This window comes from Microcoleus sp. N9_B4, assembly GCF_036701635.1.
Taxonomy (GTDB): domain Bacteria; phylum Cyanobacteriota; class Cyanobacteriia; order Cyanobacteriales; family Microcoleaceae; genus Microcoleus.
The window spans coordinates 43,007-92,839 of the sequence record NZ_JAUBRC010000029.1; the positions used below are offsets into that span (position 1 = coordinate 43,007).

Below are 49,833 nucleotides of genomic sequence, written 5' to 3' on the forward strand. Positions count from 1 at the left end.
ATTTTCTAATTCCCCCCGAGTCTGATGTAGTTGAGTTTGGGAATTTTCTAATTCCCCTTGAGTCTGATGCAGTTGAGACTGCGATCTCTTAAATTCCACCTGAGTCTGATGCAATTCCACCTGAGTTTGATGCAATTCCCCCTGAGTTTGATGCAGTTGAGATTTCGAGTATGCGAATTCTTCCTGAGTTTGATGGAGTTCAGTTTGGGAGCTTTCTAATTCCCCTTGAGTCTGATGCAGTTGAGTTTGGGAGTGTTCCAATTCCCCTTGAGTTTGATGCAGTTGAGACTGGAAGTTTTCCAATTGGACTCGCAGTGCTTTATTTTCTCTTTCCTGGTTGTGAGTATTCACCCACTCCTGAAAAGCCTCAGCCTTGTAAACTGGTTTTATTAGTTCCCGCCAAGAGAAATTCGGTGTTTCATCCGGCCACCATGCCCTAGCATCGAGTTCTTGATACATCTCTACTGCTTCTGGGCAGTAATGATTAACCAAGCTAGGTCGATAGCTGTCTAATGGTTGAGCGTGAAATAAGGATGAGTCATAAACCGTTGATTCAGGAGCAGTTAAGTTAGTCTGGAATTTCTGGTTTATTGCTTTAATATATGATTCTTTAAAATTGACTATGCTGTTAATATTTGCGAGAAGGCAACGATTAGAAAAGTGATCGTAAAAATCAAGGATTATTTGATTGTATTGATGCCATACTTTCAAGGCTAATTCAGGCTGATCTTGAAAAGCAGGATCGCCCCTACGATAAAGAGAATCTACTACTTCCCAAGGAGAACGATAAATCAGCAAAAATTTCGCTTCTGGCAACAAGTCAGACCAGAAATCCAAGAATAAAGTTGTGCGCGGTTCTTTCCATCCCCATACTCTACTCACAGAGTTTTTGGCTACTATTGCTTGAGCTTGTTCTACAAAACGATCTTCAACATTTATTTTGTCCTGTAAAGTCCAACCATCCTCGATAATTGCTTGCGAACGCAGCACCGCCCTGTGAAATTCATAAAAATCAATATTTTCAAAATGACCTTTGATGTTTACACTATCTGCTCCTAGTAACTTGCGACCTATGTGCAAACCAGCACTTTGAAGCAAGGATGCTGTCAAGGAACTACCCGAACGGTGCATACTGGCAATTATAAGAATAGATGACTTTTCATTTTTAGGATCGTTCATTGATTGGTTTAAACTCCTTTAAATTATACTAGCGACTGCCACAAAGCTTTTTGAGGAGTTTACCACAATTATGGGGGGATTTTGCTCGATCGCACCCAGTTAACTCAAGCGGTTGCTTTCCCAAGGATATTAGACTTCAGCGATCTGAGGATGTTCCCGCAAAACCAGGTATTATAGATGGGCGATCCTCGCCAAGCCCTAAACAATTCAGTAAGGTATCAGAGAAACTTGGCTGTAGTTCGATCGCTTAGCACCACTCAGGGAAGTTTTGACTGCGGCCAGGTAGCTCGAACCAGCCCTTGACTCCTACCTCAACACTATTGAGTCCGATCAGAGTGCTGATTCTGTGCTAAAAGCTGGTAATATAGACAAGCCAGTGCTGCAAAGCGTCGCGCCACGGAGTTTAAACTGATAACTTGATAGTTGTAGAGAAAAAGTAATCGCAGATATAAGGATGATACGGCTATGAGCGAATTTCACCAAGACCAGCAACAGCAAGAGGAAGGTAATCTAGAAGAAGCGATTGCTGCTTACCATCGGGCACTTGAACTCAATAACAACGATTCCTGGACACACCACCAGATGGGGGAAGCCTTAGCCAAACTGGGTCGATTCGATGAAGCCGTCACCGCCTACCGCCATGCAATAGAACTTAAACCGGATTTCTGTTGGAGTTACCACCACTTAGGAGATGCCTTAGCTGAACAACAACATTGGGAAGAATCGGCTACAGCTTTCCGCAAGGCGATTGAACTAAATCCCGAACATTTTGGGACTTATGTGGGATTAGGAAAAAGTTTAGAAAAATTGGGTCAACTGGATGAGGCGATCGTCGCTTACCGCCATGCAAGTGAGTTGAGTTCTGACGATGATTGGATTCATTATGCCTTGGCAAATGCACTGAAACAGCGAAATCAGTCAGATTTAGCAGAAGCGATTACCTCCTACCGCCATAGTATAGAACTCAATCCATACAACGTACAAGCTTATCAAAATCTTTTGCAGGTTCAACCCAATAACTGGGAAGTCTGGTTGCAGTTAGGAAATATTTTAGAAAAACTGGGGAATATAGAGGAAGCATTGGCAGCGTACCGCCGCACGATAGAGCTAAATCCAGATAATTATGAATTACATCAGAATTTGGGGGATTTATTCAGTCAATTAGAGAATTGGAATGAGGCAATCACTCATTACTTTCGTTCCATACAAATAAATCCTGAATCGTTTTCAGCACATCAAAAATTAGCAGCACAATTATCTCAAATTAAATCTGACCAAGATTGGCAAAATATTGTAACCGCCTACCAAAAACAGATTCAAGAAACACCTAATGTCTTGTCATTACATCACTTTTTGGGGGATGTTTTTACGCAACAAAAATTGTGGGAACAAGCGGTATTATGCTATCAAAATGCTATCCAAATAGCTCCTGACCACTTTTGGTCCCACAACAACTTAGGAAATGTTCTAAAAGCACTAAATAGAGAAGAAGAAGCTACACTAGCTTACCTAGGTGCAATCAAGTCCAATCCCGAATCCTTTGGCACACATCAACTGTTGGCAGCACAATTAATTAAACTAAAACAACCTCAATATTGGCAGGATGCTGTAGTCACCTACCAAAGTAAGATTGAACAAACACCAAATAGCTTGTGGCTGCATCACTTTTTGGGAGACATCTTTGTGCAGAAAGAGCAGTGGGAAAATGCTATTATAGCCTACCAAAATGCTATCCAAATAGATCCAAACCACTTTTGGTCTCACCATAATTTGGGGAATGCTCTAAAAGCCTTAAACAGATGGGAAGAAGCTAGTTTAGCCTACAAAAATGCTGCAAGTATTCAACCTCTGGGAGATACCTACTTCTATCTTGGTATTGTTTCAGTTCAGCAAGAGCAATTAGAATTAGCCTTTGATTGTTATCAAAAAGCTACCCAGCTACAACCAGACAAAGCGGAAGTTTATCAAAAACTAGGTAGAGAAATCAGCCAATCTTACTCTAAAATAAGTCTAGAGAAAGCTGAACAAGGTTTACTTGATGAAGCTGTAGATGATTTTCGTAAAGTATCAGTGGTACAACTCAGTCAAGGACATATTTATGAAAGTATTTGGCGAGGTCTCAATCAACTAGGCTGTTTAGAAGAGTCAGACTACTTTGAGGAAATTAAACCAGAGATATCTTCTGCGTATTTTCAACGAACTAGCCAATATAAAATTATTAATGGTTTTTCACTAACTGCAGAAGACAGGAACTATCTTGAAAAATCAGGAATTAACCTAAGTATCTTGGAGTTAATTGGGCAAGATAACAAGGCTTTAGAAGAAATATATATTAATAGCTTTCATAGCTCAACGGATCAAAACCCAGTAAGGCTAACTCAGAAAGTAAAAAGAGAATCTCTTTGGCATGAAAAAACTTTTGGACAAGGTAGATATTTCCATCAATCTTTAGTAGAAAGTGGTTATGTTTATTCTATCTGTCCATATAGTGGCAAAATTATTCGTTCAAATCAGTCATTTTATGACGTGGCTTGGCTGCCTATGTTTAGCTATCGTTTTGTAGGGGTGGAAGTATTTTATTTACTTGTGGGTCACTATTGGGCTGGCAAGCAAGCTATTTATTTTCCCCGGCTCGAACTGATTATAGTTTTTTCACCTCACCACATTCATGGTGGTTACAAGCAAGTGATCGATCGTCTTAAAGGTAACATCGTTAGTTGTTGGAAATTAGCTAAATCATACATATCAAGTGGTTTGAAAGAAAAAGCGCTGGTCTTAGGTCAGCTCAATCAAGTTGCTCACTATTTGTGGAATGATATTACAGGAGTTTACTATCTCCATGAAAATGACTTGTTAAATTATGTTGACTGCTTTTTTGTCCAAAATGATTTCTTAGGATTTGATAAAATTTTTCCAGAAACCAAAGGAAAAATTAGCTATTTACCAGAAAATCAGACTGCCGCTAATGGGCTGACTATTTTCAAAAATATATTGTCCAAAAACTATGTCTCTGGCAGAATAGCAGACCTGAAAATTAAAAGCTCACTTATAGACGACCTCTACGAAGTGTCGGTAAAAAAATGCTCGACGAGTTTTTTACAAGAAGTAGAAAATGTTAAAAAGCATTTTCCAATTTTGTGGTTTGCCATTCGTGTTCATAACCGAAAATGGTTATCTCAAGTGGACGGCATCGCTAACATTATTAAAAAAATTCACGCTGATTTTCCCAATCTAGCAATTATTTTTTCTGGCTGCTCTCGAAAAGAAGGCAAGGATGATTATTGGGAATCTATCATAGATAGAGAAATGACAGTTTATCGAAAAATAATAGAGGCCTTGCCTAGTGATGTAACCACTTACAATTGCATTGGAAGTATGGTTCCTGAGACAATAGTCTGGTCTTATGTTATGGATTTACATATTACACCTCTTTCGAGTGGGTTGATGTTTCCTGTGTGGATTGCTCATAAGCCTGGTGTTTCTTACGGAGTCAAATGTATGTACAATGAGGATAACATGACTCAGTATTCTCCCGGTGTTGCTGAAAATGCTATCAGACCTGTGTTTATAGATCCAGAGAATATAGTTGAAGATTTAGGAAATCCTCACGCTCAGATTCGTGATTACGATGTTGACTGGAGGCTAATTTACGACAAGGTAATTGAGTTGATAAACAGTATAAAAATCCACAATTAGTTGATTTTAGTCAATTTAGCCTTGGGCTAAGCTGTTAAGCATTTAAACTGGGTATGAGCAAAACGCCAAACGCTTACACCTGAATCTTGACAGTGAATCGGAATAAGTGATTTAAATGCTCAACAGCTTACACCAATGAATAGTTTTTTCCAATCCCGTCTCTAAATCATTCTTTGGCATAAAAAATAGCTCTTCAGATAAGCGAAGAATATTGGCAGCAAACAGTGGTGGTTCCTCAGCAGAAGCAAGTATAGCCCCTAGTTTAACTAAATCCGATTTCCCCAACTTTTTAGCTATTTTTAAGATAATTTCTTTAACTGCCATAGGCTTTCCCGAAGCTATATTAATCTCACCAACAACATTACTTTCTAAAAGTTTTACAAAAGCATTAGCCACATCTTCAACATAAAGATAATCCCGTATTTGATTACCATGAGAACACAAAGCAGGTTCACCACGCAACAGAGAAGCAATAACTGATGAAACTAAACGCTTAGGATGATCGTAAGGGCCATAAACGTTAAAAATACGCCCCCAAGCACTACTAAGTTTAGTGATTTGTGCATAGGCTTTTAACATTCCTTGCAAAGCATTTTTGCAAACCCCGTAAGTTGTATGGGGGTTTCTTGGAGTTAAAACTTCCGAGCAGTAACCGTAGTTCCAATCATATTCCAAGGCACTACCAGCCATGACAACTCGTTCCCCGCCTTGTTCTCGAAAATGTCTTAGTAATTCTAAACTAGCTTGTACCCAAAGGAAATTTTCTTCTGCTACTAAGCATTTTCCGGGTATGTTGTACCAAGCAAAGTGCAGCAGGTGAGTTGGCTTGACGGTAGACACCAGATTTTTAACTTGCATGGGATCTAGTAAATTCATAGTATGCCAACAGCATTGCCCGTTTACATCTATTGAATTTACGGGAATTTTAGAGGTGACAGCATGAACCTCAAAACCCGCAGCAGTTAAAGGTGCAATCGTGTGTCTACCAATGAAACCATTCGCACCTGTTAATAGCACTTTTTTCATGGTTTATCAGCCTAATTTACAAAGGAAAAGCTAATTCTTCAAAGGGAGCACTTAAATAGCGCTTATAGTTGTCACGATCGACAATATGCAGACGTGGCAAGTCAAACACTAACTTTCCACCTTTCTCCAGATATTCAATCTCATCCTCAATCACTTCGCGACGGAAATGCCAGATGAAGACAAATACATAGTCAGGTTGATTGCGCCGTAGCTCTTCTTGGCTAATGATCGGAATGCGCGTACCGGGCGTAACCAAACCGTGTTTTTGAGGTTGCAAGTCACAGATAGCAACCAGGTCTTTCGGGGTAATATCACAAAAATTCAGTACAATATTTCCCTTTGTCGATGCTCCATAGCCATAGACTTTTTTGCCAGCAGCACGGGTTAGATCGAAAAAATTACGCACCTCATCACGATGCTGAAGAACGCGATTGCGGAAACGATCAAAAGGAGCTATTGTACTTAGTGGCTCTTCGTAATCAAGGAGCTTTTTGATATTGTGATGGTTAGGCTCCATCGGACTATCGTTCCGGGCTGCAATAATGTAAAAACTACCACCATTAATATCATTCAAGCTCACATCCAGTATTTTGATGCCAGCACGTTCAGCCATCCACAATATTTGGCGCAAACCCATATAGGTTATGTGTTCGTGACAAACTTGATCGTAGGTGAGGTTAGTGAACATCATAGGCATATACGACAGCTCAAAACCCCACACCCCGTCTTGAGCAAGTATGGAATGAATTTGACGCATGAAGCCTACAGGGTCTTCAAGGTCATAAAACATCGCAATTGAAGTTATTATGCGACACTTACGCTCTCCAATGATGCTACGCAAGCGATCCGCCGAAAAGAAATCATAAATAACCTGAATATCAGGATCGAAATTATCAGCGAATTTTTCACTAGATGGGTCCATACCAACCCGAACCAGCCCAAGGTCTCGATACAAATTCAGCACCGTGCCATCATTGCAACCGATGTCCAACACAATATCGCCATCCTTCGGCTGTACCAGTTCGAGCAGGTGTTTAATCTTTGACTCTAGGTGACTACGCATCGTGCGACTGGTTGACGAACGGTAGCCATAAGTCGTCCCGTACATTTCCGATACATTAGCGGTATGCTTGAATTGTAGCATCCGACAAATATCACTTGAATCATCGCCATCACACAGAACTAGATCGAGAGGCGAAATCGATGGGTTAGGGGAATCTGTCTCTGGAAAAACACTGCTGAGGCATTGCTCACCAAGATTTAAAACAGGTGTGAGATTTTTATTCCCACAGATTCGACACTTAGTAATTTCTTTAACTGTGCCAGGAACTGAATGCGTCATAGGGTTCTCCAAAGTGAAAATATTCAAGCGGTTGAGCAAGTTGGTTGATTCAGTTAATACTCTTGTCTGCCAATCAATAGCTTAGCATCATCAGTCCATCGTAATTCCGTCTACTCTAACATCTCTGTTAGTTCAAAAAACTAGAGGATTGACATTTGTCACTCACTGTTGAAACTTAGTAACCGAAAAATGTTTAGCTTTACCAGATATATTGCTCGTCGCTCCAGTTACGAAGATATATTTTCTGAAACCAAACTAGCTAAATAAGGTAAAGCAGTTCTATCCGTGCTTAAGCAAAGTCGATGTTTGAGAGTTGTCAACGTTGAGAAATTTATCATACCATTGAATTGCCTCACTCAGTCCTTCTTCAATAGAATACTGGGGTTTCCAATCCAACAGCGTGCGTGCCTTCTCTGCTGAAAGATACTGATGTTTGATTTCATTTTTAGCCTGATTCAAAATAATCGGCTCCAAATGAGTCTTATTCATCAATTCCAAAATCTTACGCACCATTTCCAGAACCGGGATTTGCAGCTCATTACTGAAATTAAACGCTTCTCCCCATATTTCTCGTCTGTCCATCTGTTCAGCTAGATGCAAATAAGCTAAAACTCCATCTTTAACATAGAAATAGTCTCGGATATAACTGCCATCGCTGCGGAGTACCACTTGCTTGTCCCGCAAAGTTGACCGAATTGTATCGGGAACTATACGATTAAAATTTAAGTCTCCACCACCGTAGAAATTGCCGCAACGGGTTATGCAGACTGGAACTCCGTAGCTGACATAATAAGTTCTACAAATCAAATCTGCACAACTTTTAGAAACATCATAGGGGTGCTCTCCTTGCAGGGGTGTTTTCTCGTCGTAGGGCAGCACCAACTGATCTCCATAAGCTTTGTCACTAGAGGCCACAACAACTCTACTGACACCTCCAATTTGGCGACAGGCTTCTAGCAGGTTCCAAGTACCTTTAATATTTGTCTCGAAAGTATCTAGCGGTTCTCTGTTACCAACACCCACAATAGACTGAGCAGCCAAGTGAAATACGGTGTCTACTTCATACTCATTGATCGCTCGTTTTAGGGTTGGTAAATCTTGTACGCACCCGCGCACTATGTTAATCTGCTGATCCCATTCTTCTGTATAAAGTCTGGATTTTGGCACCCAGTCTCGGATTAATCCAGTTACCCTTGCTCCCCGTCTTACTAATTCAGCCACCAACCAGCTACCCAACAAACCAGTACAGCCAGTTACAAACACCGATCGATCGCGCCAAAATTCACTCATTCCCACACCCTCCAAGGAGCCTGTCCATTATCCCACAGTTCATTCAAATACTTATATTCACGGTAGGTATCCATCGCGAAAAAGAAACCTTCGTGGCGGTATGCCATCAATTGTCCCTCTGCTGCTAACCTCTCTAGCGGCTCTCGCTCAAAAAAACAATCATCCCCGCTCAAAGCCTCAAAGATGCTGCGGTGAAGTACCAAAAATCCCGCACTAGCCCAGCCATCTACTTGAGGTTTTTCGGTGAATTCCAGAACTTTACCTTGGTTGTCCACATCTAAAATACCATATCTCGATATCGGGCGCACGGTCGTAACAGTTGCCAGCTTACCGTGAGACTTATGAAAATCCACCAACGCTCCAATATCGATATCAGCAACTCCATCACCGTATGTCACCATAAAGGTATCATCAGTAATGTATTTCTCCACACGTTTCACCCGCCCCCCAGTCATGGTGTCCGGGCCCGTTTCAGCCAGTGTCACCTTAAAATCTTGTTCTTTATGATCCTCGTGATAGGTAATGCAATTCTGGCGGCCCAAGCAAATAGTAAAATCATTATTCATCGCTTCATAATTCAGGAAATACTCCTTAATCATGTTGCCACGATAGCCCAAGCATACAATAAAGTCCCGGAAACCGTAATGGGCATAGGTCTTCATAATATGCCAGAGAATTGGATACCCGCCCACATCTACTAGGGGCTTAGGACGAAATTCTGTTTCTTCTCTCAGACGAGTCCCCAAACCGCCGGCTAATATAACTACTTGCATTTTTTACCTTTTGAAAATGGTACACAACCGCTGATAGTTCACAACAGGTATTTATTCCCAACAAAGAACTCTCTTTTCGTAAAAAATTCTCAAACCTTACCCATCCTCGCCTCTACCATCATCCGCACCACATCGGGCATTTTATATTTTGCCTCCCAGCCCAATTTTTCTTTTGCTTTACCCGGATTTCCATTCCCAAGTGCAATCTCCGTCGGTCTGTAGAGACTCGCATCGGTTACTAAATGTTCCCGCCAATCCAAACCCGCACAAACAAACGCCGATCGCACAAACTCCTCCAAAGGATAGCTTACACCCGTGGCAATTACATAATCGTCCGGTTCTTCCTGCTGCAACATCAAATACATCGCCTCCACATATTCCGGCGCCCAACCCCAGTCCCGCTGCACTGAAATATTTCCCAAATGCAGTTTTTCGGAACTGCCCGCAGCAATTCGGCACACAACAGATACAATTTTTTGGGTGACGAACCTCTCCGGCCGCAGCGGCGACTCGTGATTGAACAGAATACCAGAACACGCAAACAAATTGTACGCCTCCCGATAATTCGCTACTTCCCAAAATGCGGTTGCTTTCGCTACCGCGTAAGGACTCCTGGGGCGAAAAGGCGTATTTTCATCCGCTGCACTGCCTCCGGTATCCCCAAAACATTCGCTGGAACTGGCATTGTAAAGTTTAATTTTTCCTCCTGTAAACCGAATTGCTTCTAAGAGATTCAATGTGCCTGTGGCAATGCTTTCCAGGGTTTCTACGGGCTGTTCAAAAGACAGACCGACGGAACTTTGACCTGCTAGATTGTACACCTCATCTGGCTCTATTTTGGCAAGCACTTGCAAGACGCTGCGAAAATCGTTGAGAGACATGGATTCTAGTTTTACTCTGTCTCGGATGCCCAAACGGGCCAGGTTTCCGAAACTAGACATTTGGGCGTCCCTGGAGGTGCCGCAAACTTCATAACCTCGATCGAGCAACAGTTTAGCTAAATAAGCTCCGTCTTGACCTGATACACCGCTAATTAACGCTTTTTTCATATCAGATTTTGCTTGGAAAACTACACGGTAGCTGTTGCTATTTTTTCAGGTTTTTAACTTTTATAGTCGGAATTTTTATTTTTTTAATATTTGGGATTTTCCGAGAACTTACCACAGCAATTTTAAGGGCTTACTACAAACAAACAACAAATTTATCATCAAGCAGACCCGATCGCCCGATCGAAGTATGATTGCAAAAAGTGCGATCGATAGCTGGGAGTAGCAGCATAAGAATATAGTAGGGACACTCCAAAAGCCCTTATTCGTGTCAACTTAAGCCTGAAACCCTTGATAAATGTCGCTTTTACCTGAGTCTAGATCCCCCTAAATCCCCCTTAAGAAGGGGGACTTTGAGAAGACTCCTGTCCCCCCCTTCATAAGGGGGGCTAGGGGGGATCTAGGCCTAATCGTCAAACAACAGTCTCTGACAGGGTTTGACGTTAAGTTGACACGAAGAAGGGCATGGGACTGCCTTCTCCCTAGGATATTTCATCTTCTACTCGCCAACTATCGACTGCCAAAAGTCTCTAGCGCTCGAAAACAAAAATAACAAGTCAGCTAGAAATCGACTCAAAAGTAAAAAATATCAGCATTTTTTACCTTCTGCCGAATGACTAAGGCCTTCTGCCTTCGGGTACTAGGCTTCCCAACGTTCGGCGACCAATTCAGCCAAGTCAACCACCCGCTGACTGTAGCCCCACTCATTGTCGTACCAAGCCAAAACCTTTACCATGTCGCCATCCATCACCAGCGTCAAGCTGGAATCCAGAATCGAAGAAGCATCGTTTCCGCGATAATCGCAAGAAACTAAAGGCAAATCGTTGTACTCCAAAATCCCTTTCATGGAGCCAGAGGCAGCTTCTTTGAACACTTGATTTACTTGCTCGGTAAAAGTCTTTTTCTCTACCTGAGCCACAAAATCGACTACAGACACATTGGGAGTCGGCACGCGCATGGCAATACCATTTAACTTGCCCTTCAATTCTGGAATCACCAAAGCCACAGCTTGGGCTGCGCCGGTAGAAGTCGGCACAATATTCATTGCTGCCGCCCGGGCCCGCCGCAAGTCGCGGTGGCTGGCATCCAGCAAGCGCTGGTCACCAGTATAGCTGTGGGTAGTGGTCATCATGCCTTTGACGATGCCAAAATTTTCGTGCAGCACTTTCAGTACAGGAGCTAGACAGTTAGTAGTACAGCTAGCATTGCTGATGACTGTGTAGTCACTGTGCTTGTAGTTGTGGTGGTTGACTCCCATCACATAAGTGCCAACTTCTGAACCCTTGCCGGGAGCGGTAATTAGCACTTTTTTAGCGCCGGCTGTGATATGCTTCGATGCACCAGCTTGGTCAACGAAGACACCGGTCGATTCAATAATCAGATCAATACCCCAATCTTTCCAAGGCAAGTTTAGCGGGTTGCGATCGCTCACGCATTTAACTGTCTTGCCGTTGAGAGTAATGGAATTTTCATCCGCACTGATGTCCACATTCTTCAACGTTCCCATCATGGAATCGTATCTGAGCAAGTGAGCATTACTTCTGGGATCGGAAGTGTCATTAATAGCTACCAACTCTAGCTGGCTGTTTTCTCTGCCCAGCCAGCAGCGCGCAAAACTGCGCCCAATACGTCCAAAACCATTGATCGCGACTCGAATCACTTTAGTACCTCCTAACGATGGCAGCCCTTAGCTCAGGCTTAAATTTTGGAAAAATTTAAGAATTGACTTATGAGACAAGATCATATCGCAAAGGTCGATCCTTTCTAACTTTTTGTGTTGATCAAAAAAGCTTGAACTTTTCTAGAAGGCTGAAATTGCAAGGCAGAAGGCATTAGGCTTTCTGCCACTGGTTACTGGTAAAGCTGATGGGCAGCAATATAAGTTCGGACAACTTCCGGGACTAAGTAGCGGAGGTTGCGACTTTCGGCGCAGCAGCGGCGGATGTGGCTCGACGAAATCTCGATCGCAGGCATCGAAAGCACCTCCCAGCGAATTTCCACGTCCAAAAGAGCCATTTGTTCGGCAACTCGCCGGCCAACAGCATTTGCCTGAACCTGCATCCTGTCTCCCCCGGAATCGATGGGTTTTCCACTCGGACAATCACCCCACTCCGACACTCCCCCAATCTCCACGGTTTCTCCTGTCTCCCCATCTCCCTGACTCGGACGCGGGGCCACCAACCAGTCGCACAACCCGGCAATTTCGCCGCACCGGTGCCATTTGGGGAGAGTAAGGAATGCGTCGCTACCAATAATCCAGTACCACATATCGCCTGGATACAATTTTTGCAAATACAGCAGGGTGTCGATCGCAAAAGAACTGTCGGAGAGATTTGCCGACGGCGGCGAAAGTAGGAAGTCGGGGCGATCGGCGATCGCCAGAGCGAGCATTTCCCGGCGCTGCTCAAAACTTGCCAAATCCGGGCGCTCTTTGTGAGGAGGAGAGCGATCCGGTACCCAAATGACTCGATCGAGATTAAATTGACTCGCAGCCGTCTCGGCTACCAACACGTGACCCCAGTGAACCGGGTCAAAAGTCCCCCCCAAAATCGCTATTTTCCCCATATTTCCCCAAAATCAGGATTAGTAGAGACATCGCGCCAATTTTATGTTTATACACTTTTAACCTTAAGCTCTATCGCTTTTCGACTTATTCGACTAACTGCATAACTTGGTATATATACAATTAAGTGAGAATACATATTATCTATAGTTGAGTTGCGATCGTGTCAATCTCTGACTTTCCAGAAAAAATGACCGTACAACTAGATAAATGACTACAAAATGAGCGAAATTTTGTTGTTCGTGGTAGTGTTTGTAAATCCTTATGGGTTTTACCCTCAATCTTGGTAGAAAGGTTGTGGGGCTTTTGCTGCCGTATCCCAGCACAGCAGGCGGATCGAAATAGAAAGAATGCAGGAGTATGCAACCACCCAAAATTAGTCTATTGGCCCAGACCCCAGACCCCGTTTTCTGTTACCTGCAATTTTCGAGCTGTGACTGTTCCGGAAAACTACTCGGTACTAAGTCATATAGGATACAAGACAAACATCTCTACAAGTCCCTCAAATCTAGGGACGCGCAGAGAATTTTGTACAAAATCTCTAGCGAACTGTATCCTGAAAAAACAATTCTTGATATGATATCGCGTGTTATTGGCGTGGTGTGGTGTGTGAGGAGCAAAGATGCCGAGTTCTGTTGATTTTAGCGGTAGACCATTTCATTTCATCGGCATTGGTGGGATTGGGATGTCAGCCCTTGCCTACATTCTAGCTAAACGCAAGTTGCCTGTGTACGGCTCCGACATTAAATCGAGTCACATAACCGAGCGCTTGCAAGGAATGGGAGCTCATATTTTTTGGAGTCAAGACGCCAGCAATTTTGAATTATTTCAAACGGCCCTTAACGGTAGCAGTCCCGACCGCGGGCAACAGGAAAGGGCCGTATCCTCGGCAGTGGCGGGTACGGTAGGGACTTCTGTCGCGACAGCCGAAGCTCTCCAATTGAACGGCAACGGTTCAAGCGCCCAAGCAATTCCGGGATTGCCTCAAGTAGTATGTTCGACGGCTATTCACCCAGCCAATGCCGAATATCGAGCTGCTTTAGATTTGGGCTGTCCGATTTTTCATCGATCGGATGTGTTGGCAGCGTTAATTCAAGATTACCAAAGCATAGCCGTAGCCGGGACTCACGGCAAAACTACTACTAGCAGCTTAATCGGCTTCATGCTGATGGCTGCTGGTCTAGACCCGACCATCGTAGTAGGAGGCGAGGTAAATGCTTGGGAAGGCAATGCCCGTTTGGGGGAAGGCCCCTACTTAGTGGCCGAGGCTGATGAATCCGACGGTTCTCTGGTTAAGCTGGTAGCCAAAATTGGCATAGTAACGAACGTGGAACTGGATCATCCAGACCATTACGATACCCTCGACCAGGTAATAGACACATTTAAGGTGTTTGCCCAAAACTGTCAAACCTTGGTGGGCTGCATAGACGACCACATCGTCAAAGATTGCCTTCAGCCTAATGTCAGCTACAGCTTGCAGCCGGACAGCGGTGCTGACTACACGGCTTCGGGCGTGGAGTACGGGGCCGAAAGCACCAAGGCTCGGATTTGGGAGCGAGGAGCTTTCCTGGGGGAAATGGAGTTGAAGTTGCTGGGCACACACAATCTCAGCAATGCACTAGCTGCGGTAGCAGTGGGCCGATTGTTGGGGTTAGAGTTTTCGGCGATTGCCAAAGCGATTGCTGGCTTTGAAGGAGCTCGCCGCCGTTTTGAGGTGCGGGGTTTTCACAATGACATCCTGTTTGTGGACGACTACGCCCACCATCCTAGCGAAATTCGTGTCACCTTGGCGGCGGCTCGCTTGCGGATCGAAGGTAGCGAAAAAAATCCCAAATCCCGAAGAGTGGTTGCAATTTTTCAACCCCACCGTTACAGCCGGACTCTGACATTTTTGCCAGAATTTGCTCAATCTTTTGGGGATGCTGATTTGGTTGTGGCTTGCGATATTTATAGTGCTGGGGAACCGAATTTAGGAGAGATTAGCGGGCAGCAAGTTGCTGATTTGATTGCGAAAGAAGGCCGAGAGGTTGAGTTTGCGCCTTCCCTAGAGTCAGTCACTAAGTTTTTAACCAAAAATCTGCAACCGGGGGATTTGGCTCTGTTTTTGGGCGCTGGTAATCTGAATCAGATTATTCCAGAGGTTATGGCTTTTTATCAACAAGCCGATCGCCCCGATTAGCTCGCGAACTGAGTAGAGTTGATCGACATTATGGCGTGGCACGTTGTGCCGAAACTTCTGTCGGACGGCTCGCTCAAAGGGGCGACATAAGTTAGCTAAATGGATTTTCAACCACGTCTTCGAGCGAAGGTATTTTTAAGGATTTTCAAGATGGTGACTATCTCGAATGACTCCTCTGTTAAGGACAATCGGCGAGTGTATTCTCCTATTTCTTTGCGGGGAACTGATTGCAAGATTAATTCCCAAGTTTCGCTGGCGGGCCTGACTTCCTTCCGAGTCGGTGGCCCGGCCGAGTGGTACGTTGCTCCCCGCAGTATGGAGGCTTTGCAAGCGAGTTTTGCCTGGGCTGACTCTGAAGGGGTGCCGGTGACTCTGCTGGGTGCGGGTTCTAATTTGTTGGTGAGCGATCGGGGTTTGTCCGGTTTGGTCGTCGGCACTCGCTACCTCAAACAGGTGAATTTTAATCCAGAAACAGGTCAAGTTACAGCGGGGGCGGGGGAGTCAATTCCCCGCCTCGCTTGGTTGGCGGCTAAACGGGGCTGGAAAGGTCTAGAATGGGCAGTCGGCATACCGGGTACGGTGGGAGGGGCTGTGGTGATGAATGCAGGCGCTCACAGAGGCTGTACTGCTGATATTCTAGTCAATGCTCGCGTCCTATCCCCCGGCGGCAAGGTGGAAATTCTGGCTCCCCAAGAGTTGGAGTACCGCTACCGGACTTCGGTGCTGCAAGGGGGCGATCGGCTAGTAACAGAAGCGACTTTCCAGTTGCAGCCGGGATTCGACCGATCGCAAGTAATGGCAGAAACTAATGACCATTTCAGCCAGCGGCGGACAACTCAACCTTACCACTTACCGAGCTGTGGCTCAGTCTTCCGTAACCCCGGCCCCAAGACGGCAGGTTGGTTCATCGAACAAGCGGGACTGAAGGGATATCAGATCGGTGGCGCACAAGTAGCTCAGCGTCATGCTAATTTTATTCTTAACTGCGGGTCGGCAACGGCCAATGATATTTTTCAAGTGATCCGCCACGTTCAACAGCAAGTCGAGCAGCGGTGGTCGCTGTTGTTGGAGCCAGAAGTTAGAATACTGGGAGAGTTTCCCTTCTAAGGCATCATTGAAGTAATACGGAAACGGCAGACTGCCAGCCCACACACCATCACAAAGTAGTTATGACAAAATCAGGACAAGGATTTGGCTTCGGCCTGGGAAAAATGAAAGAACTGACTGAAGCTTTCAAAAAAGCTCAGCAGGTTCAAGAAGGAGCTAAAAAGCTCCAAGAAGAGTTGGATGTCATGGAAATTGAGGGAACTGCCGGCGGTGGCTTGGTCAAGGTTTTTCTCAGCGGCAACCAAGAACCCCGCCGCGTGGAAATCTCACCGGATGCCCTCGGTGAAGGTGCTGATGTGGTTTCTGAACTCGTCACGGTGGCGATGCAGGATGCTTACGCTAAGTCTACGATGACGATGCGGGAGAAAATGGAAGAACTCACCGGTGGACTAAATCTCCCTGGTTTCGGTTAGTCATTAGTCATTAGTTATCAGTCAATTGTCAATTGTTGACTGTTGACTGTTGACTGATTAAACTTTCTGGAAAACCGCTATAGTAAGGTGCGTCGCTGCTCCATGTTCGATGGAACTTGCAGATTGACTCTGAAAGCGACGCACCCTACAAATTAGCACTGTTGACTGTTGACTGACTAATAACTAATAACTAATAACTAATAACTAATAACTAATAACTACTAACTAATGACTAAATTATTGTTTGTCTGCCTCGGAAATATCTGCCGATCGCCCTCAGCAGAAAATATTATGAATCACTTAATTGAACAAGCTGGTTTGAGCGATCGCATCACCTGCGATTCGGCCGGAACTGCTAGCTATCACATTGGCAGCCCCCCTGACAGGCGGATGGCATTGGCGGCGAGGAAGCGAGACATTGAATTGTTAGGCGAAGCCCGCCAATTTACCAGGAAAGATTTTGAAAATTTTGATTTGATTCTGGCGATGGATCGGGACAATTATCGCAATATTCTTGCCCTGGATGCGGCTGGAAAGTATAAAGATAAAGTGCGCCTGATGTGCGATTTTTGCCAGAAATACGACCTTAAAGAAGTGCCAGATCCTTACTACGGTGGCCCGGAGGGATTTGATCGAGTAATTGATTTGCTGCTGGATGCTTCCGAGGGTTTGTTGGAGTACGTTGTCAGTCAGGAAAAATTAACAGTTGGCGGTCAGCAATCAATTTAAATTAAAAAAGTGCCTTTTTCCGCCCGAATATTAGCAATGCTGTAGGGGGGACAACGCTAACAAAACTCGTAACTAGGGAGATCACAGTTGTTCCCGATCCCGCTCCTAAAATGAGACTGGGCGACAAAGAAAAAGTTAAACTTGTCAATACAAAATGGGGAGAATTGATACTCAAAGCAGCAATTGGCAACAAAATAGATGGATACCAAGGCATTAGCCAAGGTGTAGCAAACAAAAACAAAGTCAGAGTCGTCCATCCAATATCTGATACCAAATTAATTTCCGAATCTTGTTTGCGGAATAATGATTTAATTAACGTCCCTGTATAGTAAACAATCCAACTTAAATACGCAAAATATTTGAGGAATGATAGAATACTTTCCCTAGTTTCAACACTTACATTGGGCAAAAAATTCAGAAATAAATTGATTCCATGGTGAAAAGATCGAGCGGTTGCCCCGGCGGTTCCCGGATTTAAAAGACTTCTCCAAGCTGAAACTGTTGGCAGAAATGTATAAGTTATCACCGCGATAATTAATAAAGAAAGCAAGACTGATGCTGCTAAATCTCTCCACCGACGCTGCTTGCAGAGGAAAGCAAAAACTAATGGTAGCCAAATTATAGGTAAGGTTTTTACTAAAAAACCTACCCAAATTGCCAAAATTGCCAAAACATAACGTTGGTAATAAATACATCCTATTAAAACGATCAATGTATTGGCAAGAAGAACGTCAAGGTGAGCATTAGCTATTTGCTCGTTCAATAGCATGGGATTGACTAAATATGCCAGTGTTATGAGGTTACGGTTTTCAGAATTTATTAGCAACCGCCAAATTAAGTAGCCATTGAGCGTGTGTACCAACACGCAGATGATTTTAAAAATATAAACTGCTAGTAAAGGGCTAATTGATCCACCAAGTGCTGATAGGGCAAAAAATAATAAAGAAACGGGGCCGTAGGTAGAAGTTTGCCCCCAGTGGAGGAAGGGAGATACGTTAGAAATTAAGGTATCAGGATTATTCAAATAAGGATTGATTTTTTGTAAGCTCATCGCTCCGTAATGCAAGTACATATAAATGTCACTGCTTTGAGGATAAGCTATGAGCGCAAGTCCCAGAAAGGGGATTGCATACTTACAAATGTCTAGAAAGCTGGAACTTGTCTGTTTTTTTTGAATTAACCAGATAATATATGTAACTGTTGCTATCAAGTAGGAACCGTTAATTATAAGTCGGATGAGACTGAAACCGCTGGTAGGGAAATCGTTATAGTTTTCTCCACCCTGTAAAACGCTGTAATACTTGGTGATTCCCATGGAGGTCATGGCCATACAGAAAATTATAGAAGCTGCTAATGCTGCAGCATATAGAATTTTCTGATTTTTTAAGTAATTGTTGACCATGATGTTATTTATTCAGCGTGGTAAGTGCAGGTAATTTTCTTGCCCAGAGCGTTGGCGGTTATCTGACTAAATGGTGTTCCATCGCAAAGCGAACGAGTTCTGCTCGGTTGTTGCTTTCAGTTTTTCTGAACAAGCTGCTGACGTGCTTTTCGATCGTTCGAGGGCTGAGGTGGAGTGTGGAGCCTATTTGAATATTAGAAAGACCTTCTGTCAGCAAATCTAGCACTTGTCGCTCTCGCTGAGTCAAAGTCGGAGCATTTTGGCTGGGAGATGCCCGTGAAGCGGAGCTATCCCGTAGGGAATCGCCTGTGTTTGACTTGTGATTTAAAAAATCCGCTTCTGGCTTGCCATTGGCTCTGCTGGGTGCCTCTGTGGGCGTCGGTTCGGGTTCCGGGGTACGAGAGGGTGCCTGAGCGATTAGAGCGTAGCGATCGAGCAAAGAGCGAATAACCGCCGCCAATTCCTGGATTTCAAAAGGTTTAGCCAGATAATTGTCGCACCCCATCTGATAGCCGCGAATCCGTTCCTGTGTGCTCGTGCGTTCCGTCAAAAAAATCACCGGCAGTAAGCGGAAAGAGGGACGAGTCCGAACTCGCCGCACGAATTCGTAGCCATCCATCTCAGGCATTGTAATGTCGGTAACAATCAAGTGAGGCTGAAATTCATCTACCAAGCCTAAAGCTTCTTTGCCGTTCTCAGCAGCGATTACAGAGTAGCCGGTAATTTCTAGATAATCGGTAATTGACAAGCGAGTCGCGAAATCGTCGTCAGCAACCAGAATCGTTAATGGCATGGGGGAATTAAAAATTAAACATTAAAAGTGACTAATTTCACTTTTAATGTTTAATTCTACTGTTTAATTCTCTTGTTGACACTCCCCTGGCTGAAGCCGAGGGGATTCTTAATTCAGCGACTGACCTTAAAATGTTCTGTCCTTACGGCAATACTTAAACCTTTCAACCGTGGGGATACCACCAATTGACGAGCCTAATTCAGAAGCATCCCAGCGGGTCTATCTCCAAAAGCGTACTAGGATATTTCCCTAGAGTTTGGGTATGCCCTACCCTACTTAACAATTCCCAGTGAAAAAGTTTATTTGCTGGATTGAAACCTACATTTTCGGTTTCGACTGTTTATAGTGTTTTCGCCGCACTTTGTCCCCCAGTTTATGCCTAAAAGTGTGTCTCATGTCCTGTTTCACTTCGGGCAAGGGAGTTTAACCCTGACTGTTTCAGTTTACCATACTGTCCCGTTTTGTCCAAAGCTTTTTAAGGAAGTTTTTTGAATTAAAAAGATTGGATTTTGGGTTCATGACTGAGGTAAAGAGAACAGGCAGGATTTATCCTGCAACGCCCTTTCATCCCCGGACTGAAGTCACGGGGTTTTCAGGGTATTCCTTATAAGTTGCAGTTAAAGTAGCCGGTTGCCCTAATTTGCCCTCCAAAGCTACGCCGCGCCCGTTGGCTGCCAAATGCCGCAGAGTTTTGTAAATTGTCTCGATTTGCTCTGGTCTTCCTGCTTTTTTTGCTAGTTCTGCTACAGACAGAGGTTTGTCAGCGTCTTTGAGCACTTGCAGTACCCGTTGCTGCAAATCCAATACAGCAGCGGCTGCTTTTTTGCCTGCTTCGACGCCCGGTTGGTGATAGGCATTGACATTCACTAAGGAACCGTAAAAACCTACTGCTCTTTCGTAGAGGGCGATTAATGCTCCTACTGTCCGAGGGTTGACTTGGGAAATGGTGACAGTAATCGAATCTCGGTGATTTTCGTACAAAGCTTGTCGAGTTCCCTGCAACAAACCCGACAAATAATCTCCTGAAGTGACGCCTGTTTCTACTTCTGGGGAAATGCCTTGCCTGTCTTGCAAAACTTCGATAAATGTTAGGAAGAAATTCGCCACGCCGTCTCGCAGTTGCTGGACGTAGGCGTGTTGGTCGGTGGTGCCTTTGTTGCCGTAAACTGCGATTCCTTGATGAACTGTGTTGCCGTCTAAATCTTCCTGTTTGCCGATCGATTCCATGACTAATTGCTGCAAGTAGCGGCTGAACAATAGCAGTGAATCTTTATACGGCAAAACTACCATATCTTTTTCGCCACGTCCGTTGCAAGCAAAATACCAGGACATTGCTAACAAGGCGGCGGGATTATGTTTGATTTCGGTGGTTCTGGTAGCTTCGTCCATGACTTTAGCACCATCGAGCATCGCCCGAATGTCGATGGCTTGCAAAGCTGCTGGCAAAAGTCCGACTGCTGACAATTCGGAAGTGCGTCCTCCCACCCAATCTGCCATTGGAAAAGTGGTAATCCAGCCTTCGGATTTGGCTAATTTGTCTAGTTGGCTGTCAACTCCGGTGATGGCAATTGCTTGTTTGGCAAAATCCAGTTTTTCGGCGGCGAAGGCTTTTTGAACTTCGATCATGCCGTTGCGGGGTTCGGGGGTGCCGCCGGATTTGGAGATAGTAATTACTAGGGTGCTGGCGAGTTTGTCTTTGATTTTGTTAAGGATGCGATCGATCCCGGCAGGATCTGTGTTGTCGATAAAATGTATTGCTAGGGGCGGAATGTCTGGGGATAAAGCTTCGGAGACAAATTGGGGGCCGAGGGCGGAACCGCCGATGCCGATCGAAATTATGTCGGTAAATTGCGGAGCAAAGGGCGGTTTAATATCGCGGTTTTGAACTTTCTTGACAAATGCTTCGACTTGTGCTATGCCTTCGACTATTTCTTGTTTTAATTCTGGAGTTGGAGCTAAATCAGGGTTTCGCAGCCAGTAGTGGCCCACCATGCGGTGTTCGTCGGGATTGGCGATCGCACCTGCTTCTAAAGCTGCCATGTCTTTGAAAGCTTTGTCAAATTTGGGCTTCAGTGCTGCTGCGAAAGCGTCGTCGAATCCCATGCGGCTGATATCGAGGTAAAGTCCCAATCCCTCGTGATAGTAAAGCCAGTCTTGATAGCGTTGCCAGAGTGCTGCGGCGTCCATAGGAATTCTCTACAATTTTTTTAATGTTCGATCGGCGTCGTCAGGAATCAACCAATTGTAGTTTAAAACGATCTGATGTACGGCTTTTGCAGAATCCCAATAAATTTAAGCATTAATCGTCTGAAGGCAGCCGGAGCATTCGGCAGCCAGAGCATTCGGTAGAATTAAAAAAGAAAAATATGACTTGGGCAACACTCTTAGTAGGTAGATACCTGATTAATGGCCACACCCCATAGATAGAGCGAAGAGGCACAGAGATTTAACTGTGGTCGGCGTTGGCGTTTGAGTTCGGGTTTCACAATATTCAAATTCGGGCGATCGGGATGTGTAAAATAGGCATTGCGGTCAGGTTAAACTGACATCTTGCACCATTGTCAAGAACGGGCTCTCCGGCCCGTTCCACAAAGAATGAGTTTTCTCGCTTCACAGGCCGAAAAGCCTGTTCCTAAACAAGTAATTGAGAGTGGTGCAAGATGTGAGGTTAAATATACTTTTAGCTGCCACTCAATAATCGGCTAAAAATATAATCAACAACTGTAAACTATCTGAAGTGTAGTATAATATACAGATATTATAATTAAAGTGCGATCGACTATGCTTGCTCTATCTCCCGAATTAAAAGAAAGGTTAGCAACTCCGCTCAAAATCGGCGATTTTGAAGTTAAAAGTCGTGTCCTGCAATCACCCTTATCCGGCGTTACCGATTTGGTATTTCGCCGCCTGGTGCGCCGCTACGCGCCGGATTCGATGATGTACACGGAAATGGTGAACGCTACGGGTTTGCACTACGTGAAGCAACTGCCGAGAATTATGGAAGTTGACCCGAACGAGCGCCCGATTAGCATTCAATTGTTTGACTGCCGGCCGGATTTCTTGGCAGAGGCGGCGCAGAAAGCAGTGGCAGAAGGAGCGGATACTGTTGATATTAATATGGGCTGTCCGGTTAACAAAATTACTAAAAACGGTGGCGGTTCTTCCCTGCTGCGAGATCCGGAAACGGCCGAGGCAATTGTGCGGGCTGTTGTGGAAGCGGTAGATGTTCCTGTCACGGTTAAAACTAGGATTGGTTGGACTGACAAAGAAATTAATATTTTGGAATTTGCCAAGCGGATGGAAGATGCGGGAGCAAAAATGATTACCGTGCACGGCCGCACTCGATCGCAAGGTTACACCGGCCCGGCAAAATGGGAGTGGATTCGCCGAGTTAAAGAAGTTTTATCGATTCCAGTTATTGCTAACGGGGATATTTTTTCAGTGGAAGCAGCGATGCGATGTCTGGAAGAAACCGGCGCCGATGGAGTGATGTGTTCGCGGGGAACTTTGGGCTATCCTTTTTTGGTGGGAGAAGTCGATTATTTCTTGAAAACAGGTGTGGAAAAGATAGCTCCGACACCAATTGAACGTCTCGAATGTGCTAAAGAACATTTGCGGGCTTTGTGGGAATATAAAGGTGAAAGCGGTGTCTGCCAAGCGCGCAAGCACTTAACCTGGTATGCTAAGGGTTTCCCCGGCGCTGGGGAATTGCGGGGCGTGTTGGCTGTGGTAGAAACGGTTGAACAAGGTTGCGATTCGATCGATCGCGCGATCGAGCAATTGCCCGCAAGTTGACACAAATAGCCCGCCTCTTAGGGCTAAAATTTAATACACAGTTAAAAATTTGTGTGGGGAAAGCATGGACTCATTAAAAGGGCGAGATTTATTAAGTCTGGCAGATTTAAGCATTGACGAATTAAATTATTTGCTGGATCTAGCAGCCAGTTTAAAATCGGGAATGGTCAAGCTGAAACGCAATAAAGTTCTCGGCTTGTTATTTTCCAAAGCTTCAACGCGAACGCGGGTAAGTTTTACGGTAGCAATGTATAAATTGGGAGGGCAAGTGATTGACCTCAATCCCAACGTTACACAAGTCAGCCGCGGTGAACCTTTGGTAGATACAGCCAGGGTTTTAGACAGATATTTAGACATTTTGGCGATTCGGACGTTCGAGCAAAAGGATTTAGCAACTTTTGCCAATTATGCGAAAATTCCTGTGATTAATGCGCTGACAGATGACGAACACCCATGTCAAGTGCTGGCGGATTTGATGACAGTAAAAGAGTGTTTTGGTAAGCTAGAAGGATTGACCCTGACTTATTTTGGCGACGGTAACAACATGGCAAATTCGCTGATCTTGGGCTGTGCAATGACCGGGATAAATGTCAGAATTGCTTGTCCCGAAGATTTCAAACCAAATTCTGAGATTGTGGAAAAAGCTAAGACAATTGCTCAGGGAAAAACAGAAGTTATTGTGACTGCTGATGCGGAAGCTGCTGCGAAGAATGCTCAAGTGATTTATACTGATGTTTGGGCGAGTATGGGACAGGAAGAGGAAGCAAAAATCAGGATTCCTTTGTTTGAACCATATCAGGTAAATGAACAATTGCTGAAGTTAGCAGATAAGAATGCAATTGTATTGCACTGTTTGCCCGCACACCGGGACGAAGAGATTACCGATGCAGTGATTGAAGGCAGTCAATCGCGCGTTTGGGATCAGGCAGAAAATCGGATGCACGCTCAGCAAGCTTTGCTCGCAAGCATTCTAGAAAGCGATTAGGAATTAGCTAAAAATTAGTCTGTGGGGGGATAAAATCGACCTGCTCGCTACTTTTTGCAGACCGCTTCCGTTATCATTTCATTTGAACCAGGATTATTTGCAACCAGCCTGTAATTATCCGTTTCAACCATGATTAATTGCAATCTCTTAAGTAAAAGAAATGAATCACATCACTACGACAGACTTACTTGAAAATCTCAAATGGCGATATGCCACCAAACAGTTCGATCCAGCCAAAACAATTGCTCCAGAAATCTGGACAGCTTTAGAAGATGCGTTAGTGTTAACACCATCTTCTTATGGGCTTCAACCTTGGAAATTTCTGATTATTACCAGCTCGGAACTTAAAGAACAGCTCAAGCCCCTCTCCTGGAATCAGTCACAGGTTACTGATTGCTCTCATTATGTCGTGTTCGCGATTAAAAAGAATCTCACTGCCGAGGATGTCGATCGCTTTATAGCTCGCACTGCCGAGCTGCGGGGCGGGACAGTAGAGGCAATGGCAGGATATCGGAATCTAATCGTCAGTGACTTGGTGGATGGTGCCCGCAGTTTTAATATCAATCAATGGTCAACGCACCAAACTTATATTGCACTGGGCAACTTTATGACCAGTGCTGCATTGCTTGGTGTTGACACCTGTCCAATGGAAGGAATTGAACCTGTCAATTACGATCGCCTGTTGGGTCTTTCTGCAAAAGGCTTTACTACCGTCGTAGCTTGTGCGGCTGGCTATCGCTCTGAAGCAGATAAGTATGCTTCACTCGCAAAAGTAAGATTCCCTAAGTCAGAAATCTTAGAAACTTTATAGAACCCATTTGATATCTTCTTGAGCGAACTATAGCAATCCTAAATCATTTGTAAATTTCTTACTCCCTCCCCGCAGGTTCGGGGAAGGTTGGGTGGGGTAAAAAATTTACGACTCATTTAGGATTGCTATATATGGTTTTGAGGGGATGGTTTTACTAGAGGATTTAATACCAGAGTCAGGACTTTAAGCTAACCGGCATCAAACCAGATACAACCTAGATACCTCAAAGGCTTGTGAGACAAAAAAAAGATCCTAAATGGCTTCTATAAACCCGGGATACGCTGTAAGTCGATCGCAATAGCCCACCTCGGCGCACCCTAAAAAGTGATTAAGATGCTCCGAAATTGATTTTGGTGACTTCACCGGCGACAACATTAACTGTTTGTTGAATTTGACTCCCGCCAACTTTCAACTGATAAGTTCCCGGAGAAAGCTCGATCGCCCCAAACCATCCTTTACCATCGGCGCGCAGTTGACGCACCTGACCTGCAGCATCGATCGACTGCAATGTCAAGTTCGCACCGTCGCAAGTTTGAGCGCACCGCTGCAAATTTCCGGCGATCGCACCTGTAGTCGGCCGCGACTTCCAAGGCATATCGGGAACGGCTGCTGCTGTCGCCCACACAGGCTGAGTTTCATAGGTTTTACCCGTCGCAGCATCAACGTATTGACTCGGCTGCGAAAGCGCGGTGTAAAACACATCGTTGCTTTGGGGAACGTATTTCCAAGGCTGGCGGGGCAAATCTCCGCTGCCGCCCGATCGCAGTTCCACATTCGTGTACACGTTGCTGCTAGCGTAGGAATAGAGCACAGTACCCGCTACGTGATTCCCTTTCGCAGAAGGCTGTTCGGCGCGACGAATCTGGCCTAGAGTGTCTTCGATGTAGTTGAGGTAATTGCCGGGGCCGATCGCAATTTGGCGGTTGTACTGGTGGTCTTTGGCGTACTCGATCCAGTTGTCGTAAGCGAGTTTTTGCGATCGTTTGTACTCGCGCTGGTAAGTCATCGGCATCGCCATGTCTACGATCCCTTCTTCCAGCCAAGCGCGCCAATCTTGCAATACTTCTTTGTAGGGCTGTGTTTGATACCAAGCTGCATCGTTTTTCGGGCCGTCTCCCCAGGCGATCGTGGCGGCGGTAATTTTAACACGCGGTTTAATCGCAAGGCTTTCTACATAAAGCTTCCGCACTAAATTTGTCACCTGATCGCGCCGCCACTGCATCCAGGCGGGATCGGTGGGTGCGGGTTTGCCCGATCGACCTGTTTGCTGATTGAAACGGGCGATCGCAGTCGGATTGTAGCCCCAAGTCGGCCCGCCGTAGCGCACATAATCCAACTGTACGCCGTCCACATCGTAGCGCTTGATCAAGTCCAAATAGACGGAAACAGTATAATCTACGGCGTCTGGATGGCCGGGATCGAGGAAACCGGGTGATTCGCCACTCGAAGTGAGCATAGCCCAATTGTCATTTCCTGGGGCCGAAGGCCCGTGTTGTTGCCAAACGTGACCGGCGGGAAGTTTGCTACCGGAAACCACCGGCAGCGTCACCATCCAAGCGTGTACTTCAATGCCTGCGGCGTGGGCTTTGTCAATCAAATCTTGCAGTGGATCGAAACCCGCCGGAACGTTGGGATCGAGGGTGCGGGGTTCGATCGCACTCGTGTAAAAAGCATCGCCACGGCGGCGGACTTGGGCGACGATCGCGTTGGCATTTGCCCGCTGTGCGTCTGCGATCAATTTTGTGACTTCTTGAGGGGTTTTGAAGCCGGGGTTGAAGGCGTCCACCCAGAAGGCGCGAAATTCGGCAGTTTGGGTTTGTGGGGGCATAGTTGCGTTAGCGCGGTTTGGGAACCAGTTTGATAACCAACCAGGAGTCAGCAGAAAACTAATTGTTAAGCCAATCAGGAACAAGCTTGACAAAAAGAATGTTTTGGTCTTTCGCATGAGAAGTGTGTGAGAGAGCGTTTAACAGTCCTTTACGGACTTTTGGTTTGAGCGTCCGCTTGACATTTTCGCACAAGGGTACATTAATTGGGCAGATCGGTAAATAGTTGAGTAATACCGCTGGGAGAGTCGAGAATGAGATTAAAATTGACCTTGGCAAAATGGGCGATATTTTCCGATCTTTCAATATAGCGGTTGAGCAAGTAAATTGAATCCGCTACACCACTTAACATAGTTTTACAGGCTAAATACGGTTTTAATGATTTTCATTTTGGCTGTATCAATGCCGCATTCAAGTTTGGAAATTGGACTGAGGGTTTTCCACTTGCCTTTATTCGCGGTGAAGATAGCATCGGCTGTTTTTTCAGGATCGATAGTTTCAAAGCCTCCTATTTTATTGGTTGATAAGTAATTCAGACGGTCGAAAATTTCATCTCTAGATGCACGTTTCACGCTGACTGCTTGAGGAGGAGGAGGCGGCGGCGGCGGCGGTGATATAGAAAATACTTTAGCAATAAAATCTAATCTCGCCTTAGTCAAACCACATTGTAACTTAGTCAGTGGGGTGAAATCTGACCATTGATCGCGGTTAGAATCTACAATTTTATTGGCCGTTTCAACGGGTTTTACATTCTTCCAATTATGCTCTTTAACTAAGTATTTAAGTACAGCTATAATAGTATCTTTTGATGCTGTACTCAGATTGACTTGGGGATTTGCTTCTCGCGCTAGAATCTTCGCTTGTTCAATATTTGATGGTTTTGGGTCAATGACAATACACCATACTAAATCTAATTTGGCTTGTTGAGCTACAGCATAGACAAAGTGATTGCTCACAACTTGATACTGATAGTCGCCTGTTTCTTTAACGATAATCGGAATCCAATTGCGATTACCTGCTTGCAAGACGGCTTCCGCGGCTCCGGCAATGATAAACTCTGACTCAGAGCAGGGTTCTGCTGACTCAATTTTAGATAACTTCAAGTGCATTAACTTACCGATGTTCTCAGAATTACTCATACAAAAAATACTCCTTCGCTAATTTTAAGTAATATTCAGCGGCTTTTTTGTGTTGAAAAACCGCGGGTCTTCGAGAAAAAGCTGCACTTGAAACAACTTCATATTCGGGAACAGTGAATATAGTTGGGTCAATCACCGTTTTTGTAGATTTAGGCCAATAATAGGGTAACAAATTAGGATCTAGAAAATAATTGTCACCTTTTTTAATTGTAAGAATTGCTTTGATTTCTACACTTAATTTTTTCTTGGAAGCCTCTGTTTCTTTGTATTTATTGAAAAATATCGGCAAGGCAATAGGGCCACCGTCCTGCCTAAGCTTCTTAACTTCAGGCAAGAATTCTTTAATCACTTTAGCAGCATTTTTTAAAGATGAAAAGTTATTGTGTTCTGTTGGCATGAGGATTACATCGGAAGCTCTTACAGAGCTTTTACTAAAAAAAGTCCAATTTGTAGGCGCATCAATTAATATGTAATCATAATTACCAACAAAAATATTAAGTAAATCTCGCAGTTGTTCTGAACCTTTTTCAATTTTTGCTTCATACTCATAACTCATGAACTTCGACAACCCTGAATCAGATGGGATTACATCAAACATCTTAACTAATTGACCTGCTTTATTCTTTAGATTAAATGGTTGAATAGTTTCTTTAACATTCAATGATCCATCAACCAGGCAATCAGATAGTTTGACTTTGCCCTCCTGTAAGCCTAATGAATCTGTTAAATCTCCTTGTTGTGGATCGAAGTCAACAACAAGCACTTTCTTCTGCTGTTGTCGAAGAATTGCCGCCAAGTTGATTGTAGTTGTAGTTTTTCCCACACCTCCCTTATCATTATAGAGGCAAATTGTTAAAGCTTTGGGTGGGTTGTCCAGCAATTTCTTAATTCTAGTAATAATCTCAATGATATTATCTTTGGTGATCCTCATGCAGTCAGTAGCAGGCAATACGATTTTACCATGTTTACGGAATAGCTGGATATCTGTTGAGTTAGTGATCATACCCCATTGAGATGTTTGGCACTTAGGAGCAAGAAGATAACCTGTTATCTGTTCTTTAGCTTTTTTGTACGTGGGAGTACCTTCTGCTAAGTTCATGATTGCCTTTCCTGATACTCTCCCTTTAACTTCAATGATTAAGTATGGGTTAATTTTAGCCACTGAAAATTTATCTTCATCGTGATTCTTGCGAGCAGCAAAATCCGCAGGACCCTTCCCTGTTTTAAACTGTTGTACCCACTCATCAGATGTGAAGCCAAGTCCATTTAGAAGGCGTTTGACAAATCGATCTTCGACTTCTGGCTCTTCTGCATTCTCTGAAATACTATCTAAAACTTCATTCCAGTTGATAGTTGTCATGATTTAGGCCTAGATACTTAAGTAAAATCATAACGCTTGGTTTGAGTTTGTGTCATCGTTAGCTACCTCCCGATCTAACTATACGAACAGTCAACATAGTTTTGGATAAGTTATATATTTTCTAGTGCGCTTGACATTTTTGCACATCGGTGAAATTTTGGGCGAAAATAAACTGAACTCGCGATCGCACTTTTCTCAAAAAATGATAGCACCTCACTTTCAAACCCTAGCCCTGCCGCATGACAGTAATTTACTCGATCGAGTAGATAGCTGGCGTCAAGAAGCAACCCGAAAGTTGCAGCAAAGCCAGAGAGGAGAAAAAGGACAATTTTTAACACCTTCCTCTGTCGCAAGTTTGATGGCGGGAATGTTTGAATTTAACTGTCCCGATATATCGCTTTTAGATGCCGGCGCAGGAATTGGTTCGCTGTTAGCAGCCGTTGTTTGCGAACTTTGCCAGCGCCCAAACAGACCGCGTAGCCTGCACGTTACAGCTTATGAAATTGACCTTATTTTGATTGAATACCTCAAGCAAACTTTAGAATTGTGCAGTATAGAATGTCAGCGTTTTGGGATATCTTTTACCTGTGAGGTTCGCGAAATAGATTTTATTCAAGACAGCGCCGATATGTTGCACCCCAATCTATTTACACAACCAGTAAAACGGGAATTTACCCATGCAATTATCAATCCTCCCTATGCCAAGATAGACGCAAAATCCCAAGCCCGAACCTTGCTGCGTTCTATAGGACTAGAAACCAGCAATCTCTACGCTGGGTTCACAGTTGCTGCTGCTCACCTGCTCAAACCAAACGGTGAATTAGTGTCGATTACTCCCCGCAGTTGTTGCAACGGTTTATACTTTCGAGATTTCCGCAAAGTATTCCTTCAAATGATGGCTTTACGCCAAGTACATATCTTTGAATCCCGACAGTTGCCATTTCGCGATGATGCGGTGCTGCAAGAAACTATTATTGTGCGCGCCACCAAACAAATAGAACAGCCAGATACTGTACTAATTACCTCAAGCAGCAGCGTGGGCGACGACCTCGTTTTGTCTCACCAACTTCCCTATACCGCCCTAATTAATCCCCAAGATTCCGAGCAATTTATTCGGATTTTACCGGATTCTGTCAGCCAGAAAGTAGTGGAGCAAATGGCTCAATTTACTTGCACCCTAGAGGAATTAGGCTTGACAGTTTCTACCGGAAAAGTTGTAGATTTTCGTGTTCGCTCTGACTTGCGACTAAAACCTGAAAACGGTACAGTTCCGCTGATTTATCCCGCACACTTCTCGGCTGGCGGTGTTGAATATCCCACAGCCACGAGAAAGCATCAAGCTTTAGCTGTCACGGAAAAAACTGCTGCACTCCTCGTACCTAACGAACATTATGTTTTGAGCAAGCGCTTCTCCTCAAAGGAAGAGAAAAAGCGAATTGTTGCAGTTGTCTGGGATGCCAATAAAATTAATAGTTCTAGCGTGGGTTTTGAGAACCATTTGAATTACTTTCACCAACAGGGACGCGGATTAGACCTCACCCTGGCGCGGGGATTGGCCGTTTATCTAAATTCGAGCTTGGTAGATGCGTTTTTCCGACTGTTCAACGGACACACTCAAGTTAATGCTACGGATTTACGCAATTTGAAGTATCCTAATCTAGAGCAATTACTTTTACTTGGCGCTCAAATAGGAGAAATATTTCCTACACAGCGGGAGATTGATCAACTTGTAGAGAGACAACTGCTGAAGGCGACCAATCCGTTAGAAAATAGCCCGATGACAATCAAGAACCGTATTGATGAATCTCTAGAAATACTTGCAGCGCTGGGTTTTCCAAAAGGTCAGCTTAACGAACGTTCCGCCTTAACTCTTCTGGCTTTGCTTGACCTCAAGCCAAAGGATGCTTGGGAATCGGCGAAATCTCCACTTTTGGGAATCACGCCAATTATGGAATTTATGGATCAGGAGTACAGTAAAAAATATGCACCAAATACGCGGGAAACTGTGCGTCGCCAGACTGTGCATCAGTTTCTAGATGCAGGTTTAATTGTTGTTAATCCTGACAGTCCCGAATGTCCGGTGAATAGTCCAAAAACTGCATATCAGATAGAAGAAAGTGCTTTGGAACTGCTGCGAACTTATGACACTTCTGACTGGGAAAAGAATGTTCGCGCTTACCTCATTCATTTTAACTGAGATATTGCACCATTGTCAATTACTTGTTTAGGAACAGGCAAGATGCCTGTTCCACAAGAAATACACTCTTTGTGGAACAGGCATCTTGCCTGTTCTTGACAATGGTGCAAGATTTAAGTTTTAACGGAGAACATCTTTTGCAGGCTTATTCCAAAAATGAAAATATTTGTGAGTCTGAATGATGCTAAAATGCACTATTTATATGGCTGCCGCTGGCATCGGAATGGCATATACTGTGATGCCAGGGCTTGAATTGACCGGAATTGTCGATCGCACTCAGTAAATCAAATAAGTAACTAGGTAAAATATCTCTGCAATGGAAAAAAAGCATAACGCTGGATTGTGGGTATCAGTATTATACTTCGCTCAAGGTCTCCCTTACACCGTCGTTAATTTAATGTCGGTGATTTTTTTGAAAGGTTTGGGAACCAGCAACGAGCTCATCGGGTTGACAAGTCTTTTGTCTTTTCCTTGGGTTTTAAAAGGTTTGTGGGGCCCGGTAGTTGATTTGTATTCTACCAAACGCAAATGGATTTTAACAACCGAAATCATTTGTGCTTTTCTGTTTGCTTTCCTAGCTTTTGGCGTATTAACGCCGGCACCGATTATTATATCGCTTGTTATCTTTACGGCGATCGCCTTTGTGTCAGCTACCCACGACATCGCCATTGACGGATTTTATTTAAACACTCTCAATAAAGACCAGCAAGCCTTGTTTGTCGGGGTTCGCAACACGGCTTATAGAGGTGCTGTCATTGCCGGTAGCGGTATCTTGGTTTTCTTAGCCGGGAAACTGGCAGAACAGCATTTAGTCACCGGAAATACAGGCGACACCAAAATCTATCAAAACATTCCACTGTCACTTTTCGGTTCGGATTTTAGCGTGTCTGCGCTTAACTACGGATGGGCGACAGCCTTTGGCATTTGTGCGATTATGTTTGTGCTGATATATCTCTTTCAGCGGTGGTATCTTCCCTATCCTCGAAATTACGATCTGGAATCCGACACCCCCCAACAAACAACCAGCTTTATCGAAGCATTTAAAACTTATTTCCAGCAAGATAAAATTGGTTGGATTGTTACTTATGTCTTAATTTTTAGGTTAGGCGATGCCTTGACGTTTAAAATGGCTCCGCCATTTTTAATGGATAAAGTGGAGAAAGGAGGATTAGCAGTTTCTACATCGGACATGGGTCTGTTATCGGGTACGATCGGGGTAATATTTCTGTTAATAGGAGGGTTACTCGGCGGCTATTTAATTGCAAAACAAGGATTGAAAAAATGGATGTGGCCGACGGCTATTCTGCAAAATTCGACTAACGTGCTGTATTGGCTGTTGGCAATCAATCAACCGGGGATTGAATGGGCTTATGCTGTAAATTCGATCGAGCAATTTACTTACGGACTTGGCGTAGCTGCCTATACAGTGTTCTTGATGCGAACTGTCCGCCCTGAATACGAAGCATCTCACTATGCAATTACAACGGCTTTTATGGCGGCAGGAGTGCTGATTCCGGGCGTTTTTAGCGGCTACTTGCAGGCGAACCTCGGCTATCAAAATTATTTCTTGATGAGCGCACTCGCTGTGATTCCCGGTATGCTGACCATTTTCTTTCTGCCCCTAGAAGATGAGAAAAAATTGGCATCCATGCCCAGACCGGGACTTGACGATTTCGATTAATATCAAGTCCGGTCGCTATAATTATCAGGTTCCGGCGGGTCTGGTTTACCAATGTCTGCACTTTTTTTTCGAGATTTCGGTGAACCCGCCCTTGGAGGAATATTGATGTTTCCAATCATGGAATGAGTAGAAATTATGTGCGCTTGCGTTCATTAAGATAAAATAAGGACACAACATTGTTGTGTCCCTACCGAATATCTGTATTGCCAGCCGCCAACTAAATCGCAATAAAATCACTAGCTGTTAGCGGACTACTTGGAATGCCAGGAATACTGGCAAGAACTTCGCCATTACGGGCCAGTTCAATCGTCGTTATAAAATCGCCTGCAGTAACTCTCACTTGGTTGAAGGTCAAACCTCCGCTCAAACCGATTAAATCTTGACCATTTTGAAAGTCTACAAGTGTATCTGTACCGGCACCTGCTCCTAACACCAATACGTCGCGTCCAGCGCCACCAATTAAGAGATCCGCACCCACTCCGCCAATGAGTGTATCGTCTCCTTCTCCACCGTTCAAGTTGTCATCCCCTTTGCCGCCTAATACCAGGTCGTTGCCACTGCCACCGCTGATAATATCGTTGCCTTTGTTGCCGCTGAGAGTGTCATTTCCCCCATTGCCAGTGATAATATCGTCCCCTGCAAAACCTGATGCTGTATTGTTGGCATCGTCGCCTACTAAATTATTAATTTGGGAGACATCGAGAGCAGTTTGCATTGCGACAACGTTTGTTAAAAATGAGCTTCCCGGAGCGGTTCTTAATTGTTCTAAACTGCTGCGCGATTCCAGCGATGTTGCTAAGGTTGGCAGTGCAAAGTCTAAGCCAGCTAACAGTTCTAAATAATCGGAATCTGTGAAAGTGAAATCAGGGCGGTTCAACTGGTCTACAGAGATTTCTGTCTGAGTCAAGCCGGGAGGAGGAGAAGTTAACAAACTGCTTTGGGTGTGCTTCTCCAAGACAAGTAGCGGGTTGATGATCGGGTTAGTAAATGTTTGAAGAACTACTTTTCCCGGTAGAAAAGCTTCTCCTCCCAGACTCACAAAATCGCCGCTAGCTATGTAGTGAGTTACATTTTTTCCGGCGCCGACTTTCTGCTTGAATGTATTAACTGTACTCTGAGCAACTCCGGGAGAATTGAAGGTGACAACATCTCCGATAGTAGATGTAAATTCGGTGGCGGCTAGTTGCGTTATGGCGCCGCCTAAGCTGTGTCCGAGAAGGTCTGGTGGCAAGCGGTTGGGGTTTTTTACTGTATCTTGACTGATTTGTGTCAGCCAATTTCCTAATGCTTGTTTGTTGGCTTCAAATTGGTTGAAACCTGCGCCGCGCTTGTCTGCGTTGGCAATATCGTCTACGGGCGAGTCGGTGCCGCGAACTACCAAAACTGGCGGTTTGTCTCGGGTGGTGGAAATTAAGCCGATCGCGTGAAATCCAGTTCCGGGATCGTCAAAGGTGCGATCGATTTGGTAGCCAGCAGCGAGCAAACCTGTTTGAACTAAAGTTTGAAACTGGGGCTGGTCATCTATGTAAACAATTTGCTTGGCTATAGTTTCGTAAGCGGCGGGGGAGGAGGGCATATTTTTTTATTTCCTGTCGTTTGATGGGGAATTAGTTTTTAAGCTACTTAACTAAGTTTACTATAAACTTCGTTTAGTGACCATATTAATTGGTCATTTTTATTGGCTTTTTAGGGGCAAATTGATTGATAGTTTTTAACACAAAAAAACCATCTCGCTACAAAACCAATGTCGGTTTCGCGCCACCACAAATACAAATTTTGCTCGCCCTAAAGCTATACAAAATCTACCCGAGTAATATCGCTGGCAACTACGCCTCTGAGAGTAGCAAGAATTTCCCCAGTAATCGGGATACTAATTAAAGCTCCGTCAACACCTTGGGTTACTGTAACTTGAGGAAAAGTTAGACCGCGCGACAGTACAATTAAATCTTGACTATCTTGAAAATCTAAAATTACATCTGCTCCGCCGCCGGATTCCAATACAAAGCGATCGCGCCCCGCACCACCAATTAAAAAATCGTTGCCCAACTCGCCGGAAACCAAATCATTTCCGTCGCCACCCTCCAAATAATCGTTATCTCTGCCGCCGTACAAGAAATCGTCGCCATCACCACCGATGATGCTGTCATTACCTCGATTGCCTCTGAGAGTATCGTTACCGCGATTGCCGATAACTGTATCCTCTCCAGGGCCGCCAGTAGCAGTATTGTTGCGATCGTCCCCTGATAAATAATTCGGCTGTAATGGAGCTAAGCCGTACTGCATTTGTCTGATCAACTGCACAAACGAAAATTCTGGTGCTGTTCTCACACTCTCTGCACCGCCTCTGCTTCTGATCGCTACTGACACATTGGGCAGGGCAAAATTCATCGCACCGATAAACTCGTTAAAATCTGAATCGTTGTTATAAGTAAATTCAGGACTGTTTAATTGTTCTACGGAAATTTGCCTCTGCAAAAAACCCACGGGCGGAGTAGTTAACAAATTTTCAGTTCGATGTTTTGCCAAAACAGTTAAGGGATTAATACTCGGATCGGTAAAACTTTGGATAAATACTTTTCCCGGGATAAATGCTTCACCAAACAAGGTGACGAAATCTCCGGTGACAATGTAGTGAGTGACATTTTTGTTGCCGACTCTGCCGAGATTTCTCCGAAAACTGGTGAATGTACTCGCTGACACTCCCGGAGAGTTGAAAGTAAAGATATCGCCGGTCAGAGATGTGTATTCGGTTGCTACAATTTGAGCGACTGCTCCGCCCCAACTGTGCCCGATGACATCTGGCAATAATTTGCTGGGGTTTTTACCAGTATTTTGACCGATTTCTGTGAGCCAATTTCTGATATTATCTTTGTTCTTTTCAAATTCAGGTAAACCTATGTCCCGCGAGTCGGAAAAGATAGCGTCGCCGTCGATGAAGTCTGTACCTTTAAATACGAGGGCGGGCGGGTTTTCGGGATTGGATGAACCGAACCCGATCGCATAAAAGTTTGTTTCTGGGTCGTCGAATATGCGATCGATATAGTAGCCATTAGTATCTAGGAAAGTCGAAACTTCATTTTGCGCGCTCGGCTTTTGATTCAAAAAAACAATTGACTTAGCTAGAGCTTCATAAACAGCAGGCGAGGCACTCATAATATTATATTTTCTGTTTGTTGGTATTTGCGATCGCTCTCTTCTTGAGCTAATTTTCCAATGGCAGCCATTATAGCTGACAAGATTTGTATGGTACACTTGATAATATCAACTCAAGAATTAAGTTTTTGCGGTTATGGGTATTATTCGTCAATACATTGCTCCATTGATAGCGGTATTAGTATTTTTCGCGGCTCTGGTAGCAGTCAGTGCTCGCATCTTTTTGCCTGGTGACATGGCTGCCCCGGCACCGATTGAGGAAGCGATCCCCCAAAAGCAAGCGGCAGTAGTGAATCCAATTTTCTTGGGGCTAAATGATGCCGCTCTCCGTGTCCGCTGAGCTGATGTCTGCTCAACTGATACCGGGTTACTGGCTGCGATCGGGATCGGGACTCGATCGAGCAAAACTGGTAAAGTTTATGCACCGGACATACCGAGAGCTTTACCCGGATGGGGAATTGGGACATTTGGCTCAAACTGTCGAGCAGTATTTTTCTAACCAGACGCCGGTTTGGTGGGTAGAGTGCCAGAAAAACAGCCAGGAAGAGGCAGAAATTTTGCCGGTGCTTCCCTCGCAGCATCTCAATCCCCAATCTCAAGTCCAAAATCTGACATCGGTTGTGGGATGTTTGTGGTTGGGAAATGCGATCGACCAAATCACAGGAACCCGCCACGCTCACATTTTTTTGCTCTACGTAGCACCGGAACACCGCCGTCTGGGGATCGGTGCAGCTTTAGTTATTCATGCTGAAAACTGGGCGCGGGAAAGGGGCGATCGGCAAATTGGTTTGCAAGTATTTCTGAGCAATCAGCCTGCGGTGAATCTCTATAAAAAATTAGGCTATCAAAGTCATTCCCTCTCGATGCTCAAATCCCTTTGAAAAATAAAAGGTACGGTTTATAGTAAGGACAAAGCAGTCCTGATACATAAAGAAGCTGAAAACTTCGTGACTTTATGGGGACTTAAGTCTTGACTGCGAACTTTATGGAGGAGTGAAGTCCTCACTATGAACCACATGAGGACTTCACTCCTCCCTCGGAATACTTTTATTGGTATTATCCTACTTGCTGTTGACCGTTGTCTGAGTTGCTGAGGAGCATCCTCTGTACGGTAAAGTTTTTTTATGAACAATAACGACTACTCCAACGCCCTTGATACTGATACGGAACTGGAAAGCCCTTTGGATCAATTTGACGAATCCGAACCCCCGCTGCCAGATCCCGAGGAAATGCTGCCTTTGCTGGAATCCCCGGAACCTCAGCACCGGATGATTGCGGCGCGGGCTTTTTGCGAACTACAGGACGATCGAGCAATTTCGCATTTAATTAATTTATTGAGAGACGGTTGCCCCTTGGTGCGAGTCAGCGCGGCTTATGCTTTGGGGCGAAATCCGAGTCCCGATGCTGTGGAACCGCTGATTTTTCAGCTTAACCGCGACTGGAACGGTTACGTTCGCAAAGGGGTAGTTTGGGCCTTGGGAAATTGCAACGACCACCGCGCTTTGCCATCTTTAATTGATGCTCTGAAAACTGATATTTCGGCGGTGCGTTTGTGGGCGGCGAGCTCTCTGGGTCAAATGGCAAAAGTTGGTTACTATGTGGTGATTGCGGCGATTCCGCCGTTGATTGAAGCGCTGCGGCGGGATGCTGTGTCTGCTGTGCGAAGTAATTCCGCTTGGGCGATCGGGCAACTGGCACGCGAATTGCCGAATAATATAGTGTACGCTGGGGCGATCGATGGTCTAATTGAAGCTTTAGAAGAAGATGAAGACATGGGCGTGCGGGAAGATGCTAAATCTTCGCTATTGCGAGTCGGCGACCCGCGGGGATTGCAGATAATTGAAGACTTAGAAATGGAAGGACTTTTGTGATATAATTACCACAATTAAACACCATTTACTAATTACCAATTATGAATTTCATCAATCCTAAGACAGATTTTGGTTTCAAAAAAATCTTTGCATCGCCCCAGCACAAAGAAGTGTTGATTAGCTTCCTGAATGCCATGCTCTACAACGCAGAGCCGACCATTCAAGACTTAGAAATCATCGATCCCTACGCCGCACCGACAATTACTGGTTTAAAAGACACTTACCTGGATGTCAAAGCCAAAATTACAGGCAACAAAACTGTCATTATCGAAATGCAGGTAATTAATGTAGAAGCTTTTACCAAACGCGTCATCTATAATGCAGCTAAAACCTACGCAACTCAACTCAAGCCGAGAGAAGGCTACTCAAAATTAAATCCCTTGATTGCCTTAACAATTACCGATTTCATCCTGTTTGAAAACACCGAGAAATTTCTCACTCATTTTGTCTTTAAAGAAGTTGAAGAAAACATCGAATATTACAGAGAAATAGAGTTGTTTTTCCTGGAACTCCCCAAGTTCAATAAAAAATTAGAAGAAGTTGAAGGTTTGATTCAAAGTTGGGCTTATTTTATCAAAAATGCTCCCGATCTGGAGGAAATACCGGAGAAATTTGCATCAGTACCCGAAATGCAAACAGCTTTTAACATCGCTAACAGGTCAAATTTAAACCTTCAGGAATTACAAGCATTAGAAAAACGGGAAATGTTTTTTGAAGACCAACGTGGTGCTGTGATTAAAGGTCGTCGAGAAGGTAGAATTGAGGGGCAAATAGAATTAATTATGCGTTTACTTGTGCGACGTACTGGTGAGATGTCGCCAGAAATTCAAACTCGCATCCAGCAGCTATCTACCGAACAATTGGATGATTTAGGAGAAATTTTGCTAGATTTTACCAGTCAAGAGGATTTGATAGCTTGGTTGGAATCGGTGTCAGCAGAGCAGCAGTAAGGACACGGCAGTACCGTGTCCCTAGAGATATCATCTGCTAATCTAATAAGTCTGGTTCCCGGCGCACAATCATGTCATAAAGCGGTTGAAAGCTAAACCATCCCATGCGGTGAGTCCCTACTTGCTGCTGTGTCAAACTCGCACATTCTGGTTTGATGAGAATTGGTTTTCCTGCTGCTTCGGCCATTAACTGCGCTTGACAAGAACGTTCCATTGCAATAAACCACCAAGCAGCTTCATCTACTGTTTGACCTACTGTTAACAGTCCGTGATTTTGTAAAATAATCGCTTTTTTCTCACCTAAAGTTTTGGCGATACGTTTAGCTTCTTCGATTTCCAAAACAACTCCGGTGTAATCGTCAAATAAAGCTTGGTCTTGATAAAAAGAACAAGCATCTTGCGTCAGCGGGTCAAGCAGGCGGCCCAAACTCGACCAACTTTTGCCGTAGGGAGAATGAGCGTGGGCTGCTGCGATTACGTCGGGGCGGGCGCTGTGCACTTGGGAATGAATGGCAAATGCTGCTTCGTTTACGGGTTTATTTCCTTCAACTACTTCGCCTTTGTGGTTGACTAAAATTAGGTCGCTGACTCGAATTAAACTAAAGTGCATTCCAAAAGAATTGACCCAGAAATGGTCGAGGTGTTCGGGGTCGCGGACGGTGATGTGTCCGGCAATTCCTTCGCTGAATCCGAAGCGGGCAAATAATCGAAATGCGGCGGCTAAACGCTGTTTGCGGTGGTGGCGTTCTTCTTCAATTGAGTTGAATGTTGGGGGTTGAATGGTGACTTTTGGGATTTTTAATGCGACCATATATTTTATTTTGTCATGAGGAATGGGTAATTGCTAATTGTGCGGCAGGCATCTTGCCTGTCCTACTGACTGGCGACTTCACTGAGGCGCAAACCTGATATATTTTGGCAGTCAAAGGTGGCGTTATTGCCGGGGTGGCGTTTGATTAATTCGATAATTTGTCCGGCGGGGTTTTGCAGAAACCACTGGGTTAATGAGCCGTAGTCTAGAGGACGCTCTGATAGCGGTTTAAAGTTTTTATTTTGCCATATTTTAGCAGCATTCTGCACGTTTTCGACTCGAATCGCGACGTGGTGAACTGCTGCTAATCCTCTTTCTTCCTGGAAACGGTTTTTTTGGTCGCCGGCTGCGTGGGGCGCATCTAATACTACTAAGCCGCCGGCTGGCATTAATAAGGTCATTAAATGCAGCCACAAATCGGAGGGAACGTTAATGTTTGTCGAACAAAAGTTAATCGGGAACAAGTCTGGGCCTTCGACAATTTTGGCGCCGAAAGGGCGGAAAGATGCGGCGTATTTTTCGAGTTCGGTTCGGCTGGGAAATGTGATGACAAAGTGGTCGATCGCAACTTGTTCGTCGTACAGGTGTGTTTCAAACGTCCAGGCTGTTAAAAATTCGGGAGTGATAAATTGGGGGTTGAGTTCCAGCAAGCCATTGTTTTCGATGAAAGGTGAGTCAAGATGGCCCTCAAGGTTGCGATCGAACTTTAGGGTTTTTAGATTCAAGTTTTTCATGTATCTCACCCGATGTTGAAGGACGCAAAACTGCGAATTTTGTTTACAAGCTGAAGTGGACACACATTTGGTGCGCCTTAATTCAAAAATAACACAAAATTTAATACTGGCAAGCCGATCGCGCGATCGCAACTCCCAAACCTTTACAAAGCAAATATTCCCCAATCTAAAATCTCAAATCGGATGGTTTGCCGATCGCGTTTCCGGCCAACCACGCTGTAGTCCAGGCACTTTGGAAGTTGAAACCGCCCGTCACGCCGTCGATATCCAAGATTTCGCCCGCAAAGAAAAGTCCGGGACAGCGGCGGCTTTCCATTGTCTTAAAATCGACTTCTTTGAGGTTGACACCGCCGCAGGTGACGAATTCTTCCTTAAATGCGCCTTTTCCAGCAATCTGATATTCGCCTTGAACCAGTTCTTGCAGGAGGCGATCGAGGATTTTATTCGATAAGTCAGCCCAGCGTTTTTGCTCATCAATGCCGATCGAACTTGTCAAACGTTCCCAGAGGCGGCGCGGCACCGGAAACGGACAGCTAGAGACAATCAATCGGTGCGACAACTGCGACTTAACCGCTAGCAGTTGCTGTCGCAAAACTTCCGCATTGTACTGGGGAAGCCAATTAATCAGCACAGATGTTTTATAATGGCGATCGTGCAAAAATCTCGCACCCCAAGCCGAAAGTTTGAGTACAGCAGGCCCACTTAAACCCCAGTGAGTAATTAGCAAAGGCCCGCTTTGTTCTAATTTAGCTCCCGGCAATTTCACCTTAGCATTAGGAACAGAAATTCCGGCTAAATCTTTGATTCTGCTGTCGGAAATATTAAAAGTAAATAGAGAAGGAACGGGCAGTTCTACAGTATTACCTAACTCTTTTGCCCACTTATAACCCGAAGGATTACTGCCTGTAGCGAGAAGAATGCGATCGCACTTAAGTCTCTCCCCCGACTTCAACTCAATTTCAAACCTAGGGGCGGTGTCCCCCTGTTCGCCCTCTGCGGTGTTGCCCGTTAATTTCTTTACTGAAACGACTGCATCACCAGTGCGAATTTTCACGCCTGCATCCTCAGCAGCCCGGATCAAACAGTTAACAATTGTCGCCGAATCGTCTGTGGTCGGAAACATTCGGCCGTCTTCTTCGGTTTTCAACTTCACACCGTGACCGGCAAACCATTCTACAGTATCGCGGGGTTGAAATCGAGTAAAAGCACCGCGCAGAGCTTTCCCTCCTCTGGGGTAATTCTGCACTAAAACACCGGGGTCAAAACAAGCGTGAGTCACGTTGCAGCGCCCGCCGCCAGAGATGCGAACTTTTGCCAGGAGTTGCCGGCCAGCTTCTAGTAAAGTGACGCGGGCCTGCGGGTAGGTTTTAGCACAGGTAATTGCACTAAAAAAACCAGCAGCACCGCCGCCGATGACTGTAATTTTGAGCATTCGATCGGACAAATTTTTTCTCGCTTATTCTGGTTCAAAATCGGATTTTGCCGCCCCGCAAGTCGGACAAACCCAATCGTCGGGGATATCTTCAAAGGGTGTACCGGGAGCTATGCCTCCGTCGGGGTCGCCTAGTTCTGGATCGTAGACGTAATTGCAAACTGTACAAACGTATTTTTGCATTTGCTTAACTTAATTTTTTTTTGTAAGCTTATAGATTGTACTTGACAACGCAACTTAGTGCAATATAGGAATCCTTGCAGGAGTCGTAAATCTTTTACCCCACCCCAACCCTCCCCTTACCAAGGGGAGGGAGTAAGAAATTCACAAATGATTTTAGGATTGCTATATCACTTTCAAAAAGCAATGAGACTTTCGGTAATTTCCAAGTCTTGATAAATTAAGTTTGGCATCATTTTTTAATCTAAAATCTAAAATCTAAAATCGTCAAAGCCTCTAGAAGCACAGTTCTAGAGGCTTGATTGTATTTTTTATTAGTTTACTGCGATTGGAAGACTAGACTTTCGCTAAAGGCTTAGTCCAAACGCCGTTTTCATCTTCTTCGTACTGCTGGTGAATGGCGTTCCAAGCGGTGTGTTCCGCTTGTATCGAGTCGTTGCTTTCGTCAAATGCGGCGTTGTAGGATTCGATAAAGGTTTTTTGAGCAGCTTCCGACAGGTGCGATCGCACTTCTGGAGATAAGTCTGCCGGACTATTGCAGCGACCTTTGACGGCGCGCGGCAGCGTCATCTCGCTAACTGAAACTTCTTCGCCACCTGCACTTTCTAGCAAGAGTTGAAATTCGCCCGATTTATCTGCGGGAACTTCTGCCATCACGAGAAATTCGCCTGCTTCAACGCGGGTTTGATAGATAGTTGCTTTCTCTTCCGGCATTCCCAAAGCGACCAAAGCGGAAACTAGACCCGCACCGGCCGAACCTGCGATCGCGCCGCTAGCTGCACCCAACAGTACAGCACCCAGCGGGCCCGCCGAGACTACTGCACCGACAAAGGGAATAAACAGCACGCCGACGCCTGTTAGCAAACCCAAAAAAGAACCGAATAAGGAACCAAAAATCGCCCCGCTTCGCAGACCGCCTAATATCACATCTTTTTTAGTAATAAAGCCGGCAATTTTAGTTTTAGATTGAAAGTTTTTTCCCATTACTGAGATGTGGTCGCGGGAAACTCCGCGATCGAGCAACCGCCGAATTACGCCGTCTAATTGTTCTTCTTCCTTAAATACGGCTGAAACTGTGCGTTCGGCTAAATATTCCTCTGTCATTGTTCCTCCTTGATGGTTTTGCGATTAGTAGTGCTGGTTTTCAGTATAGGAGCAGGCTGTAGGGCGATCGCATCGACCGCGAGATAGAGGTCGATCGACTGTGGCTAGATTCAGTCTATATCAAAGGAGTTAAACCATTAAGTATTCGGCACTCACTCAAGTTTATTTCATATTTTTATTCATCTCTTATATAAGTTCCAAGATACTCCAGTTGGTCGATCATTTCCTCTGCTGACTTAGCAGCAATCAAATTCAAAAGTCCCCGCAACTGTGCGCCCACGGAGTACCGCTGCTGTTGTGCAAGAATGATTCCAGTATGACTTCTCTCTTCTGCAATACAGATATGGTGTAAACGGCTGAAATCTCTCCGATTAAAACTGTAAACGACTCGCCCTTGCTCGGTTGCCCAAATGAGCTGTTCTTCATCTGAAAAACTCAGCCTATTAGCCTCCGAGGTTGTTATCACATCTACACCCGAATTTCGCAGAGCTAAGATTAGAGCTTGTTCCTGAATATCCTCATCAAGATATAAACGAATCTTACTCACGATAGCTTACCTGCCATAGAGTCTGCTTCCAAGCGCTCCCACTCAGCATTTTCTGCTGCTATTTCCGCGTCAATTTGCTTTTTGTTCGCATAATAGTAAGCTAAGGCTGCATAAACCTGTGCTAAATTCAAGTGCGTTCTCTTTTGAACAATTACTTCAGGAGTCCATCCCGCATTAAAATCAATAGCAATGTTCTCTACCGTAATTCTAGTTCCTGCAATTCGCGGGCGGCCGCCGCAAGTTCCGGGCGTGCGGACAATTAGCGTTCCAATATCAACGGCAGTTGTCATATTTACCTCGATTGAGTTAACTTGATTCTAGTGTAACGCAGCTTCATTTCTACCCGATCGCATTTATCAAGGTTAATCAATGCCATTAGCACCCCTGTTTCCTGTCGTTCATCCCATCCTCAAATCTGCTTTTCCCAGATGTCTGTGGACTGGAGATATCAACAGCCGAGAGATCGCCCTCACATTTGACGACGGGCCGCACCGTCAGCACACACCTCAACTGTTAAAAATTTTAGATAAATACGACATCAAAGCTAGTTTTTTCTGGCTAGGTTTTTGCGTGGACAGGCATCCAGAAACGGCTAAAGAAGTGTACGATCGCGGACACTGGATCGGTCTCCACGGCTATCAGCATATATCGTTTCCCAAACTCAAAACCCACGAACTCAAACAAAGTTTAGAAGACACGCAGAAAGCAATTGCCAAAGCTTGCGATTTAGACCCAAAATTAATCCTGGACGTGCGGCCACCCAACGGCATTTTTACGCCGCGAACATTAGAGTTATTGCAACAGTGGGAATATCGCCCTGTAATGTGGAGTGTCGTCCCAGAAGATTGGGTGCGACCGGGGGTGAGGAAAGTTATTAGTCGCATTGTGCAGCAAACTGAAAACGGATCAATTATTGTACTGCACGACGGCTATTGCGGCGGCGAAGATGTTGCAGCTTCGGCGGATAAAATAATTCCCTTGCTTTTGTACAAAGGTTACAAATTTGTGACAGTCGATCGACTTTGGGAACAGAACAACATTCAAATAACAGGAAATTAAATCCATGAAAAAAAGACAGTTGATTGCATCTCTTTGTTTGGTAAGTGCCGGATGGGCGATCGAGCTTTCTCCTGCTTCCATCAGTGCTGAAACCCCACTTGTCGTACAGCAGCCAGCCAGTGACCTGTCCGTGCCTGCCTCCAACTCGAAAATCCCGCAAGTGGAACTGCTAAATCCGGGAGTGGAACCCCGACAACAGTTGCGTTTAAAACCAAGTTTAGGTGTTAAACAAACGACTACTATGGTTGTAAAAATGGAGATGGAAGTGTCTACAGCCGGCAGAAGTACGAATGTGAATAAAGTTCCGATAATGGTCTTAACTATAGACACAAAAGCCACAAAGATTGATGCTAATGGAGATATTCACTACGATGTTTCATACGCTAGTGCAGATATTGCTGCCGATACTACAAATTTGCCAATTGCGGCCCTGGATAGTATGCGATCCGCAGTCAAAAAGTTAGTTGGATTGAAAGGTTCTTTCATCATGGATAATCGGGGCGCTCATAAAGGAGGTAGCTTTACTTTGCCGGCAGAAGCTGACAACAACTTGAAACAAATGATTCAAAATATGTCTAAATCGTTACAACAGCTTGCCTCACCTCTGCCAGCAGAAGCAGTTGGCAAAGGTGCTAAATGGCGCATCTCTTTTCCATCTAATGCCGGTGGCATGAATGTGAATCAAACTGCTATCTATGAATTGATTGACTTGCAAGATGGAGTTGCTACTCTCAAAACTAGCGTAGAACAACAAGCAAATCCCCAAAATTTGACTTTACCCCAATTACCTGCTGGCTCTACTATGGCCATAAAATCTTTTGCGTCTCAGGGTCAGGGAGAAGTTGTAATGCGACTGGATCAATTAATGCCTTTTCGTTCTGTCGTCTCTATCAATTCTAATTCTGAAATGATTATTAAAGTTGCAGGGAATCCAGAAGAATTAACAATGAAAACAAAATTGCTGATGGAGATGACTTTGGATTCTAAATAAGCGCTCGATCGGGTTGGAATACCTGATAATATGTAAACCTTGCGTAAGTTTTGATCGCAAATTTTGTGACAAAGGAGGATGTTGTATGGTTCGATCGCACAGATGGCAAGCTATCATCGGTTTAGTGGTAGCCCTGGGGATAATCATCGGGAATTTAGTGTTTCCAGGTCTGAATGTAGCGCCGGCATTTGCTCAAGCCAAATTTACGGATGTTAACGACCATTGGGCGCAAGCTTGCATTGAGGAGTTAGCACAGAAAAAAATCATCAGTGGCTACTACGAAGATGGCACTTTTCGGCCGAATCGCCCCGTCAGCCGCGCTGAGTTTGCGGCGATGGTTCGCATGGCTTTTCCCGATGCCAAAACCGTCCGCGCTCCGATCGACTTTGCAGATATTCCCACGAATTACTGGGGTTTTAAAGCAATTCGAGAAGCTTATCAAACGGGTTTTATGTCTGGATACAGTGGCAGTATCTTTAACCCCACTTTGAATGTTACCCGCTGGCAGGTTTTGGTAGCTTTAACCAGCGGCTTAAAATATACACCTGCAGGGCCGGCGGCTGAGATTTTGGATGCGACGTTTGAAGATGCGCGGGATATTCCCGAACTGGCCAGAAGTGCGATCGCCGCCGCGACAGAAAAACAACTTGTAGTCAATTATCCGGCTGTTAAACAGCTAGAACCTACTCGGAATGCTACTCGCGCCGAAGTCGCAACTTTTTTCTGTCAGGCGATCGCCAAACCCGGCCAAACTGCCTTAGTTCCTACCCAATATATCGCCCAAGTTCCGCCCAATATCGGCCCGCCGAGAACAACAGAAACCTCGGAAGCGGGGAAAGTTCGGGCGGAAGTTTCTTTCGTAAAAGAAGCAGAAAATGCTACAAATCTCCGCATCAGAATTATCCGCGACGGTAAAACTTTATTAGAAGAACCCGTGCTGATTCCGACTCGTTCTCTAGTAGATAACCCCGACCAAAGGGCCAGCGAAGAAGTATCAGAAGGACGTTTTTTATCGCTGCGAATCCGTGATTTGGACGGCGACAAAGAACCGGAAGTGCTGGCAGATTTAGTGTCAATCAAAAGCGGCGTCCGCTGCTGCAATTATTCGTTTATTTACCGCTACGACTCTGGGGCTAACAAATACAGTCACATCAAGCATTTCTGGGGCAATGTGAGTTACGAAATTGTCGATTTTGGCAAAAATGACATTCCAGAGTTTAAGAGTCAGGACGGCAGATTTTCCGAGGCTTTTACAAATTACGCTGATTCTCGCTTTCCGCTGCAAATTTGGCAGTACCGCCAAGGTAAAATGCAAGATGTTAGCAAACAGTATCCGGTGGAAGTATACACAAATTCTGCTGAGCTTTGGCTGGAATCTAACAAGCGTCTGAGTGAAAAGGGGGAGGTGAAAGGGGTTTTGGCGGCCTTCATGGCGAACAAGTATGTCATGGGCCAGGAGGCGGAAGGTTGGCAGTTGTTGGAGAGAGTTTATCAAGGGCGCGATCGCACTCAATTCTTTGGGAAGTTGCGGGAGTTTTTGGTAAGTACGGGTTATGCTAGTAAGTAGATTTGGAGGTTTTTAACCGCAGATTTAAGCGGATTAACGCTGATAATATCTGTAGGGGCGGGTTTTACGAATAATATCTAATTCTTACTAAGAATATTACTCAACCCGCCTCCATACAACAGATAACCCACGTCAACTATTCATCAAATTTCTCGTCACATATTAATTTGTTTAAATAAAGTAAATTACTACTTACATCTTTCACCATTCTCCAGAACAGGCAAGATGCCTGTTCCACAAAGAGTGAATTTTCTTGTGGAACAGGCATCTTGCCTGTTCATAAAAAGCTTATTGAGAATGGTGCAACATCTCAGTTACTAATCAATTGTGAATAAATACCAAAAATTGTTGCTTTTTGAAGCGCCAAGCTAAAATAAATATAAAATATCAGATATTTAATCACTTAAAATGGTATATCCATCTGCGCCTTGGCATCTGCAAGGTTATGCTGTTCAGACTTTACAATTGGTAGATGTGGCACGAGTGCGCGCCTTGGTTCCCTCTGAATTAGAAATTGTCTCTTTATTGCCCGGAAAAACCCTAGGCGGCATTTATATATCCTCCTACGGGTTGGGTTCCGTGATGGAGTACAATGAGTTAATTGTAGTTAGCGCGATCGTCAATTATGCAGGAAAATGGGGCGCTTGGATTTCCCACATCTACGTAGACAATCCTAACTCGGTAGCGGGCGGGCGCGAAATTTGGGGACTTCCTAAAGAATTAGCTCAATTTAGTTGGGAAGGTAGCGATTCGGTAAAGGCAGCACCGCTAGGCTACCGCGTCACAGTTAGCCAAGGAAACCGTCAACTGTGCAGCCTCAATTACAGCAAGCAAAATTTAGCCTTACCGCTGCCTTTTAGCGGAAATGTTTTCAGCGCTGACCGCAGCAATTTGCTGTTGTTTAAAGGAGGATTAGAGTCTCGCATCGGTTTGATAAAATGCGAATTAGAAGTGGCAGAAGAAAGTCCTTTTGCCAGTTTAAACTTAGGCCAGCCCTTGCTAGCAGTTGCCTGCGAAGATATGCGTTTAACAGTCGGTGCGCCGGAATTTGTGGGAAACAGAGCCGTTGAGTTCAGTTATCAAAAAACTGGGTTGAAAACCCCGTCCTTCTAGGACGGCTTTAATTGTAACTTTTCATTACGCCATACTCCGTTTTGTGCTGATTGCGGTAGCATAAGAGTGGAGGTAGAGCAATGCTCGTTTTTGAGTTTAAATCTTACGGAAAATCAAGTCAGTTCAAAGCAGTAGACGAAGCAATTCGTACCGCTCAATTTGTCCGCAATAGCTGTTTGCGCTATTGGATGGACAATCCCAAAAAGAACAAATACGACTTGAATAAATATTGTGCTGTACTGGCAGCTACGTTTCCGTTTGCTGACGAACTCAACTCAATGGCAAGACAATCAAGTGCTGAACGTGCTTGGGCAGCTATCTCCCGATTTTACGAAAACTGCAAGAAGAAGATTCCTGGTAAAAAAGAGTATCCAAAGTTCCAGCGAGACTGTCGCTCGGTAGAGTACAAGTCAACCGGATGGAAGGTTGCAGATGACAGAAAGTCGATAACTTTCACGGATAAAAAAGGAATTGGCAAACTCAAACTCAAAGGCACACGCGACCTGCATTTTTACCAAATCAACCAAATAAAACGGGTTCGATTGGTAAAACGTGCGGATGGTGTGTACGTCCAGTTCTGTATTGATGTTGACCGAAAGGAAAATACAGCGCCGACAGGTAATACTATTGGATTGGATGTCGGGCTAAAAGAATATTACACCGATTCAAACGGAATCAAGGTTGAAAATCCTAGGTTTCTGAGGAAAGGTGAACGTGTTCTCAAACGCAGTCAACGTCGGGTATCTAGAAAAGTCAAAGGTTCAAAGAATAGAGGCAAAGCTCGACAGATTCTTGGTAAGCGCCATCTCAAAATAAGCAGGCAACGTAAAGACCATGCCGTAAAGTTGGCAAGGTGCGTCACTCAGTCCAACGACTTGATAGCCTACGAAGATTTGAGAATCAAAAATATGCTGCAGAATCACTGTCTCGCCAAGTCTATTAACGACGCATCTTGGTATCAATTCCGTGTCTGGCTTGAATATTTTGGA

Annotated in this window: 41 protein-coding genes and 1 pseudogene; 18 read left to right on the forward strand and 24 right to left on the reverse strand. The window is 44.7% G+C overall.

Going from position 1 to position 49,833, the window contains the following annotated elements; all coding sequences use genetic code 11:
- Nucleotides 1-1,179 (reverse strand): annotated as a pseudogene (locus tag QUA43_RS19520) (chromosome partitioning protein ParA); the annotation flags it as partial.
- A gap of 465 nt (nt 1,180-1,644) precedes the next feature.
- Here QUA43_RS19520 and QUA43_RS19525 point away from each other — a divergent pair.
- Nucleotides 1,645-4,875: a tetratricopeptide repeat protein gene (locus QUA43_RS19525; protein ID WP_333375960.1), complete on the forward strand. Its 3,231-nt coding sequence runs from the start codon at nt 1,645-1,647 to the stop codon at nt 4,873-4,875.
- A 111-nt stretch (nt 4,876-4,986) separates the two neighbouring features.
- Here QUA43_RS19525 and QUA43_RS19530 read toward each other — a convergent pair whose 3' ends face one another.
- The 7 genes from QUA43_RS19530 to nadD form a co-directional block, all read right to left on the reverse strand.
- Nucleotides 4,987-5,901 carry an NAD(P)-dependent oxidoreductase gene (locus tag QUA43_RS19530; protein ID WP_333375961.1) on the reverse strand — a complete coding sequence of 305 codons (915 nt, stop codon included), beginning with the start codon at nt 5,899-5,901 and terminating at the stop codon, nt 4,987-4,989.
- A 16-nt stretch (nt 5,902-5,917) separates the two neighbouring features.
- On the reverse strand, nt 5,918-7,243 hold the full coding sequence (locus tag QUA43_RS19535; RefSeq protein WP_333375962.1) for a class I SAM-dependent methyltransferase: 1,326 nt from the start codon (nt 7,241-7,243) through the stop codon (nt 5,918-5,920).
- 279 nt (nt 7,244-7,522) lie between these two features.
- Nucleotides 7,523-8,533 (reverse strand): GDP-mannose 4,6-dehydratase, encoded by a 1,011-nt coding sequence (locus QUA43_RS19540; RefSeq protein WP_333375963.1) that lies wholly within the window; start codon nt 8,531-8,533, stop codon nt 7,523-7,525.
- Nucleotides 8,530-9,306 (reverse strand): glucose-1-phosphate cytidylyltransferase, encoded by a 777-nt coding sequence (gene rfbF, locus QUA43_RS19545; RefSeq protein ID WP_333375964.1) that lies wholly within the window; start codon nt 9,304-9,306, stop codon nt 8,530-8,532. Before rfbF ends, QUA43_RS19540 begins: the two co-directional genes overlap by 4 nt.
- An 89-nt stretch (nt 9,307-9,395) precedes the next feature.
- The gene (locus QUA43_RS19550; RefSeq protein ID WP_333375965.1) at nt 9,396-10,355 is read right to left on the reverse strand and encodes a GDP-mannose 4,6-dehydratase; all 960 of its coding nucleotides are present in this window, start codon (nt 10,353-10,355) and stop codon (nt 9,396-9,398) included.
- 637 nt (nt 10,356-10,992) lie between these two features.
- A complete protein-coding gene (locus QUA43_RS19555; RefSeq protein WP_333375966.1) occupies nt 10,993-12,012 on the reverse strand; it encodes a type I glyceraldehyde-3-phosphate dehydrogenase in 1,020 nt (339 codons plus the stop codon).
- A 191-nt stretch (nt 12,013-12,203) separates the two neighbouring features.
- The gene (gene nadD, locus QUA43_RS19560; RefSeq protein ID WP_333375967.1) at nt 12,204-12,917 is read right to left on the reverse strand and encodes a nicotinate (nicotinamide) nucleotide adenylyltransferase; all 714 of its coding nucleotides are present in this window, start codon (nt 12,915-12,917) and stop codon (nt 12,204-12,206) included.
- Nucleotides 12,918-13,537: 620 nt separating this feature from the next.
- Between nadD and murC the strand changes: the two genes are divergently transcribed.
- The 4 genes from murC (at nt 13,538) to QUA43_RS19580 (ending at nt 17,343) form a co-directional block, all read left to right on the forward strand.
- The gene (murC, locus tag QUA43_RS19565; protein WP_333375968.1) at nt 13,538-15,094 is read left to right on the forward strand and encodes a UDP-N-acetylmuramate--L-alanine ligase; all 1,557 of its coding nucleotides are present in this window, start codon (nt 13,538-13,540) and stop codon (nt 15,092-15,094) included.
- Nucleotides 15,095-15,244: 150 nt separating this feature from the next.
- Entirely contained in the window at nt 15,245-16,201 is a 957-nt protein-coding gene (murB, locus tag QUA43_RS19570) for a UDP-N-acetylmuramate dehydrogenase (protein WP_333375969.1), read from the forward strand.
- A 62-nt stretch (nt 16,202-16,263) separates the two neighbouring features.
- Nucleotides 16,264-16,614: a YbaB/EbfC family nucleoid-associated protein gene (locus tag QUA43_RS19575; RefSeq protein ID WP_006634273.1), complete on the forward strand. Its 351-nt coding sequence runs from the start codon at nt 16,264-16,266 to the stop codon at nt 16,612-16,614.
- Nucleotides 16,615-16,842: 228 nt separating this feature from the next.
- Nucleotides 16,843-17,343 carry a low molecular weight protein-tyrosine-phosphatase gene (locus tag QUA43_RS19580; protein WP_333375970.1) on the forward strand — a complete coding sequence of 167 codons (501 nt, stop codon included), beginning with the start codon at nt 16,843-16,845 and terminating at the stop codon, nt 17,341-17,343.
- 1 nt (nt 17,344) lies between these two features.
- Here the strand turns inward: QUA43_RS19580 and QUA43_RS19585 are convergent, their stop codons facing one another.
- From QUA43_RS19585 to QUA43_RS19595, 3 genes are all read right to left on the reverse strand, one after another.
- The gene (locus QUA43_RS19585) at nt 17,345-18,745 is read right to left on the reverse strand and encodes a hypothetical protein (protein ID WP_333375971.1); all 1,401 of its coding nucleotides are present in this window, start codon (nt 18,743-18,745) and stop codon (nt 17,345-17,347) included.
- 58 nt (nt 18,746-18,803) lie between these two features.
- Entirely contained in the window at nt 18,804-19,538 is a 735-nt protein-coding gene (locus QUA43_RS19590; RefSeq protein ID WP_333375972.1) for a response regulator transcription factor, read from the reverse strand.
- Between the two features lie 564 nt (nt 19,539-20,102).
- Nucleotides 20,103-21,725, reverse strand: a complete 1,623-nt coding sequence (locus QUA43_RS19595) for a glucose-6-phosphate isomerase (RefSeq protein WP_333375973.1) — start codon at nt 21,723-21,725, stop codon at nt 20,103-20,105.
- Between the two features lie 594 nt (nt 21,726-22,319).
- On the opposite strand from QUA43_RS19595, the gene dusB reads away from it, so the two are divergent.
- The 3 genes from dusB (at nt 22,320) to QUA43_RS19610 (ending at nt 25,129) form a co-directional block, all read left to right on the forward strand.
- The gene (dusB, locus tag QUA43_RS19600) at nt 22,320-23,333 is read left to right on the forward strand and encodes a tRNA dihydrouridine synthase DusB (protein WP_333375974.1); all 1,014 of its coding nucleotides are present in this window, start codon (nt 22,320-22,322) and stop codon (nt 23,331-23,333) included.
- Nucleotides 23,334-23,397: 64 nt separating this feature from the next.
- Nucleotides 23,398-24,318 (forward strand): ornithine carbamoyltransferase, encoded by a 921-nt coding sequence (gene argF, locus QUA43_RS19605; RefSeq protein WP_333375975.1) that lies wholly within the window; start codon nt 23,398-23,400, stop codon nt 24,316-24,318.
- Nucleotides 24,319-24,478: 160 nt separating this feature from the next.
- Entirely contained in the window at nt 24,479-25,129 is a 651-nt protein-coding gene (locus QUA43_RS19610) for an NAD(P)H-dependent oxidoreductase (protein WP_333375976.1), read from the forward strand.
- 328 nt (nt 25,130-25,457) lie between these two features.
- Here QUA43_RS19610 and QUA43_RS19615 read toward each other — a convergent pair whose 3' ends face one another.
- From QUA43_RS19615 to QUA43_RS19630, 4 genes are all read right to left on the reverse strand, one after another.
- The gene (locus QUA43_RS19615) at nt 25,458-26,957 is read right to left on the reverse strand and encodes a family 10 glycosylhydrolase (protein ID WP_333375977.1); all 1,500 of its coding nucleotides are present in this window, start codon (nt 26,955-26,957) and stop codon (nt 25,458-25,460) included.
- 200 nt (nt 26,958-27,157) lie between these two features.
- Nucleotides 27,158-27,307: an alpha-E domain-containing protein gene (locus tag QUA43_RS19620; protein WP_445301984.1), complete on the reverse strand. Its 150-nt coding sequence runs from the start codon at nt 27,305-27,307 to the stop codon at nt 27,158-27,160.
- 4 nt (nt 27,308-27,311) lie between these two features.
- Nucleotides 27,312-28,094, reverse strand: a complete 783-nt coding sequence (locus tag QUA43_RS19625; RefSeq protein ID WP_333375978.1) for a hypothetical protein — start codon at nt 28,092-28,094, stop codon at nt 27,312-27,314.
- Nucleotides 28,087-29,454: an AAA family ATPase gene (locus tag QUA43_RS19630; protein WP_333375979.1), complete on the reverse strand. Its 1,368-nt coding sequence runs from the start codon at nt 29,452-29,454 to the stop codon at nt 28,087-28,089. Before QUA43_RS19630 ends, QUA43_RS19625 begins: the two co-directional genes overlap by 8 nt.
- A gap of 202 nt (nt 29,455-29,656) precedes the next feature.
- Here QUA43_RS19630 and QUA43_RS19635 point away from each other — a divergent pair, with 202 nt between their 5' ends.
- Nucleotides 29,657-31,651, forward strand: a complete 1,995-nt coding sequence (locus QUA43_RS19635; RefSeq protein WP_333375980.1) for an Eco57I restriction-modification methylase domain-containing protein — start codon at nt 29,657-29,659, stop codon at nt 31,649-31,651.
- A gap of 316 nt (nt 31,652-31,967) precedes the next feature.
- The gene (locus QUA43_RS19640) at nt 31,968-33,332 is read left to right on the forward strand and encodes an MFS transporter (RefSeq protein ID WP_333375981.1); all 1,365 of its coding nucleotides are present in this window, start codon (nt 31,968-31,970) and stop codon (nt 33,330-33,332) included.
- A gap of 217 nt (nt 33,333-33,549) precedes the next feature.
- Here the strand turns inward: QUA43_RS19640 and QUA43_RS19645 are convergent, their stop codons facing one another.
- On the reverse strand, nt 33,550-34,908 hold the full coding sequence (locus QUA43_RS19645; protein ID WP_333375982.1) for a calcium-binding protein: 1,359 nt from the start codon (nt 34,906-34,908) through the stop codon (nt 33,550-33,552).
- A 215-nt stretch (nt 34,909-35,123) separates the two neighbouring features.
- Nucleotides 35,124-36,485, reverse strand: coding sequence for a calcium-binding protein (locus QUA43_RS19650; protein ID WP_333375983.1), 1,362 nt, complete (start codon nt 36,483-36,485; stop codon nt 35,124-35,126).
- Between the two features lie 344 nt (nt 36,486-36,829).
- On the opposite strand from QUA43_RS19650, the gene QUA43_RS19660 reads away from it, so the two are divergent.
- The 3 genes from QUA43_RS19660 (at nt 36,830) to QUA43_RS19670 (ending at nt 39,306) form a co-directional block, all read left to right on the forward strand.
- The gene (locus QUA43_RS19660; protein ID WP_333375984.1) at nt 36,830-37,366 is read left to right on the forward strand and encodes a GNAT family N-acetyltransferase; all 537 of its coding nucleotides are present in this window, start codon (nt 36,830-36,832) and stop codon (nt 37,364-37,366) included.
- 243 nt (nt 37,367-37,609) lie between these two features.
- A complete protein-coding gene (locus QUA43_RS19665) occupies nt 37,610-38,356 on the forward strand; it encodes a HEAT repeat domain-containing protein (RefSeq protein WP_333375985.1) in 747 nt (248 codons plus the stop codon).
- Nucleotides 38,357-38,397: 41 nt separating this feature from the next.
- Entirely contained in the window at nt 38,398-39,306 is a 909-nt protein-coding gene (locus QUA43_RS19670; protein ID WP_333375986.1) for an Rpn family recombination-promoting nuclease/putative transposase, read from the forward strand.
- A gap of 37 nt (nt 39,307-39,343) precedes the next feature.
- On the opposite strand, the gene QUA43_RS19675 is transcribed toward QUA43_RS19670, so the two are convergent.
- The 7 genes from QUA43_RS19675 to QUA43_RS19705 form a co-directional block, all read right to left on the reverse strand.
- On the reverse strand, nt 39,344-40,117 hold the full coding sequence (locus tag QUA43_RS19675; protein WP_333375987.1) for a class II aldolase/adducin family protein: 774 nt from the start codon (nt 40,115-40,117) through the stop codon (nt 39,344-39,346).
- A 62-nt stretch (nt 40,118-40,179) separates the two neighbouring features.
- A complete protein-coding gene (locus tag QUA43_RS19680) occupies nt 40,180-40,851 on the reverse strand; it encodes a hypothetical protein (RefSeq protein ID WP_333375988.1) in 672 nt (223 codons plus the stop codon).
- Nucleotides 40,852-41,017: 166 nt separating this feature from the next.
- Complete coding sequence (locus QUA43_RS19685) at nt 41,018-42,283, reverse strand: NAD(P)/FAD-dependent oxidoreductase (protein ID WP_333375989.1); 1,266 nt, start codon at nt 42,281-42,283, stop codon at nt 41,018-41,020.
- A gap of 24 nt (nt 42,284-42,307) precedes the next feature.
- Complete coding sequence (gene rd, locus QUA43_RS19690) at nt 42,308-42,466, reverse strand: rubredoxin (protein WP_333234489.1); 159 nt, start codon at nt 42,464-42,466, stop codon at nt 42,308-42,310.
- A gap of 333 nt (nt 42,467-42,799) precedes the next feature.
- Nucleotides 42,800-43,567, reverse strand: coding sequence for a ChaB family protein (locus QUA43_RS19695; RefSeq protein WP_333072972.1), 768 nt, complete (start codon nt 43,565-43,567; stop codon nt 42,800-42,802).
- A 175-nt stretch (nt 43,568-43,742) separates the two neighbouring features.
- Nucleotides 43,743-44,114 (reverse strand): DUF5615 family PIN-like protein, encoded by a 372-nt coding sequence (locus QUA43_RS19700; protein ID WP_333375990.1) that lies wholly within the window; start codon nt 44,112-44,114, stop codon nt 43,743-43,745.
- Nucleotides 44,111-44,404, reverse strand: a complete 294-nt coding sequence (locus tag QUA43_RS19705; RefSeq protein ID WP_333239823.1) for a DUF433 domain-containing protein — start codon at nt 44,402-44,404, stop codon at nt 44,111-44,113. The genes QUA43_RS19700 and QUA43_RS19705 overlap by 4 nt, the downstream gene beginning before the upstream one ends.
- Nucleotides 44,405-44,483: 79 nt before the next feature.
- Between QUA43_RS19705 and QUA43_RS19710 the strand changes: the two genes are divergently transcribed.
- The 5 genes from QUA43_RS19710 to QUA43_RS19730 all read left to right on the forward strand — a co-directional run.
- Nucleotides 44,484-45,173, forward strand: a complete 690-nt coding sequence (locus tag QUA43_RS19710) for a polysaccharide deacetylase family protein (RefSeq protein ID WP_333375991.1) — start codon at nt 44,484-44,486, stop codon at nt 45,171-45,173.
- 4 nt (nt 45,174-45,177) lie between these two features.
- The gene (locus QUA43_RS19715) at nt 45,178-46,164 is read left to right on the forward strand and encodes a hypothetical protein (protein ID WP_333375992.1); all 987 of its coding nucleotides are present in this window, start codon (nt 45,178-45,180) and stop codon (nt 46,162-46,164) included.
- 85 nt (nt 46,165-46,249) lie between these two features.
- Nucleotides 46,250-47,731, forward strand: a complete 1,482-nt coding sequence (locus QUA43_RS19720) for an S-layer homology domain-containing protein (RefSeq protein WP_333375993.1) — start codon at nt 46,250-46,252, stop codon at nt 47,729-47,731.
- A 408-nt stretch (nt 47,732-48,139) separates the two neighbouring features.
- Nucleotides 48,140-48,844 carry an acetoacetate decarboxylase family protein gene (locus tag QUA43_RS19725; protein ID WP_333375994.1) on the forward strand — a complete coding sequence of 235 codons (705 nt, stop codon included), beginning with the start codon at nt 48,140-48,142 and terminating at the stop codon, nt 48,842-48,844.
- Between the two features lie 80 nt (nt 48,845-48,924).
- Nucleotides 48,925-49,833, forward strand: a 909-nt coding sequence (locus tag QUA43_RS19730) for a transposase (RefSeq protein ID WP_333375995.1), incomplete at its 3' end; no start/stop codon positions are given.

Coding starts and splice junctions, on each gene's coding strand:
- QUA43_RS19720 (WP_333375993.1), top strand. CDS start 46,250: ATGGTTCGATCGCACAGATGGCAAGCTATCATCGGTTTAGTGGTAGCC.
- dusB (WP_333375974.1), top strand. CDS start 22,320: ATGCTTGCTCTATCTCCCGAATTAAAAGAAAGGTTAGCAACTCCGCTC.
- QUA43_RS19590 (WP_333375972.1), bottom strand. CDS start 19,538: ATGCCATTAACGATTCTGGTTGCTGACGACGATTTCGCGACTCGCTTG.
- QUA43_RS19675 (WP_333375987.1), bottom strand. CDS start 40,117: ATGGTCGCATTAAAAATCCCAAAAGTCACCATTCAACCCCCAACATTC.
- murC (WP_333375968.1), top strand. CDS start 13,538: ATGCCGAGTTCTGTTGATTTTAGCGGTAGACCATTTCATTTCATCGGC.
- rd (WP_333234489.1), bottom strand. CDS start 42,466: ATGCAAAAATACGTTTGTACAGTTTGCAATTACGTCTACGATCCAGAA.
- QUA43_RS19695 (WP_333072972.1), bottom strand. CDS start 43,567: ATGACAGAGGAATATTTAGCCGAACGCACAGTTTCAGCCGTATTTAAG.
- QUA43_RS19630 (WP_333375979.1), bottom strand. CDS start 29,454: ATGACAACTATCAACTGGAATGAAGTTTTAGATAGTATTTCAGAGAAT.
- QUA43_RS19725 (WP_333375994.1), top strand. CDS start 48,140: ATGGTATATCCATCTGCGCCTTGGCATCTGCAAGGTTATGCTGTTCAG.
- QUA43_RS19625 (WP_333375978.1), bottom strand. CDS start 28,094: ATGAGTAATTCTGAGAACATCGGTAAGTTAATGCACTTGAAGTTATCT.
- QUA43_RS19640 (WP_333375981.1), top strand. CDS start 31,968: ATGGAAAAAAAGCATAACGCTGGATTGTGGGTATCAGTATTATACTTC.
- QUA43_RS19535 (WP_333375962.1), bottom strand. CDS start 7,243: ATGACGCATTCAGTTCCTGGCACAGTTAAAGAAATTACTAAGTGTCGA.
- QUA43_RS19530 (WP_333375961.1), bottom strand. CDS start 5,901: ATGAAAAAAGTGCTATTAACAGGTGCGAATGGTTTCATTGGTAGACAC.
- QUA43_RS19585 (WP_333375971.1), bottom strand. CDS start 18,745: ATGGTCAACAATTACTTAAAAAATCAGAAAATTCTATATGCTGCAGCA.
- QUA43_RS19635 (WP_333375980.1), top strand. CDS start 29,657: ATGATAGCACCTCACTTTCAAACCCTAGCCCTGCCGCATGACAGTAAT.
- QUA43_RS19580 (WP_333375970.1), top strand. CDS start 16,843: ATGACTAAATTATTGTTTGTCTGCCTCGGAAATATCTGCCGATCGCCC.
- QUA43_RS19705 (WP_333239823.1), bottom strand. CDS start 44,404: ATGACAACTGCCGTTGATATTGGAACGCTAATTGTCCGCACGCCCGGA.
- QUA43_RS19525 (WP_333375960.1), top strand. CDS start 1,645: ATGAGCGAATTTCACCAAGACCAGCAACAGCAAGAGGAAGGTAATCTA.
- QUA43_RS19595 (WP_333375973.1), bottom strand. CDS start 21,725: ATGGACGCCGCAGCACTCTGGCAACGCTATCAAGACTGGCTTTACTAT.
- QUA43_RS19610 (WP_333375976.1), top strand. CDS start 24,479: ATGAATCACATCACTACGACAGACTTACTTGAAAATCTCAAATGGCGA.
- QUA43_RS19660 (WP_333375984.1), top strand. CDS start 36,830: ATGTCTGCTCAACTGATACCGGGTTACTGGCTGCGATCGGGATCGGGA.
- QUA43_RS19680 (WP_333375988.1), bottom strand. CDS start 40,851: ATGAAAAACTTGAATCTAAAAACCCTAAAGTTCGATCGCAACCTTGAG.
- rfbF (WP_333375964.1), bottom strand. CDS start 9,306: ATGCAAGTAGTTATATTAGCCGGCGGTTTGGGGACTCGTCTGAGAGAA.
- murB (WP_333375969.1), top strand. CDS start 15,245: ATGGTGACTATCTCGAATGACTCCTCTGTTAAGGACAATCGGCGAGTG.
- QUA43_RS19685 (WP_333375989.1), bottom strand. CDS start 42,283: ATGCTCAAAATTACAGTCATCGGCGGCGGTGCTGCTGGTTTTTTTAGT.
- argF (WP_333375975.1), top strand. CDS start 23,398: ATGGACTCATTAAAAGGGCGAGATTTATTAAGTCTGGCAGATTTAAGC.
- QUA43_RS19550 (WP_333375965.1), bottom strand. CDS start 10,355: ATGAAAAAAGCGTTAATTAGCGGTGTATCAGGTCAAGACGGAGCTTAT.
- QUA43_RS19575 (WP_006634273.1), top strand. CDS start 16,264: ATGACAAAATCAGGACAAGGATTTGGCTTCGGCCTGGGAAAAATGAAA.
- QUA43_RS19645 (WP_333375982.1), bottom strand. CDS start 34,908: ATGCCCTCCTCCCCCGCCGCTTACGAAACTATAGCCAAGCAAATTGTT.
- QUA43_RS19615 (WP_333375977.1), bottom strand. CDS start 26,957: ATGCCCCCACAAACCCAAACTGCCGAATTTCGCGCCTTCTGGGTGGAC.
- QUA43_RS19665 (WP_333375985.1), top strand. CDS start 37,610: ATGAACAATAACGACTACTCCAACGCCCTTGATACTGATACGGAACTG.
- nadD (WP_333375967.1), bottom strand. CDS start 12,917: ATGGGGAAAATAGCGATTTTGGGGGGGACTTTTGACCCGGTTCACTGG.
- QUA43_RS19620 (WP_445301984.1), bottom strand. CDS start 27,307: ATGTTAAGTGGTGTAGCGGATTCAATTTACTTGCTCAACCGCTATATT.
- QUA43_RS19650 (WP_333375983.1), bottom strand. CDS start 36,485: ATGAGTGCCTCGCCTGCTGTTTATGAAGCTCTAGCTAAGTCAATTGTT.
- QUA43_RS19715 (WP_333375992.1), top strand. CDS start 45,178: ATGAAAAAAAGACAGTTGATTGCATCTCTTTGTTTGGTAAGTGCCGGA.
- QUA43_RS19540 (WP_333375963.1), bottom strand. CDS start 8,533: ATGAGTGAATTTTGGCGCGATCGATCGGTGTTTGTAACTGGCTGTACT.
- QUA43_RS19670 (WP_333375986.1), top strand. CDS start 38,398: ATGAATTTCATCAATCCTAAGACAGATTTTGGTTTCAAAAAAATCTTT.
- QUA43_RS19710 (WP_333375991.1), top strand. CDS start 44,484: ATGCCATTAGCACCCCTGTTTCCTGTCGTTCATCCCATCCTCAAATCT.